General features: G+C 39.3%; 50 protein-coding genes and 1 riboswitch (2 of these 51 cut by a window edge). Of the genes, 23 read left to right on the top strand and 27 right to left on the bottom strand.

Translation table 11 applies throughout. From position 1 onward, the window contains the following. The 10 genes from M2419_RS22250 to trmD form a co-directional block, all read right to left on the bottom strand. Positions 1-612 carry the 5' end (the start) of a DUF4374 domain-containing protein gene (locus M2419_RS22250; protein ID WP_088160040.1) on the bottom strand. Its footprint begins 618 nt before the window's first position, so only the first 612 of its 1,230 coding nucleotides appear in the window; its start codon is at positions 610-612; its stop codon lies beyond the left edge, outside the window. 23 nt (positions 613-635) lie between these two features. Next, complete coding sequence (locus tag M2419_RS22245; protein ID WP_088160041.1) at positions 636-3,023, bottom strand: TonB-dependent receptor; 2,388 nt, start codon at positions 3,021-3,023, stop codon at positions 636-638. Between the two features lie 112 nt (positions 3,024-3,135). Then, positions 3,136-4,224 (bottom strand): DUF4374 domain-containing protein, encoded by a 1,089-nt coding sequence (locus tag M2419_RS22240; protein WP_157698355.1) that lies wholly within the window; start codon positions 4,222-4,224, stop codon positions 3,136-3,138. Positions 4,225-4,367: 143 nt separating this feature from the next. After that, positions 4,368-5,000, bottom strand: a complete 633-nt coding sequence (locus M2419_RS22235; RefSeq protein WP_088160043.1) for a hypothetical protein — start codon at positions 4,998-5,000, stop codon at positions 4,368-4,370. A gap of 54 nt (positions 5,001-5,054) precedes the next feature. Further along, the gene (locus M2419_RS22230; RefSeq protein WP_227550098.1) at positions 5,055-5,570 is read right to left on the bottom strand and encodes an RNA polymerase sigma-70 factor; all 516 of its coding nucleotides are present in this window, start codon (positions 5,568-5,570) and stop codon (positions 5,055-5,057) included. Between the two features lie 66 nt (positions 5,571-5,636). Then, entirely contained in the window at positions 5,637-6,419 is a 783-nt protein-coding gene (gene trpC / locus M2419_RS22225; RefSeq protein ID WP_153844895.1) for an indole-3-glycerol phosphate synthase TrpC, read from the bottom strand. Between the two features lie 11 nt (positions 6,420-6,430). Further along, positions 6,431-7,006, bottom strand: coding sequence for an aminodeoxychorismate/anthranilate synthase component II (locus tag M2419_RS22220; protein WP_153844896.1), 576 nt, complete (start codon positions 7,004-7,006; stop codon positions 6,431-6,433). Beyond that, complete coding sequence (locus tag M2419_RS22215) at positions 6,993-7,286, bottom strand: isochorismate pyruvate-lyase (RefSeq protein ID WP_153844897.1); 294 nt, start codon at positions 7,284-7,286, stop codon at positions 6,993-6,995. Before M2419_RS22215 ends, M2419_RS22220 begins: the two co-directional genes overlap by 14 nt. Further along, a complete protein-coding gene (locus M2419_RS22210; protein ID WP_153844898.1) occupies positions 7,283-8,686 on the bottom strand; it encodes an anthranilate synthase component I family protein in 1,404 nt (467 codons plus the stop codon). Before M2419_RS22210 ends, M2419_RS22215 begins: the two co-directional genes overlap by 4 nt. Positions 8,687-8,944: 258 nt before the next feature. Continuing rightward, on the bottom strand, positions 8,945-9,622 hold the full coding sequence (gene trmD, locus M2419_RS22205) for a tRNA (guanosine(37)-N1)-methyltransferase TrmD (RefSeq protein WP_088160046.1): 678 nt from the start codon (positions 9,620-9,622) through the stop codon (positions 8,945-8,947). Between the two features lie 77 nt (positions 9,623-9,699). Here trmD and M2419_RS22200 point away from each other — a divergent pair, with 77 nt between their 5' ends. After that, positions 9,700-11,331, top strand: coding sequence for an ABC-F family ATP-binding cassette domain-containing protein (locus M2419_RS22200; RefSeq protein WP_310442540.1), 1,632 nt, complete (start codon positions 9,700-9,702; stop codon positions 11,329-11,331). 123 nt (positions 11,332-11,454) lie between these two features. Here M2419_RS22200 and gndA read toward each other — a convergent pair whose 3' ends face one another. Together gndA and M2419_RS22190 are read right to left on the bottom strand one after the other, a co-directional pair. Next, entirely contained in the window at positions 11,455-12,870 is a 1,416-nt protein-coding gene (gene gndA, locus M2419_RS22195; protein WP_153844900.1) for an NADP-dependent phosphogluconate dehydrogenase, read from the bottom strand. Continuing rightward, a complete protein-coding gene (locus tag M2419_RS22190) occupies positions 12,857-13,039 on the bottom strand; it encodes a hypothetical protein (RefSeq protein WP_182330322.1) in 183 nt (60 codons plus the stop codon). The genes gndA and M2419_RS22190 overlap by 14 nt, the downstream gene beginning before the upstream one ends. 11 nt (positions 13,040-13,050) lie before the next feature. On the opposite strand from M2419_RS22190, the gene M2419_RS22185 reads away from it, so the two are divergent. From M2419_RS22185 to M2419_RS22145, 9 genes are all read left to right on the top strand, one after another. After that, a complete protein-coding gene (locus M2419_RS22185; protein WP_259255622.1) occupies positions 13,051-14,562 on the top strand; it encodes a gluconokinase in 1,512 nt (503 codons plus the stop codon). A 16-nt stretch (positions 14,563-14,578) separates the two neighbouring features. Further along, positions 14,579-15,901: a gluconate:H+ symporter gene (locus M2419_RS22180; protein ID WP_153844902.1), complete on the top strand. Its 1,323-nt coding sequence runs from the start codon at positions 14,579-14,581 to the stop codon at positions 15,899-15,901. 180 nt (positions 15,902-16,081) lie between these two features. After that, positions 16,082-17,566, top strand: a complete 1,485-nt coding sequence (locus tag M2419_RS22175; protein WP_194932839.1) for a YgcG family protein — start codon at positions 16,082-16,084, stop codon at positions 17,564-17,566. Between the two features lie 162 nt (positions 17,567-17,728). After that, positions 17,729-18,331: a CDP-alcohol phosphatidyltransferase family protein gene (locus tag M2419_RS22170; RefSeq protein ID WP_075990835.1), complete on the top strand. Its 603-nt coding sequence runs from the start codon at positions 17,729-17,731 to the stop codon at positions 18,329-18,331. After that, positions 18,324-19,154, top strand: a complete 831-nt coding sequence (locus tag M2419_RS22165; protein ID WP_159731419.1) for a phosphatidate cytidylyltransferase — start codon at positions 18,324-18,326, stop codon at positions 19,152-19,154. Before M2419_RS22170 ends, M2419_RS22165 begins: the two co-directional genes overlap by 8 nt. A 50-nt stretch (positions 19,155-19,204) precedes the next feature. After that, positions 19,205-20,233, top strand: a complete 1,029-nt coding sequence (locus M2419_RS22160; protein WP_159731417.1) for a patatin-like phospholipase family protein — start codon at positions 19,205-19,207, stop codon at positions 20,231-20,233. Then, entirely contained in the window at positions 20,230-20,985 is a 756-nt protein-coding gene (locus M2419_RS22155) for an SDR family oxidoreductase (RefSeq protein ID WP_153844905.1), read from the top strand. The genes M2419_RS22160 and M2419_RS22155 overlap by 4 nt, the downstream gene beginning before the upstream one ends. Next, positions 20,967-22,403 (top strand): phosphatase PAP2 family protein, encoded by a 1,437-nt coding sequence (locus M2419_RS22150; protein WP_159731415.1) that lies wholly within the window; start codon positions 20,967-20,969, stop codon positions 22,401-22,403. The genes M2419_RS22155 and M2419_RS22150 overlap by 19 nt, the downstream gene beginning before the upstream one ends. A gap of 63 nt (positions 22,404-22,466) precedes the next feature. Beyond that, complete coding sequence (locus M2419_RS22145) at positions 22,467-24,170, top strand: bifunctional alpha/beta hydrolase/class I SAM-dependent methyltransferase (protein ID WP_159731413.1); 1,704 nt, start codon at positions 22,467-22,469, stop codon at positions 24,168-24,170. 104 nt (positions 24,171-24,274) lie between these two features. Here M2419_RS22145 and M2419_RS22140 read toward each other — a convergent pair whose 3' ends face one another. The 6 genes from M2419_RS22140 to M2419_RS22115 all read right to left on the bottom strand — a co-directional run bounded on the left by M2419_RS22140 (position 24,275) and on the right by M2419_RS22115 (position 33,479). Beyond that, a complete protein-coding gene (locus M2419_RS22140; protein ID WP_259255621.1) occupies positions 24,275-29,119 on the bottom strand; it encodes a DNA repair ATPase in 4,845 nt (1,614 codons plus the stop codon). Positions 29,120-29,221: 102 nt separating this feature from the next. Next, positions 29,222-31,339 (bottom strand): flotillin family protein, encoded by a 2,118-nt coding sequence (locus M2419_RS22135; RefSeq protein ID WP_153844909.1) that lies wholly within the window; start codon positions 31,337-31,339, stop codon positions 29,222-29,224. Positions 31,340-31,459: 120 nt separating this feature from the next. Beyond that, complete coding sequence (locus M2419_RS22130) at positions 31,460-32,185, bottom strand: OB-fold-containig protein (protein WP_153844910.1); 726 nt, start codon at positions 32,183-32,185, stop codon at positions 31,460-31,462. A gap of 11 nt (positions 32,186-32,196) precedes the next feature. Next, complete coding sequence (locus tag M2419_RS22125; protein WP_088160062.1) at positions 32,197-32,391, bottom strand: DUF4177 domain-containing protein; 195 nt, start codon at positions 32,389-32,391, stop codon at positions 32,197-32,199. After that, complete coding sequence (locus tag M2419_RS22120) at positions 32,378-33,085, bottom strand: PspA/IM30 family protein (RefSeq protein ID WP_088160063.1); 708 nt, start codon at positions 33,083-33,085, stop codon at positions 32,378-32,380. Before M2419_RS22120 ends, M2419_RS22125 begins: the two co-directional genes overlap by 14 nt. Before the next feature lie 4 nt (positions 33,086-33,089). Next, positions 33,090-33,479 (bottom strand): YbjN domain-containing protein, encoded by a 390-nt coding sequence (locus M2419_RS22115; protein ID WP_046674974.1) that lies wholly within the window; start codon positions 33,477-33,479, stop codon positions 33,090-33,092. 31 nt (positions 33,480-33,510) lie between these two features. Between M2419_RS22115 and M2419_RS22110 the strand changes: the two genes are divergently transcribed. Both M2419_RS22110 and M2419_RS22105 read left to right on the top strand, forming a co-directional pair. After that, complete coding sequence (locus tag M2419_RS22110) at positions 33,511-34,230, top strand: helix-turn-helix domain-containing protein (protein ID WP_227550099.1); 720 nt, start codon at positions 33,511-33,513, stop codon at positions 34,228-34,230. A gap of 666 nt (positions 34,231-34,896) precedes the next feature. Beyond that, positions 34,897-35,304, top strand: coding sequence for a hypothetical protein (locus M2419_RS22105; RefSeq protein ID WP_153844911.1), 408 nt, complete (start codon positions 34,897-34,899; stop codon positions 35,302-35,304). Positions 35,305-35,357: 53 nt separating this feature from the next. Here M2419_RS22105 and M2419_RS22100 read toward each other — a convergent pair whose 3' ends face one another. Continuing rightward, the gene (locus M2419_RS22100; protein ID WP_153844912.1) at positions 35,358-35,753 is read right to left on the bottom strand and encodes a single-stranded DNA-binding protein; all 396 of its coding nucleotides are present in this window, start codon (positions 35,751-35,753) and stop codon (positions 35,358-35,360) included. Between the two features lie 174 nt (positions 35,754-35,927). Here M2419_RS22100 and M2419_RS22095 point away from each other — a divergent pair, with 174 nt between their 5' ends. Beyond that, positions 35,928-36,293 carry a hypothetical protein gene (locus M2419_RS22095; protein WP_145327180.1) on the top strand — a complete coding sequence of 122 codons (366 nt, stop codon included), beginning with the start codon at positions 35,928-35,930 and terminating at the stop codon, positions 36,291-36,293. A 31-nt stretch (positions 36,294-36,324) separates the two neighbouring features. Here M2419_RS22095 and M2419_RS22090 read toward each other — a convergent pair whose 3' ends face one another. Then, positions 36,325-36,915: a helix-turn-helix domain-containing protein gene (locus M2419_RS22090; RefSeq protein WP_153844913.1), complete on the bottom strand. Its 591-nt coding sequence runs from the start codon at positions 36,913-36,915 to the stop codon at positions 36,325-36,327. A 422-nt stretch (positions 36,916-37,337) separates the two neighbouring features. On the opposite strand from M2419_RS22090, the gene M2419_RS22085 reads away from it, so the two are divergent. After that, positions 37,338-37,868, top strand: a complete 531-nt coding sequence (locus tag M2419_RS22085; protein WP_153844914.1) for a hypothetical protein — start codon at positions 37,338-37,340, stop codon at positions 37,866-37,868. Positions 37,869-37,968: 100 nt separating this feature from the next. On the opposite strand, the gene metE is transcribed toward M2419_RS22085, so the two are convergent. The 3 genes from metE to M2419_RS22070 all read right to left on the bottom strand — a co-directional run bounded on the left by metE (position 37,969) and on the right by M2419_RS22070 (position 43,272). Further along, the gene (metE, locus tag M2419_RS22080; protein ID WP_159731409.1) at positions 37,969-40,281 is read right to left on the bottom strand and encodes a 5-methyltetrahydropteroyltriglutamate--homocysteine S-methyltransferase; all 2,313 of its coding nucleotides are present in this window, start codon (positions 40,279-40,281) and stop codon (positions 37,969-37,971) included. Positions 40,282-40,359: 78 nt separating this feature from the next. Continuing rightward, a riboswitch (SAM riboswitch) is annotated at positions 40,360-40,463 on the bottom strand. Between the two features lie 184 nt (positions 40,464-40,647). Then, positions 40,648-41,337, bottom strand: coding sequence for a response regulator transcription factor (locus tag M2419_RS22075; RefSeq protein WP_172840643.1), 690 nt, complete (start codon positions 41,335-41,337; stop codon positions 40,648-40,650). Positions 41,338-41,439: 102 nt separating this feature from the next. After that, positions 41,440-43,272 carry a sensor histidine kinase KdpD gene (locus M2419_RS22070; protein ID WP_153844916.1) on the bottom strand — a complete coding sequence of 611 codons (1,833 nt, stop codon included), beginning with the start codon at positions 43,270-43,272 and terminating at the stop codon, positions 41,440-41,442. A 381-nt stretch (positions 43,273-43,653) separates the two neighbouring features. On the opposite strand from M2419_RS22070, the gene M2419_RS22065 reads away from it, so the two are divergent. Continuing rightward, entirely contained in the window at positions 43,654-43,983 is a 330-nt protein-coding gene (locus tag M2419_RS22065; protein WP_153844917.1) for a hypothetical protein, read from the top strand. 47 nt (positions 43,984-44,030) lie between these two features. Here M2419_RS22065 and pyk read toward each other — a convergent pair whose 3' ends face one another. Further along, positions 44,031-45,458 (bottom strand): pyruvate kinase, encoded by a 1,428-nt coding sequence (gene pyk, locus M2419_RS22060; protein ID WP_153844918.1) that lies wholly within the window; start codon positions 45,456-45,458, stop codon positions 44,031-44,033. Between the two features lie 134 nt (positions 45,459-45,592). Continuing rightward, on the bottom strand, positions 45,593-46,087 hold the full coding sequence (locus tag M2419_RS22055; protein ID WP_227550100.1) for an IPExxxVDY family protein: 495 nt from the start codon (positions 46,085-46,087) through the stop codon (positions 45,593-45,595). Between the two features lie 287 nt (positions 46,088-46,374). On the opposite strand from M2419_RS22055, the gene M2419_RS22050 reads away from it, so the two are divergent. The 8 genes from M2419_RS22050 (at position 46,375) to M2419_RS22015 (ending at position 55,079) form a co-directional block, all read left to right on the top strand. Continuing rightward, positions 46,375-46,611: an acyl carrier protein gene (locus M2419_RS22050; protein ID WP_028070665.1), complete on the top strand. Its 237-nt coding sequence runs from the start codon at positions 46,375-46,377 to the stop codon at positions 46,609-46,611. A 27-nt stretch (positions 46,612-46,638) separates the two neighbouring features. Then, positions 46,639-47,892 (top strand): beta-ketoacyl-ACP synthase II, encoded by a 1,254-nt coding sequence (gene fabF / locus M2419_RS22045; protein WP_120333106.1) that lies wholly within the window; start codon positions 46,639-46,641, stop codon positions 47,890-47,892. Positions 47,893-47,976: 84 nt separating this feature from the next. Next, on the top strand, positions 47,977-48,717 hold the full coding sequence (gene rnc / locus M2419_RS22040; RefSeq protein WP_075990857.1) for a ribonuclease III: 741 nt from the start codon (positions 47,977-47,979) through the stop codon (positions 48,715-48,717). A gap of 24 nt (positions 48,718-48,741) precedes the next feature. Further along, positions 48,742-50,124, top strand: a complete 1,383-nt coding sequence (gene hisS, locus M2419_RS22035) for a histidine--tRNA ligase (protein ID WP_182330318.1) — start codon at positions 48,742-48,744, stop codon at positions 50,122-50,124. Positions 50,125-50,367: 243 nt separating this feature from the next. Beyond that, a complete protein-coding gene (gene pdhA, locus M2419_RS22030) occupies positions 50,368-51,363 on the top strand; it encodes a pyruvate dehydrogenase (acetyl-transferring) E1 component subunit alpha (RefSeq protein WP_046674850.1) in 996 nt (331 codons plus the stop codon). Positions 51,364-51,392: 29 nt separating this feature from the next. Continuing rightward, on the top strand, positions 51,393-53,018 hold the full coding sequence (locus M2419_RS22025) for a pyruvate dehydrogenase complex dihydrolipoamide acetyltransferase (protein WP_259255619.1): 1,626 nt from the start codon (positions 51,393-51,395) through the stop codon (positions 53,016-53,018). Between the two features lie 382 nt (positions 53,019-53,400). Then, positions 53,401-54,591, top strand: a complete 1,191-nt coding sequence (locus M2419_RS22020) for a serine hydrolase (RefSeq protein ID WP_153844921.1) — start codon at positions 53,401-53,403, stop codon at positions 54,589-54,591. Positions 54,592-54,719: 128 nt separating this feature from the next. Further along, a complete protein-coding gene (locus M2419_RS22015; protein WP_153844922.1) occupies positions 54,720-55,079 on the top strand; it encodes a CoA-binding protein in 360 nt (119 codons plus the stop codon). Here the strand turns inward: M2419_RS22015 and M2419_RS22010 are convergent. Both M2419_RS22010 and M2419_RS22005 read right to left on the bottom strand, forming a co-directional pair. Continuing rightward, entirely contained in the window at positions 55,076-56,326 is a 1,251-nt protein-coding gene (locus M2419_RS22010) for an ROK family transcriptional regulator (protein ID WP_153844923.1), read from the bottom strand. The genes M2419_RS22015 and M2419_RS22010 overlap by 4 nt on opposite strands. A gap of 151 nt (positions 56,327-56,477) precedes the next feature. Next, positions 56,478-57,671, bottom strand: the final stretch of a protein-coding gene (locus M2419_RS22005) for a DUF1080 domain-containing protein (RefSeq protein WP_259255618.1). 2,208 nt of this gene lie beyond the right edge of the window; only the last 1,194 of its 3,402 coding nucleotides appear in the window; its start codon lies off the right edge, out of view; the stop codon is at positions 56,478-56,480.

Genomic DNA, 57,671 nt, shown 5'->3' with positions numbered 1-57,671 from the left:
GTAGCTTACCTTTGTTATATTGTTATATAAACAATAACCTAAGACGACTTTATTACCTTGAGGAAGAAAAGCATAAATCCGCATATTATGGTCTTTCGGGATGTCGGTGTCTGAGGTTATTGTACCACTTGCCTCTACAAGCATCGTATTTGTGTTGATTACAGCGTATTCGTTGCTATTGCGTGGGCCGACGGCCAAGCGATCGTCATCCAGCCAACTATGCCAGCCTATATATAAAGTGGTTAACTTGGTGAACGGAATGACTTTAATAGCCTTTAATACACCATTTTCAAAGCTATATTTTCCGAACTGAGCGGCATTTGGATCAATCGAGTAGAAATACTTGCCTTTTTGAATTACATTTTCTTCCCATGGGAACATACTTGTTACATCAGTACCGGCGCCTACTGGAGAGATCGTACCTGACATGAGATCTTTTACAGGAAGCATAAACGAACCATTGTCTGTACTGAACTTTATCGCAAAATTTCCACCAACTTCTTCCGTTGGATTTGTGGGCGTACCGTTGTCAGGTGTGGATTTGCTACAGCCTATTAACGAAATGCCTGCCAAAGCAATTAAACTAACGTTTTTTGTAATTGATTTTAACATGATATTATAGTTTTAAATAATTTTTAATGTGAGGAGCGGATGAGGTACCGTAATTTTAGATATACAGAACGACCGGGGCGCTGTTGCTTGAAAATATCGTAAGCAATTTGATCAGTCAAATTTTTTCCCTCGACGGTGATGTTATAAGTATTGTTATTGAAAGAATAGGTAGCGGCAATATTGTGTAACCATTGGGCTGGAATATAATCTTTTGTTGATTTTTCTGCTAATTTGGACCAGCTTAACGAATAGTTATTTACAAACTGCAAGTAATAATTTAGCTGTATACGATTGTCTTTGGAGCTAAAAAGGTTATTCCGGCCATAACTGATGTCTAGGTTTCCAAATAGCCACGGCTCATTGGGTGTACGATTTTTGTAGGTTATCTTTTCTCTATTATTTTTATCATACTTTTCGCGATCGACTGCATTATAATAACTCATGTTTAATACGGCCATAAAATTGGATTTGTACCCATATTTAACTTCGAAATCAAGGCCATTGACCTTCACTCCGCCTTCATTGTCCGCTAATTGTTTTTGCCCCTGCGGGGTGTCGTAAGATTTCTGAATGATATAGTCCTTAACATTCCTATAATAGGTTGAAGCGTCCACATTTAGATAGTGGTTTCCAAAGGTTGTTCCATAGTAGAAATTCAGGTTATAGTTGTCGCTATTTGCAGGCTTTAATTTTTCATTAGCCATAACGTTTAAACCATCTCCAAAGAGCTCGGTAAAAGTTGGTAGTTGATAGGCATGTTCATACGATAGTTTTATGCCGTAACTCGCATCTAATTTAATGTTCGTCACAGCGCCATAACCAAAGTAGTTTTTGGAGGTTTTACCAGCAGTGTTGGTTTTGCCAGATAAGCCATACTCTTTGATGAAAAATGAATTATTTAGTCGCTCTTTCCAAAGAATCTGTTGATAATTGAGCCCAATAGTCGTTCTATAGATCTGATTTGTTATATTATAAAAATCATTGTAGGGATCTATCTCATTGTAATTTTCGCGTTTATTGGTGTTTAAATTATAGTTGAAATTGAATAGGTGCGATGCTGATAGCTTGTAATTTAAATTTACCTGCGAAAAGCTGTTGTTAATCTTTTGATGGGTGATGGATTTGTAGCTATTCAGTTCGCCTGCATTGGGACTATATTCTGTAGCTATACCGTTCCAAAAGTAATATGTCCTCGAGCTCGTGTCGGTGATAATATTTTCGCCTCGTGAATAATTTGCGTATACAGTTGCTGATAAATTTTCAAAAAGAAACTTGTCTTTTCTATAGCGCAAGCTTGGAGTAAACGTATGACTTTTACTGAATACATGCCCTAGCACACGTTCTTGTGTCGCTGCGGTTTGTTGCTGGTCATACACGTCATTATAAGTCAAGCCTAAGACAGCGATATCGGCCCATCTTTTATTACTTATGCCCACTTCAACCTGTGTCATAAATGAACGATAGTCATCATGAAAACGCCTTGCGGATTGCAGGGTGTCAAATAATTCGTTTTTCGGAGGTATAGGTGCCTTTAGGTATACACCAGCTTTGGGATTGGTTCTCATGAGATAGTTATTATTTGAGAAATTGTAATAACTATTCAAATTGATCATCAAGCCATTTTTGGGATGTTTATAACCAGCACTCACCGCAGCGCGGTGTGTATTAAATGAGCCAATACTATAACTGAGATCTAAAGATTTTTTATAATCACGATTGGTGACGATGTTGATCGCTCCACCCAAAGCATCTGAGCCCAGGTGTGCCGGTACGACACCTTTATACACCTCAATGCGTTCTGCGATGTTCACCGGCATATTATTGAGACTCATGCCACTGCCGAAAGATTCAATTGGTACCCCGTCGATAAAAAATTTAATGTTATTGCCAGATAAGCCATTTAGCGAAAAGGAATATCGGGAACCTAGGCCGCCTTGTTCTCGAATCTTTACGCCTGTACTTCGATTGAGTATTTGATTTATATCGGAATTGGTATTGGCATATTGTTTGGTTTCTATTACATTAACGTTGAAACCAGATTCTTTGATCCTTTTGCTGACAGTTTTTCCTTCAACTTGTACTTCATCCAATGAATTGCTTTCCGTACTTAATGTGATCTCTTTTAGAATTTCCGTTGACTTATTGACTTCGAGTTTCAGCGTTAAAGTTTTATAGCCGAGTGCTGAAATAATAAATTCATGATTCCCAAAGGGTACATGTTTTAGTATAAAGGTACCGGTTCTATTTGCTTTTGCACCGTTGTTAGTACCTTTATGGAGGATTGTAGCGCCTTCAATCGGTTCCTTTGTGCTATTTTTGATGCTACCTTCGATCTGGGCCAGTTGCTGAGAAAACGAGGGAAAAGATAGGGTTAAAAATAACATTAACCATATCACTTTAAATTTGAACATTGTTTTATTTAGATTAATTACACATAAAGAAGTTGCGTAACTCTAAATTTACCGAAGGTCCTAAGGTGAAAAAAAAGAATAATTTTTGTAATAGTCTGTTTTACAGATAGAATTAATTTAGTCGATCGATTCTTACAATGAAATCGGTCTCTCGATCTAATTGAAGCCCTGGGGTAATTTGACCTGATTTGATATCATAAACCCAAACCTGATGTTTGTCTGAGCTGTCATCAATGGTGATATATGCTTTACCATTTTCAACAAGTACAGATTCTTTACGGGTGCCTTTGTCAAATGGTAGGTTGAGTTTGCGTGTGGTTTTGGCACTGAGGTCAACAAGGAAATATTCAAATTGATAAGTAGAGTGGTGGTCGCTGAAATCGGTATAGCGATCTTTACGTTCGCTCCGTACAATTGCTTGATGATTTCCCAGGTACCACATACCATAAGCGTGGTTATGGGTCTGTGCTGTTAAATCAAAGAAATAATTCGGGTCAATTTGAGTTGATTTCTGACCAATTTTAAAGATAGCAGTTGGCTTTGAGGGAATATTTCCTAAGGCTATGCCTGGGCATGCCATAAAATAATAGTTTCCCTCTTCATCATTGAAACTATAAGATTGTACCGTATTGATCCCTCCGGGATAAGTGGATCGGGTATCTTTTTGAATTTCTTTTAATTGTAATGTCGTTTTATCGAATGTTGCTACATAGAGGGTGTCTATTGTGGTGAAGTCTGTTTCATTGATTATTTTATTGAAGGTATATCCAACGAGTAGCTGTTGCTGGTGTATGGTACTAAAGCCAACAGAAATAATATTGAAATCGGAAGCTGAGGAAGGTATGATTATTTCTTGTTGCTGAGCGACGTTAAAGTCATTGACAGCAACCTTAGTGTACCATAGGCGGCGATTGGTTTTGTTGTCTGATGTGAAAAGGAGTAAGGTGTCGTTGTTGAGCCAATTGATATTTTCAATATGTTGGTCAGGCATAGACAGCTGAGCAATTTCTTTTAGGCCTGTTTTTTCTAGTGTATATTTTCTAAATTTCCCTTCTCTGAGGAAATAAAATCTGCCATTTTTAACAATGATGCTGCGATCGAACTCTTGTGTTGGGATATCAACTCCACTTTGTCGAATCGTTAATTTTCCGCTATCAATGCTGTTGGTCGTGATGATGGTGTTTCCTAAATCCTTATCCATGGTATAGAAGCTATATTTGCCAGCTAAGTTTTTCTCAGCATGTTCTGATCGGCAACTTATCGTAAAGCTAAGAAGCAAGAGCGGTAAGAATAAGATAAGACGGCTTGTTAGCATGGTTCTATAGGATGGGGGATAGGGATCGATTAAATGATGTTAAATTGTAATTTAAGTTCGTGCTGTAATGTTGGTGCAAGAAAAGTTAGTTCGGATTTGGCAATGATAACCTGATTTCCATTTTTTTGCGGTTGCAGTACAAAATAGGTCTCGCCGATTTTTAGTTCTTTCTTTTTATCTCCCGAAAGGCTGAATGCAAAGTTCTTTTTGGGTATAAAGAGCATATTGCCTGTCGTTTTAATTTCCCCAGTATCGGTATTGATCTGAGCAGTCGCATTTTTGCCTAAAACTATTTTATAGTTATCCTGATTGATATATTTTAGGTTAGCATTCGTTCTGTTGTCGAATGTCGCATCAGTTTTTTCACTCATGTTAAACAGATGGAAGCCAATACTCAGTACGGCTAATAACGAAGCTGCAATGCCAAGGTATCTAAAATTGTATTTTTTTTGTTTAATTTTTATTGGTGCCTTGGATTGTTCAATATGCGCATTGATGTCGGCCCAGATATCGCTTTCTAATTTGTTTTTTTGAGCTGTAGAAATAGGCAATGGCTTAGTTTCGAAGGTGTCATCCAGCAACCATTGTTCGACCAACAGTCTTTCTGTTGGCGAGCATTGGCCTAAATGATATTTCTCTATTAACTTCTTGTCTATGTTCATCAGTATATTCAACTTGCTAACAAAAATACGAGATTTCTCTTTTTATGGATCAACTTACAATATATATTCTGTTAATTCTGTTTTTAATGTTTTAAGTGCCCGCGAAATATGGTATTCTACAGCTCTTTCAGAGATCACCAGTTCCTGGGCAATTTGCTTGTTGGTAAGTCCCTGTTCCCTGCTCATCCGAAATACTTTTCGACATTGGTTAGGCAGTGTGTTGACCAGGTGGGAAATTTTGTTTGCGAGTTCCTCAGCAATCAACGTATTGTCCGTATAGTGGGATTCGCTGGTGTTTGAAATATTGCTTAGGTGTTGTTGACGGGAGACCTTGTTGCGAATGTATTCAAAAGCTTTGAGTTTTACCGAGCGGATCAGATAACGTTCCACTTCTTTCAGTCGAAGCTCATTTCGTCTTTCCCAAAGTGATTTGAAAACATCTTGAACGATTTCTTTTGCATGCTCTTCATCTTGGATATTACTAAGACAGAAAGCAAACATACCTTCCCAATGACGAAGATATATTTGCTCAAAACTCTCTCGATCTATAATAAAAAAATCCGTTTCCAAAATACACTGACCTTAGCTTATACCTTGGCAAATATAATCTTATTTAGATTGATTTTAAATAACTTTCTATATTTCTTTTACAAAGTCTTTGATAGCTTGTCCAGGATCGGCTGTCTTCATGAAATTTTCACCAATTAAAAATCCCTGGAATCCGGCTTTTTTTAAGGCTTTAATTGTCGAAGGATCAGCTATACCGCTCTCAGATACTTTAATATATTCTGTTGGTATTTTGTTCAGGAGATCATAAGAATGCTGAATGTCGACTGAAAAATCTTTAAGGTTTCTATTATTGACACCAATTGCGTCAATGTCATCGAAAAGATTATCCAACAGTTCCTGTTCATTGTGTACCTCAAGTAAAACATTTAAACCCAATTGGTGTGCATAGGCTGCAAATTCCTGTATTTCCTCCTTTTTCAGACATGCTGCAATTAAAAGGATGATATCTGCTCCATAAGCTTTTGCTTCGGTGATCTGATATTTATCCACGATGAATTCTTTTCTTAAGATAGGAATGCTAATAGCCTTACGTGCTTTCGATAGATCTTCTAAATTGCCTTTGAAAAATTCACCATCAGTGAGAACCGAGACTGCCGAAGCACCTGCCTCCTCGTATGCCTTTACAACATCTTCCACTGCTGAAGTACTATTGATGTCTCCTTTTGATGGCGATGCTCTTTTGTATTCAGCTATAATTCCTGTTTTTTCAGGATCAAGAATAGATTCTCTCAACGATAGACAAGCCACACTGAAATAGGGATAGTTTAATAGCTCTTCCAAAGGAACTAAAGCTTTTGCTTTTTCTACTTCTATTTTTTTTCGTTCAATGATTTTATCAAGTATAGTCATTTTTTTAGATGTTAGATTCCCAACCAGTTTTCAATTAATTTTTTACCATTTGTGGTCAATACCGACTCTGGGTGGAACTGCATTCCCCTTACATCGTATTCGGTATGGGTTAAGGCCATAATGATGCCATTCTCGTCGATCGCCGTTACCTTGAGGCTAGCTGGTAGGCTGTCTTTGTTTACGGCCCAAGAATGGTAGCGTCCAATTTTGGAATCTTTTGGGAAGTCCCGAAACAATTTCTCTGACTCATCAACAACAGTAATATTTGTTGCTACGCCATGCAAAGGTTTTTCCATATTGAATAGTGTACCACCAAAGACTTCTGCAATAGCCTGTTGGCCTAAGCAAATACCCAATATACTTTTATGTGGGGCGTAGGTACGGATAACATCAAGTAATAATCCAGCTTCTTCTGGAATACCTGGGCCCGGCGAAAGAAGTATTTTATCGAAAGCATCAATATCTTCCAGTTTAAATTTATCATTTCTCCATACAACATATTCTTGATCTAATTCCTGTAACAAATGGACCAAGTTGTAGGTGAACGAATCGTAGTTGTCTATAACGACTATTTTATTGTTGCTCATAACCTTTTGCTATAAAATCTTGATTAATATAATTTTCAATTTCCTGGAATATGGACTGAATAAATACGATTGGCAAATGAAATCTTTTTGCCAGTAGGACATAATTACTGTCCAGGTTCCGTATAATATTCTGCTCTCCGTTTTGCTCATCGTTTAAAGACTTGCCTTTGCCAATATAGGTTTTTCGTAATGCCAATAGCTCAACGATGCGGTTGTCAATGGTGTCTACCGAATCATGGATATGTTGCTTGTTGACACAGTATTCCAATGGTCTGATCATAATGTTTCTGCTAATTGTAATGCTTTTCGTAGCGCAGCAATTTTGTTATTTACTTCTTGTAGCTCCATTTCAGGGTCTGAATCTAGTACGATACCGCCACCGGCCTGATAATGTAAGGTGTTTTGCTTACTTAGGAAGGAACGAATCATAATGGCATGATTAAAATCTCCGTTAAAACCCATAAATCCAATTGCACCCGAATAAAATGAGCGTTGTAATCCTTCATAACGATCAATCAATGTCAACGCCATATGTTTTGGAGCACCTGAAAGCGTACCCGCTGGATATGTATCACCTACGATGTCAAATGGGTTGATATTATCTTTTAATGTGCCCGTTACTTTGGAGACCAAGTGGATAATATGCGAGTAATATTGTGGTTCCATGTAGGACTCAACTTTAACTTGGGTGCAATGTCTACTTAAGTCATTGCGGGCAAGATCGACGAGCATAACATGTTCTGAAGTTTCTTTAGGGTCTTCTTTGAGCTTGGTGGCTATTTTTTGATCTTCCTCCATGTTGCCTGTCCGTTTGAATGTTCCTGCAATAGGGAAAATTGTCGCTTGTTTCCCGTGGATACGCAATTGAGCCTCAGGCGATGATCCGAAAAGTTTAAAGTCACCATAATCAAAATAGAAAAGATAGGGCGAAGGGTTGATGGAGCGGAGCGCACGATAGACATTAAATTCATCCCCGGAGAACGGTGTCTTAAAGCCTCTGGATGGAACGATCTGGAATACATCACCACGTTGTATATGCTCTTTCATCTTTTTGACCAACTGACGGTGTTCTTCATCGGTACGATTGGAGCTTTCCTCACCGGCTAGTTTGAAGGTATATTCGGGAAAGTTTTTGTTCTGAATAAGGAACTGCATTCTTTCAAGTTCTGATTCTTCGTCATCCAGCAGATGTTCAAAAATATAGAGTTGATTACGGAAGTGGTCGATGGCAATGACATATTTGTAAACATGATATTGCATAAACGGTATTTTCCGTGCTGGATCTACCATTGTTGTTAGTTTGATGTCTTCAAAGTGTTCAATACAATCGAAGGTGAAGTAACCAAATAGGCCATTGGAGATCAAGTTAAGTTCAGCAATTGTATGATCTTCGAAGGAATTTCTAAAATCGGAAACTTCTTGACGTAATTCGATTTCGTGCGCATTTTTTACGATACGTTCTCTACCCGGATAAGTGAGCGTCAGCTCTTTCTCATCGAGCTGGATCCCAGCGATTGGTTGACAACAGATGTAACTTATGTTGTTGTCGCGACTATGGTAGTCGGAACTTTCCAGTAACAATGAGTTTGGAAAGATATCTCTTAGGCGAAGATAGATGCTCACTGGTGTAGTTGTATCCGCAAGCAACTTTCTGGTTTGTGTTTTGAATGTATACTTCATTTTTTGTGTCTTATCTTCTTGTTGTAAATTTTGCATAAAAAAACCCCGATACTGGTCAGCATCGGGGTTGGAATTTCCATAAATGGTTTTGGTTGATTATGAAATATTATGACAATACCAATTAGTTCCCGATGCTTATTGCTTCAGGCCACCACCAATTTGTATTTGTATATCTTCGTGTCATTATTACACAAATTTATAAAAAAAAATAAATAAGCAAACTTTTTGTGATAAAAAAACAAAAATTCACCTTATTTCTTAATCATTTAATAAATCAGGACGTCTTTCTTGCGTTCTTTTTAACTGTTGTTCATCTTTCCATGCAGCGATTTTTGCCTCATGACCACTGAGGAGAATATCAGGTACTTTGTGGCCTTTCCAGTCTGCAGGGCGTGTATAGATAGGCGCGTCAAGTAATCCATCCTGAAAAGAATCTGAAAGCGCGGATGTTTCATCCGACAAAACTCCGGGAATCAGACGGATAACAGCATCTGTAACAATCGCAGCCGGAAGCTCTCCTCCGGACAATACATAATCACCGACCGAAATCTCCTTTGTTACGTAAATATCACGGATACGTTGATCTATTCCCTTGTAATGCCCACAGAGAATCATCATATTTCCTTTTGTAGATAATCCGTTCGCAATATCCTGATTGAATGTTTCCCCGTCGGGAGTCATGTAAATGATCTCATCGTATTCCCGTTCAGCTTGCAATTGCTCAATACACTTGGCAAAGGGTTCGATTTGAAGGACCATGCCCGATCCGCCTCCATAGGGATAATCATCGACACTTTTGTGTTTATTTGTTGAATAGTCTCTTAAATTGTGGACATAAATTTCAGCCAAGCCTTTATTCTTTGCTCGTTGTAAAATAGAGTGTGCAAATGGACTTTCCAAGAGGTCAGGTAAGACTGTAATAATATCAAAACGCATGTGGCAAAGATACACAAAAATGCACCATTTATAAGATTGATTCGCTTATCTTTGTGCCAAAATTAAGTGTATATACAGTGATTGACGTAAATAATATTTCTGTTTCCTTTGGGGGAACGACTCTTTTTTCAGATGTATCATTTTCCATTAATGAGAATGATAAGATCGCATTGATGGGTAAAAACGGTGCCGGCAAATCTACCTTACTAAAAATTATCGCTGGAGTGGGTAAACCTACTACAGGTAATGTTGCTGGTCCAAAAGATGCGATTATCGCCTATTTACCGCAGCATTTGCTAACGGAGGATAACGTGACCGTTTTTGAAGAAACATCAAAGGCTTTCGAAGAAGTCTATGGGATGCGTGATGAACTGGAGAACCTGAATGAGCAATTAAATATCCGCACAGACTATGAGTCTGACGATTATATGCAATTGATCGAACGTGTATCCGAATTAAGTGAAAAGTTCTATTCGATTGAGGAAGTTAACTATGATGCAGAGGTTGAAAAGGTATTGAAGGGGCTGGGTTTTGAGCGTTCGGATTTTACAAGACAGACTTCTGAGTTTTCCGGTGGCTGGCGGATGCGTATCGAATTAGCTAAAATATTATTGAAAAAGCCTGATTTGATTTTATTGGATGAGCCAACCAACCACATGGATATCGAGAGTATTCAATGGCTGGAAGATTTCTTGGTCAATTCGGCTAAAGCAGTTATTGTTATTTCGCACGATAGGACATTTGTGGACAATATCACCAATCGGACCATCGAAGTGACGATGGGACGCATTTATGACTATCGTGCCAAGTACAGTCATTACTTGGAGTTACGTCAGGAGCGTCGCCAGCATCAGCTAAAAGCGTACGAAGAGCAACAACGCTTTATTGCGGACAATCAGGAGTTTATCGATCGTTTCAGAGGTACCTATTCTAAAACATTGCAGGTGCAATCGCGTGTAAAGATGTTGGAGAAATTGGAAATCATTGAGATCGACGAGGTAGATACTTCCGCACTGCGTCTTAAATTTCCACCATCCCCGCGCTCGGGTCAATATCCTGTTATCGTTGAGGATCTAACGAAGGTTTATGATGAACACGTTGTTTTTCAAAAAGCAAATATGGTCATCGAACGTGGTGAAAAGGTCGCTTTTGTCGGGAAGAACGGTGAGGGTAAATCGACCATGATTAAAGCAATTATGGGTGAGATCGATTTTGAGGGTACCTTGAAAGTCGGCCACAATGCAAAAATTGGGTACTTTGCACAAAATCAGGCCGCATTGCTTGATGGAGAGATGACCGTTTTTGATACCGTTGATCAAATCGCTGTAGGTGAAGTGCGTGTTAAAATGAAAGATCTTTTAGGAGCCTTTATGTTTAGTGGCGATGATACAACTAAAAAGGTGAAAGTGCTGTCCGGAGGAGAAAGAACACGTCTGGCGATGATAAAATTGTTGTTGGAACCGGTAAATGTATTAATTCTCGATGAGCCGACAAACCATTTGGACATGAAGACAAAGGACATTATCAAAGATGCTTTGAAAGATTTCGATGGTACGCTGATCCTTGTTTCGCACGACCGTGACTTCTTGGATGGTTTGGCTGAGAAAGTCTTTGAATTCGGAAATAAACGCGTACGCGAACATTTTGAGGATATTAAAGGTTTCTTGGAATACAAGAAGATGAGTAGCTTGAAGGATATTGAACGTTAGCATCTAAATAGACGTAGTATAAACCCCGATAGGGGGCTCAGTTATAAAAAGCGGCTTTTTTATATAAAAGCCGCTTTTTTGCGTTTTTAATTAAGATTAATCGAATCTTCAAGCTTTTTTTCCTTAATCCCAAAGTGTGTGAAAGATACCTTCCCGATCAATACGTTCATAGGTATGTGCACCAAAATAGTCTCGTTGTGCTTGTATAATATTTGTAGGTAATTTTTCCGATCGATAGGCATCAAAATAAGAGAGTGCGTTTACGTATCCGGATACGGGTATCCCATTTGCGATAGCATCTTTCAATACCTCGCGAAGGCTGGCCTGTGTACTCAGCAACTTTTGTGCAATGGTGCTATCGAGTAGGATATTGCGCAAGTCCGGATTAGCCGCATAGGCTTTTCTAAAATCCTCGAGCAAAGCCGCGCGAATAATGCAGCCGCCTCGCCAGACTTTGGTTACCACCTGTAAATCTAACTCATAGCTATAGCTTTCCGATGCAACAGTAAGCTGTGCCAAACCTTGCGCATAGGTCGTGATGATCACAAAGTACAATGCATTTTTTAAGCGAGAAATGAGTGTTGCTGCGGGGAGATCAACCGCTTGTCCATCCCATTGAAGTAATTTTGCTGCCTCCAAACGTTCGGGTTTGTATTTGGACATATCGCGCATATTGACCGCTGCATCAATCACCGGGACTGGCACCTGTAGATCCATCGCATTTTGCGAAGTCCATTTACCCGTTCCTTTTGATCTTGCCCAATCTGAAATCAGGTCCACCAAATACTGGTCACCTTCTTTTTTCTTCAGAATCTGAGCGGTAATCTCAAGCAAGAACGAGTTTAGTTCGCCCTTGTTCCATTCTTCGAAGGTCTGCTGTATAGTTTGGGTGTCAAAACCATATAATCTTTTCATCAGGTCATAGGTCTCTGCAATTAACTGCATGATACCATATTCGATACCGTTATGCACCATCTTTACATAATTTCCGGCCGACCCGTTGCCTAAAAATTCCACACAGGGCTCGCCGATTACCTTGGCCGAAACCGCCTCAAATATTGGTCTTAGTCTTTCGTATGCCTTTCTGTCGCCACCGGGCATCAAGCTTGGCCCGCGACGAGCGCCACTTTCTCCTCCCGATATGCCCATTCCGAAGAAATGTATACCCAAAACGGAAAGCTCATTAAACCTTCTGTCTGTATCCGCGAAGTACGTGTTTCCGCCGTCGATGATTATATCTCCTTTATTCAAAAGCGGAACAAGACTGGCAATTGCCATATCTACCGGCTTTCCGGCCGGCACCAATAGCATAATTGCTCTGGGTTGTTGCAAAGCCCCGATAAACTCTTCTACTTGGGTCGTCACTTTGATGCGATGTCCTTCGCTTGCTTCAGCTTCCAATGACTCCGCTTTCTGTGGATCCAGGTCTAGTCCTGCTACTGCGAAACCGTTGTCGGCGATGTTCAGCAATAAATTACGTCCCATTACGCCGAGTCCAACTATTCCAAAATCGTAGTTATTCTTTTTATCTATACTCATCGTTTAATACCGTTTTTCTAAGTTGAAATTTACCATTTTTGTTGATACTATGAAAGACAATTATCAGCAGATCGGTATGCGGCGCTTTTCTCGCTCCAATTAGTTTGCTGGTATTGAGCCTTTTGTTGTAAACCAACAGATAATCCGTATATTGAGCTCTCCTAAACATCAATTTTATTTATGATCATTGGATTAGACATTGGGACATCATCTGCGAAAGCTGTTGCATTTGACTACGAAGGTAACATCTTATCCCAGCATAGTGTACCTTATCCTATATTAAACCCGTCGGAAGGCTGGTACGAGCAAGATCCGGAGATTGTTTATGCTGCATGTATTGAGGCTGTTCGGTATGTAATGATTAGCTTAAGGCAATCTCGTACTGAGCTACCGAAACCCGTATGTATTTCGGTGAGCAGTGCTATGCACGGACTGATCGCTGTTGACTCGGCGGGGCAGCCACTTAGCAATTGCATTATATGGGCAGATCGCAGAAGCGAGAATATTGCGGTTGCCTTGGAGGCAAGTGAGGTGGGCAGGCTGCTTTATCAGCAGACGGGTACACCAATACATCCCATGTCTTTGCTTTGCAAATTAATGTGGATAAAGTCCAACGATCAAAAATTATTTGCTCAGTCGCACAAGTTTATCGGTATCAAAGAATTTCTTTTTTACCGGCTCTTTGGAGTTTACATAGTCGATCATTCCATCGCATCTGCAACAGGGCTTTTCGACATACATCACCTAACATGGTCTGATCAGGCGTTAAGCTTGGCGGGTATATCGGAAGAGCAACTAGCATCTCCAGTTCCGGTCGATTATATTTTAAATATGCCTAGCCGAGAAATTGCGGCCTTGATGCACATCCCTGAAGATACCCCTTTTGTTATAGGTGGTAGCGATGGTTGTTTGGCTAATCTCGGGGTAGGGGCTATAAGTCCTGGAGTGGCTTCGGTAACAGTCGGTACCAGTGGGGCTATTCGCGTAGCAAGTTCGCAGGCAAATCAAGAAAAAAAACAAAGACTATTTACATATCTACTTAGACCAAATGAATATATAATTGGTGGTGCGGTTAACAATGGCGGTGTATTACGCAACTGGTTTCGAGACAACTTTTTGTGCGAATTTACCCAAATGGAAGCAGATGGAGATCCTTCTGCGTCGTTAAATGCTTTGGTCGACTCCGTCGTTCCCGGGGCGGAGGGCTTGATATTCTTGCCCTATCTAACTGGTGAACGGGCACCACATTGGAATTCCAATGCAAAAGGTGTTTATTTTGGAATACAGTTGCATCATGGCAGGGCGCACTTTGCACGTGCCATGATGGAAGGGATGTTGTTTGCAATTTACAGTGTAGGAATCGCATTAGAGGAGAACACCGGTCCCATTCATACGATCTTTGCAAGCGGCGGCTTAGCGCGTTCATCGTTGTTGGTGCAGATGCTTGCAGACATTTTCAATAAACCTGTATTTACCAAAAATACAGTAGAAAGCTCTGCATGGGGAGCAGCATTGATAGGCTTGGAAGCATTAGGTATACAGGGAGGTGAGCCTACTATAAAAAACAAACAAACGGAAGGAAAGCAAGATACCGAGCACTGTTATAAACCGAGTGCGGAGAATCACGCTGTATATATTAAAAACTTCCAGAAATTTGAACACCTGTACCATATATTGGAAGGTGATTTTTAACTAGATATAAATTATTATGCCTCTAATCATCGTTATTTTGGGAGTAGCTTTACTACTTCTTTTAGTCACTGTCGTCAGGTTAAACACGATCTTTTCATTACTGATAACCTCCGTTGCGGTTGGTTTTGCGATGAATATGAGTGCCGTCGATATCCTTAAATCTGTTGAAACTGGAGTGAGTACCACTATGGGCCAGTTGGCACTATTGTTGGCTTTCGGGGCTCTACTGGGGAAATTGATGGCGGAGGGTGGTGCTGCAGAAAAGATTACAAAGGTACTAACGGCTGTATTTGGCAAAAAGAACTTACCTTGGGCAATGGTTCTCACGGGCTTTTTAGTAGGAATTCCCTTATTTTACAATGTCGGTTTTATTGTCTTAGTACCATTCGTTTTCATGGTATGTGCTTCCAATAAAATGCCCTTGCTTTACGTCGCCATTCCGTTGCTGGCAGCGCTGTCCGTGACACACGGTTATTTGCCTCCACATCCGGGAGCTACGGCCATAGCGCTTACCTACAAAGCGGATATAGGTTTAACAATGGCGTATGGCATTATTGTGGCAATTCCTGCCATAATTATCGGTGGACCGCTCTTTGGCAGGATGCTTAAGCGTATTCCGACCAACCCGCCCACTGAGTTTTTTCCTGAACACAATCAAGCAGATCGAAAAGAGCTTCCCGGATTTGCAATTAGTATATTTACGGGGCTTTTTCCAATAATTTTAATTGCTTTTGGTTCATTTTCCCATCTAATATTTTCAGAAAGCTCCTCTTGGCTGAAGGCACTACGTTTCTTGGGTGACCCGGTGGTGGCTTTAATGATTGCATCGCTAATGGCGATGTACACAATGGGTATCCGCCAAGGCAAAAGTTTGCGGGAGCAGTCAGCAAGTGTGGAAGAAGCAATCCGCGGGATAATGATGATCCTTTTTATCATTGCAGCATCAGGCGCTTTCAAGCAAATTTTGGTAGATAGTGGTGTAGCGAATTACATCGCTGACCTAACCGCAGACCTGAGCTTGTCGCCTCTTGTGCTTGCATGGTTAATAGCCGGTATCATTCGCCTAGTTATCGGTTCGGCTAGTGTTGCTGGGCTCACGGCAGCGGGCATTATGCTTCCCATTGTGCGGGCAGGAGAGGTTACTCCTGAATTAATGGTGCTAGCGACGGGAGCGGGTAGTCTCATGTTCTCACACGTCAACGATCCGGGGTTTTGGATGTTTAAATCTTATTTTGGAGTGAGCATGAAGGATACGTTTCGCTCATGGACGGTGATGGAAACGCTCGTTTCTGTTATTGGATTGATCGGTGTCTTGATTTTACACTGGCTTGGTCATTGACAGCGAATGGGAAAGTTTCATATTGCTAGGATACATTAATAGGACAGAGCGTCTTAAACGAATATTGAATTATATAGGCCCATAATCGGTTGATTATGGGCTTTTTTTTGATGAAAACCTTTGTTTGATTTTTTTTTCTTAATATCGTGACAATGAGCCAAATTTTGTTGTTCTAAAACTATGCAGAGATTACATCGTTTTTATATTTTTTTATTGATTTGGGTAGGAAGCTGCCTCCCCGGGCTGTCAGCTTTCGGGCAATTTATCGCCTATACCGTCGACAATTTGCCAAGCCCGAAATTACAGGGACAGGATTATTTTGTCTCCAATCCGGATGGAATCCTATCCTCGAGTACAGTGGCCGAATTAGATGGCTTATCGACGCAGATTGAGGCTGCTACAAAAGGTGAATTTGCCATCGTTGTTGTGAATGATTATGTTGGCGACAGTGATTTCGAATTTGCCTTAAAATTATTCAATACCTGGGGTATCGGTAAGAAGGAAAGTAACAATGGGCTTTTGTTGTTTATTGCTAAAGACCGACATGAATACCGTTTTATTACAGGGTATGGTATGGAAAGTATTTTGCCCGATGCCTATTTAAAACGTATTGGCGAAAAATATCTCGTACCCAATTTTAGGAATGAAGATTACGACCGCGGTGTTAAGGAGGCCGCAGAATTTATTAAGACAATACTTACCTCACCGGATAGTAAGGCCGAGCTGGAACGCTTGATGCCAGAGGCAACGCCGGTCTGGAGCTTTAAAAGTCCTATTCTGCGAAATTCACTGTTGGTTTTAGGTTTATTTGCGATCTGTTATATCTGGTTGGGCGAGGTGACGCGAGCGATCAAAGGAAAGTTGACCAAAAAAAGTAAATATTTTCCGCCTTTAGTCAGTGGATGCGGCTGTATGGGGATATTAATGTTTATCTCGGTGTTTATCTGTGCATTTGCCCTCAATAATTTTGAGAAGGTCTATCAGTGGAAAAATCTACCTTATTTTATAGTTGTTTTTGGTAGTATTACCCTGGCCATGAAATACAATGCAAGCCGCACGCAAATTGTTAATTCCTATCAGGATGAGGAAAATATTCAAAAGGCCCTACGTAAATTTCGCGTCTGGGGTTTGGTTCCGCTATTACTGAGTCCATTGGCACTATTTGATCTCATTGGATTAAATAAACGCATTCGGAAGAATCAACTTCGATTGGTTCCTCCAGATCAATCTGGTCGCTGGTTGCGCATGAATAAGGATGATGTATCTACCCGTGAAAGTGCGTACCTGGATAAGGGGCAGCTTTTGGAGGAAAAAATTGGTAGCCGTTCGTACGAAATCTGGATAGATCAGGAGACCAATGAAACAAAGCTGGTTCCCTGGGACGAGAATGTTGGGTTCAGTGAATGTCCTGCATGTCATTATCGAACTTTTGAGACTGGACGTACCAAGACGATACGTGCAGCAACTTATAGTTCGCAGGGATTGGAGGAACGCTTTGACTTATGTAAGAATTGTGGACATCGGGTATCTCATGGTGAACACTCGACTCCAGTTAAAGTGCGTTCAACATCGAGTAGCTCTGGTGGAGGATCTAGTAGTAGTGGTGGCGGTGGAAGCTTTGGTGGCGGATCTTCTGGCGGGGGTGGTGCCGGTGGACGATGGTAATCCATAATTTAGGGCAAAAAAAAGGTTTCCAAACGGGGAGAATGAAAACCTTAAATAACCAATTATAAACCTAAATTATGATGACACAAATATAGTGTATATATTACACTATGCAAATTTTTTTTTAAAAAAAATGAAAAAATAAATTACAGCTAGCGCGAGATGATTTCTGTTTATAAATTAAAACCAAAATTTCAGCAGTTGCTGATGCCGATCTTGAACTTTTTGCATCGAAAAAAGGTAACGGCAAACCAGATTACGATCGGATCTATTGTATTGTCTTTGATCATTGCTTTACTGTTTTGGTATGCTGATCGCTTCCCGATTTTCTTTTTGGCCCTGCCAATCGGATTGTTATTACGAATGGCTTTGAATGCCTTAGATGGCATGATGGCACGACTTTTTAATCAGACTAGCAAGACGGGCGAAGTCTTGAACGAAGTCGGAGATATTGTTTCGGATGTCGTGCTATTTTTTCCTTTGTTGAAGTTTCATCCGGAAAGCATATATCTGATCGTCGCTTTTATCGTATTAAGTGTTGTGAATGAGTTTTGTGGATTGATCGGGAAGGTGATTGCCAATGATCGTCGTTACGATGGACCGATGGGTAAAAGTGATCGTGCTTTGCTGTTGGGGGTATATGGAATTTTAGCATTATTGCATATTTCAATGGTTACTGTTTCAGGTTATATTTTTGGTGTTTTGTGCTTACTCTTACTTTTGAGTTCGGTAACTCGATTGAGAAAGGCTTTGGCACATGGCTGATGCCAACGGCAAATTCGCAGATGTTCCTGTTCGTGTTAGAAGCTGGGGATATATTGTCTTGGTACTGGCGGTTGCCTTCGTTCCTGCAACACTATCACCCTTGTTTGTCGCCTGGATAACCTTTCAGGGGATGCGCGAGTTTGCTCGTATGTTTATCCCTGAATGTAAGACGCATCCATTGGTGTTTCTTTGCATGGCATTGTTGCAAGCGTTGCTCCTATACTTTTGTTCCTATCGAGCATATCTATTGTTGGCTAGCTTCTTGTGTTTGGGGACTGCCTTGTTTTTCAAGTATGGTTTAAAGGTTAAGAAGAGAGCTGTATTCGGGCTGTTTTTGGGCGCGGTAGCTTGTTTGCTTGCATTTAGTCATTTAGCTTTTATCCGATCCATTAAAATGGATGGCAACGCGTTCCTAGGACTAAAATTAATCGGATATATTGTTGTGCTAACGGAACTGAATGATGTCTTTCAATACCTGATGGGTAAGTTTTTTGGCAAACGTAAAATCGTTCCGCGTATTAGTCCAAATAAGACAATTGCGGGATGTGTGGGCGGTATCAGCTTAACAATTATACTGAGTAATTTATTGGGCTATTTCTTACTGCCATTTCAGAATTTTCTATACTTTTCGTTGTTCGGTTTGTTTTTCGGTATTTTGGGATTCTGGGGAGATGTCCTTTTTTCCTATCTGAAAAGAAAGACAGGAGTGAAAGATACTGGGACATTAATTCCTGGGCATGGTGGATTATTGGATCGTATCGATAGTCTGATCTTCAATGCGCCACTGTTTTATGTTTTGATTATCCTGTTGTTGGGGAATTAATAGAATTTGATGAATGTGGTAGTGAGAAGGCTAACTAAAATTTCAATCTGATGGCTTATCAACGTGCAGTTTTATTTTCGGGGGGCGGAACTCGGTTCAGTCTATATCTTGGTATGTATGCTGCGTTAGATGAGCTGGGCTTAAAACCAGATCTCCTTATCGCAAGCTGTGGTGGTTCAATGGCAGTGGCTGTTATACAGGCCTTTGATACACATGAAGCTCGCAAGTCCTATCTGCAATCAGACGAGTTTTATCAGTTTTTCCTGCATCATCGGCTTACAGAACAGCGTCGTTTGGGGAGGCTGGGCGTGTATGTTTTGAAAAAACAGTTTAACAGAAAACGGGCGCCCTTTATTGAGGATGTTTTTAATCGCTATCTTGTCCATATGGAACAGGATCTTTCCTCACTATTGCCTACATTGGATAGACCATTCTCAGCAGAAACTCCAGCACTTGTGGTTGGCGCTAGAGTGCTGTTCAGTCCGTCTGAAGTTGGGCAGCGGCGTGGGGATCGGAAACTCTATCAAAAGATGTTGATGGGAACTCAGGATGTATTGGCAAACGTGCCGGTTGAGACAATAGGAATTTTGGATGATAATTACAAGCATAGTGCAGTGGCTAAAGCTGTTCATTTGAGCGCTGAGTTTTCTATGCTACAGGCGGCCCGTATTTCGATGTCCGATATGTTTTATATTGAACCTGTATGCTCCAATAAAACCTATTATACGGGTGGAGCAATTGATCTTGTTCCAATGGAGCTAGCAAAGGCGCTTGCTCAAAACATCATATGTGAGCGAAAACAACCTTATAAACCACAAGAAGAAGCGTTGGTTCGGGCGGTATTGGGCTTTAGCGGAAATAAACGATTAACAGATTTGGAACAGCAGTTTCCGTATGCACATTGGATTGATACACAGGATGCCGCGGAACAATTAGCTGGGAAATACTGTAAAAAAGGAATTGATTGGTCTAAATTTGAAGTTACGCTGTCTTTCCCGATTGATCAACAAGAATTTGCTGAAGCGATGGAAGCGCAATGGAACTATGGCTATGAGGTGACATTAAATTCATTGAAATGAAAGTATTTATTGCCGGTGGTACAAGTGGAATAGGCCTTGCTTTGGCCAAGCGTTATCTTGAGCAAGGAGCGGAGGTAGCGGTATGTGGGCGTGATTTGACGAAAATGTCGGCATATTCCTGGGGACATAGCATCAGAAGTTTTGAAGTCGATGTATATCAATTGAGCAGCCTGCAAAATGCGGTCAGTTCATTTTGTGCACATATGCCTTTAGATCTCTTTATCAATTGTACAGGGAGTTACGCGGATGACGTTGCTCAACAAATAAGCTATCAGGAGGCGGTGGCTATGCTCCAGGTCAATATGATGGGCACTTTAAATTGTTTTGAAGCGGCAAGAACTGCTATGCAAAGTCAGTCGGAAGGACAAATTGCAATCGTTGCATCAGTTTCGGGAACGCTTCATTTTCCCAATTCAAGCCTATATAGTAAGACAAAGCGTGCTGCAATCCAAGTGGCTGACGCGTATCGTAGGGCACTCCATCCGTATGGAATTGCGGTTACTGTTATTGCTCCGGGCTATGTTGATACGGATAAACTGAGAGCGCTCAATAAGCAAGATTTGTCTAAAAAGCCATTCTTAATCCCTGTAGACGATGCAGCAGAGCGTATAATGACAGCTATCGAACAGAAGAAGAAGCAAGTCGTTTTTCCGAAGCGTATGAAGTGGTTGATGGCATCTCTGGGACTACTTCCAAATATTGTGTTGAATAAAATTATGTCAAGGAAGGCCAAATGGATGAAAAACGACTGAAAAATAGGGGGCTGCAATTTGCTGTTTTCCTTTATTGTGCGCTATTTTTCCAGTTGACTTATTCTGCTGCTGCGGTCCATGCTGCAAATCAGGCTACTGTATCTTCGTTTGTGTTTCCTTTTGAACACTTTATGCCGTTCGTTTCTTGGATGATTATCCCCTACATGAGTAGCGGTTTGTTCTTCGCTTTGGTTCCTTTCTGTTGTCGAAGTCGAGAAGAGCTTTGGGTCTATACGAAGCGTTTCAGTTTCATTACAATCGTCTCTATTTGTTGTTTTTTTATTTTTCCCTTGCGATTTTCTTTTGATAGGCCTAGCGTTGAGCATCCTGTTTTTAAATTCTTCTTCACCTTTTTGAATAAGCATGACTCTCCATTTAATCAAGCACCTTCGCTGCATGTGGCGTATGCATGTCTGTTTTGGTCTGTGCTCGGTAGGCCGCTAAAAGGCTGGACACGCTGGGTAGTGGGGATTTGGCTGCTATTCATGGGGATTGCTACACTCACCGTTTATCAGCACCATCTGGTGGATGTGTTGACAGCGTTGATTCTGGCTCATGTTGGATTTGTCCTATTCCCATCTCCATCGGAATTGCTTCATGACAGCGCTTTATCGAGGCTAAAGGCGGGGGATTTGCCCTTTTTGGCCGGTACCGAAAAGATGAAATTAGACGAAAAGGGGAAATTAGACTTGGAGGCCGAGGTTTGTCGTAGAAACCATGGAATTGGCAACGTTTACTACGCTATCGGCTGGTGTTTACTGTTACTGGCATTATGGGGTGGGACTCATGCATTTGGATTATATCTTTTGTGTTGGCCATCCTTAGTCTGTATTGCGGTAGGAAGAAATTATGTTATCAATAATCCAAAGTTTCTGAAAAATGAAAAAGGTTGGATACCCTGCTTTAAGAAATTGTTTTATAGCCCATACCAATGGATTTATTGGTTGTTGTGGCGATTCGTAAGACGTCGTAATAATCCGCCATTGCTTGAGATTTTACCACGTTGTTATGTAGGCCCGAGGACGACAACCGGAGAGCTCCGTGTGCTTGGTCTGAATAAGCATCTGGTTGTTTTTGACCTGGCTGCAGAATTGGAAGAAATAGCGATCCTACATGTACAGGAAAACTATCATTCATTTCCATTGTTGGATATAGCGGCAATTACGCTGGCTGATGCCGAAAGGATATTGGCTGCGCTTGTCATCAGTTATCAGCAATTGAAGCGAGGTGAAAATATGATTATACATTGTACAATGGGCTACAACAGGAGTATGATTTTTGCTGTTCTATTGTCACAAAAAATATTATCTTTAGATTTAATGGATGCTATAGATTTGGTTAAATCTCATAATAAGCATCTTGTATTGCATAGACATACACTTAAGTTGATGGAGGTGCTGGTCGAGAGAAATAGCTAGACAGTCATTTGCATGATCTTTGTTGTTAACTATACTATTTGATATTAGTCAATAAAATTATACATGAAATCAGGTTACTTCAAGAGTTTTGATCAAGGGGAGTTATTATATCGCGTTTGGAATTATCAGGCCGGACAGCGGACATTGATCGTACTGCACCGTGGGCATGAGCATTCGGAACGTCTGCAGGAGATGGCTACGGATCCACAGTTTGCCGATCATTCAATCTTTGCATTTGATTTGCGCGGACATGGCTATACGAAAGAACCAGTTTCAGCGATCTTTATGGATTATGTACGGGATCTAGATAGTTTCGTTCATTATATAGGCCGAGAATATTTGGTTGATTCGAAAGACATTTTCGTTATCGCCAATAGTATTGCAGGAGTTATTGTCAGTGCCTGGGTACATGATTTTGCTCCTAAAGTCGCTGGTATTGCATTGTTGGCACCTGCATTTGAAATTAAATTATATGTGCCCTTGGCAAATCAGATGATTGCTTTGGGAACAAAGCTAAAAAAAGATCTGATTATCCAGAGTTATGTCAAATCTAAAGTGTTGACTCACGATATCGATCAGCAGAAGGCTTACGATGCCGATCCTTTGATATCCAAATCTATCAATGGCGCTTTGTTGGTTGATCTATTAAAAGCTGGCGAGCGTATCGTTGAAGACGCTGCGGCGATTGATATTCCTGTGATTGTCCTTTCTGCTGAAAAAGATTATGTGGTCAAAAATTCGGTACAGAAAAAATTCTTTGTGACAATTGCTTCAAAGTTGAAGACCTTTATTACATTACGTAATTTCTACCATGGGATTCTATTTGAAACAAACCGGCAGAAAGTTTACCAGTATCTGCGAAACTTTATCGACAAGGCCTATGCCCGACAAAGTCCTGAGTTGACGCTTGAACCCGATGAGTTTTCGGTGAAAGAGTATGAACAATTATACCATAAGTTACTTCCTGCGGGTGAAAAATTGAATTATGCGGTCCAAAAATGGGCATTGGGTAAAATAGGTTCCTTAAGTAAAGGAATGAATTTAGGCCTGCAGTTTGGATTTGATTCTGGGATATCGCTGGACTACGTCTATCGCAATGAATCGCAGGGTAAAAATCGCTTTGGGCGTATCCTCGACCGTGGTTATCTGGAGGCCATCGGCTGGAAAGGAATTCGCATTCGAAAACAACACTTGTTACAGTTGCTGGAAGAGCATATAACGAAAGTTAAAGCTGCTGGAAAAACCGTTAAAATATTGGACATTGCGGGTGGGACCGGAAATTACTTATTTGATATTAAAGAAAAATATCCCGAAGCCGAAATCGTGATTAATGAATTCCTGTTGTCAAATATTGCGGTAGGAGAGAAGATTATCCGTAGAAACGGATTGCAGGGAATACGATTTACCAACTACGATTGTTTTGATACAGCTACCTATTCCAAACTGGAATTTGAGCCTAACATTGTTATTATCTCAGGTATTTTTGAACTTTTTGGTGACAATGAAATGGCAAGTAGGGCTTTAAAAGGTGCAACTTCGATTTGTGAAGAAAGCAGTCATTTGGTTTATACTGGACAGCCATGGCATCCACAGTTAAAGATGATTGCTTACGTGTTAAACAGTCATCAGAAAAAAGACTGGGTGATGCGCCGTCGTTCGCAGAAAGAATTAGACCGTCTGATGGCCTACAATGGAGTCGTTAAGGAACGTATGCTAATCGACGACTTTGGCATATTTACAGTCTCTTCGGGCCTGGTAAATAAGTAGTCCGCAATCGCTATTTCTAGAAAAGCACTGTTGTGCGTCTATTTAGGATAGTTTTTTCCAGCTGACTCATCTTTTGTCGTCAGCTGGAAAAATCATGAAAAATGCTAATTCTTATAAGCACGAATGGCCTGTATGATACCCTCTAGATTTTCGTTAAAGTCCTGCATTTGTGCAAACACCTTATCATCTTTGGCCAAACCACCATGTTTATTGTTCTTGCGGAAGATTTGTTTGATGTGTTCCCAGCGCTCTTGTTCCACATTGTTTATCAATCCGGCGAGTTCTTTCAATTTTAGAAGATTACTTTCTGTATCGGCAGTAAGGGTTTGTGACTCGCTTTCATAATGTGCGAGGATAACTTGATCGATTTCCTGATCGTTCATCATGGGCACGATCTGCGCAATGAGCTTGCTCATATTCCGGTAAGATCCTTGCATTTTGAACGGCGGTTCTGTTCGGTAATTGTCCTGCATGGCCGCACTTTGAATATAATTTTGATTGACCTTAATGACAACATTTCTGATCTTTAATACATGTTTTAATACCGTTATAAAATCATCGATATCTTGCTTCAGGTAATTGCCTTCTAAATCGGGAAGTTGGTCTACCACCGATTGCGCGTAGTTCACTAAAGCATAAAAGTCGTTGAAGGATTTGCTTGCTATTTTTTCAAGGTAGCTGTTTTCAATTGCCGCATTTTCGATCAAGCTTAGATTGAATAGTGCTTCGGTATCACCGATCACATCCCCTAGATTGTAGACATCGGCACGGTTGGCAAGCATATCTGGAATCTGAAATTTGGACCCGCTTTCTGTATAGGGGTTTCCAGCCATTACGATGCAGAATCTTTTCCCGCGCAAATCATATGTTTTACTCTCGCCTTCAAAAATACCGTCGATCTTACGTTGGCCGTCAGCCAATGAAATAAATTTCTGTAGGAATTCAGGATTCAAATGTTGGATATCATCGAGGTAGAGCATCACATTGTCGGCCATTTCAAAGGCAAGATTAATCTTCTTAAGTTCCTCACGTTCCCCGGAAGTTTTCGCCTCCACAGGATCAATTGAAGTAATGGAATGCCCAATTGTAGGTCCGTTGATTTTCACAAAATGTAATCCCATGGTTTTCGCTAGGTATTCCATCAATGTTGTCTTTCCGTAACCTGGCGGAGAAATGAGGAGAAGCATACCCATTCTGGCGGTACGTTTATTGTCGCCAGCTGCCCCAAGTTGTTTGGCCAGATTATTTCCGATCAATGGAAAGTAAACTTCGTTGATCAACTTATTGCGGACAAAGGATGTTAAGACTTTTGGTTCAAATTCTCCGATTTTCAGCTCCTTGGCATATGTTTTTCCAAGCTGCTCCTTCAAAGAAGCGAATTCTTGAAAACGAGGGGCATTCAATTCGGCAAATGTCTTCAACCTACTCAGAAATTGATGGTATTGAATCTGCTCTTCTCCATTGTTCAAGATCGGATGATTTCCCTTTAATCCCTGGATGAGCGCATTGTCTTTGGCGATGATCAATTGGTATTCATCTTTTGGATAAAGGAGTGTGACTGCAGTTTCCTCAATGTACTTGTGGAAAGCCTGGTAGTCACTGTTCTCGTCGATAAAAGAATTTAGCCAATTTAAAGTCAAATAGAAACGGTCTACGAGATTAAATTGTGTATGCTGAATATCTGCTTCAAAGAGTTTGAAACTCTTTTTGTTTTCCAATAACCTGATGAAAGCCTTCTTCAGTTCATCCGATTGCTCACTGACGACAAACTTGCTGTAGCTTGTGAAAGTCTGGAAAAGATAGCTCGCGATCTCCTCTCCACTAATTGTCGAGCGGTCCAAATGAGTGTCCCAATTGTTGAATAATTTTGTGAGTTCGTCAACGACAGATTGGTAGCGTGTGGAATTTGGAAATGCTTTTAATACGGAGTGTGTAGACTGGATCAACGCTTTCTGTTTTTCCTGTTGGTCTTGGGCCAGTGAATGCCAAAACAACTGCGCCATAGCACGCAAATGAGCATCGTAACGTAAAAGATCAAGCTTGCTGTCTAGCTGTTTGATGGTATCATAGATTACCAGGGCATCAAAATTATGCACTCCTTTGACATAACCTTCCGAATAACTTTGCTCGACAGTCTGATTGATAAACAGGTTGGCATCAAAATCGTGCTGTCCTTTAGAAGCAAGGAATGTTTTATAAGCGAGATATTCAGCTCGGTATACATCTTTGTTTTCGGAAATCAGTTCCTGATCCCAAATATCTCTAAAGTTTTCTATTTCGGAGCCTTTGACTTTTTGATAGAAGCTTGTTCCGGTAAGATGGAAGTATATTTCGTCATTTTTGCGCAAGAGCGTTAAACTAAGTGACTGATTATTGACGGCGAATTTATGCTTGCCAAGCGCAATAATATTCTCTCCATCTACAAAAAGATCATTCCTGTCACGTAAAATGCGCAATGCATCCTCTTGAGATTTTTTGAGTAGGTTTTCAAGATTTTCGGCTTTTGAAACATCACTGAGCGTTTTCAGTTCTTGCACAAGTTGTCTGATTTTGTCAATCATCAAATCTGAAGCAAAGAAACTCAGGATTTCTTCACGTGTTGCAAATGTCTTTGATTTGTTTTCGATATTCTTTAAAACACGAAGCCCAATTTGTTCGAGCGAAGAACTGCGTTTGTTGATCTGTTCAACGATTTGCTCTCTGCGGGAATTGAATGCTTTGATAACTTCATCGCGTTTATCTGCGATCTTCAGTGCAAAGTCCTCAAATTCTGAAAATTTACTTTCGAGTTCTTCCAGTTGGACAATGACTTTGGTGTAATACTCGTCTACTTTTTCTGTTGTTGTGGAGAGTTCAAGGTAGTTGGTGACAGATTGCTCCAGTAGCGTAAGCTGGGCCGAAAATTCTGCAATGGCTTCCGTACTTTTTAATGAATTGAGTTTGCGTGTAAGCTGCGACCGGACTTCATTCAAGGACGAGAAAATAACAGCTATCTTTTCAATTATTTTAGTCGTCTGGGTGGAATCGTCTATTTTTAAGCTGTTTAGTATGTCAATTAGGAGCTCGAGCTCACTGGATATTGCCGAATTCGTTTCCTCGATCGCTTTGGCATTATAAACTTTGATAATTGCAGCGACGTTGTTCTTCTGTTGTTCAACTTTTTGCTCATAGGACTGCAATGCCTCGTCGCGAAGCAAGAAGGCAATTGTCTTTTCGGCGAGTTCGGTGGTGATTGACTGTAGTTTATCGAGTAAAGCATCGATGCGGACTATATCGATATATTTGACATTTTTGAGGTCAATGATTTCGCCCTGTAAACGACGTGAATCTGCCAGTTGATGAACAAGTTGATCAAGCTTTTCGACTACTGTACTATTGATGGAAAAGGTAAGCTCTTCCATTTTCTTCTCGGCACTGCTATTGAGCTCTGTGGCGTATTTACGTTGGGCTTGAACCTTAACAAACTCGTCAATTGCTGTATTGGCAACTTCCTTGATTTGAGCTAATGGCTGCCCAAGGTTTGACAAGGCTTCATCCTTTATCCAAAAATAGGAGTCAAGCAGGACAGTCGATTTTTTGAGTATATCCTCGTAAAGACCTTCATAACTGTCTTCTTTGTTAATGAGCTGTATGACTTCTTGTGCCTCGGCCATGGCTTGTACGATCTGTTTATTACCAACCTTATAAAGCGGATCGTCTTTTTTTAGCTCATTTTCTTTGAGTACGGCCAAGTAAGGGGTTTCCCAGATCTGAACCTGATGATGCCTTGTTGCTTCAGCCTCTGTGTGAAAGTAAATTAAACTACCGTCTTTGAAAAGTGTGAAGCCATTGCAGATGATCGGAGTTTCGACATGCTGCTGAATGATATTATAAGACAGTAAGATGTAGGTATTCGTCTCTTCCTGACAAAAGATATAGAGAAAGTCTTCGCCGTTTGGTGATGCTATGCGTCTAAGGAAGCTAACCTGGTCAAACTGGACGTCAAAGATTTTATGGGTGCCATTCTGCAGGTAGTATCCGTTAGAAAAAATGATTCCTTGATTATCGGGAAGTAGAATGGCTGATTCATTAAGCGATTTAAGATTGACAACTTCTTTTGTCCGTTGGTTAAAGACAAATGCGCGGAAATCTTCTTGATAGGGTTTGATGCGAACGGCTATCAAATTGCCAAGGTCTGCATAATAGTAATCCGCATCGTCCAATTGTTGGTCGGTGTTTGAAACTTTTTCGGAGAAGATCCCTTTCCCCGTATCGGTATTATTTTCGATTTTGAAAGTAATATCGCCATTGATTGCTTCAATAAAGATTTTGTCCTTAATGGATATGTGTGGATGTTTCCCAAGACGACGATCTTCCAGTGTTGTTTTTGTCCAATCAAACTCAAACTGGTTAGGCAATTTGACCTCATGAATGCTTCGGTCGTCCTGATATTGAAGCGTTCCGTCTTTGATCAACCACTTGAAAGCTTTCAGGTCAGCAGGATTTTTGCTGGTCTGAAAGATCATGTAAAGATAGTTTTCCGTACGTCGAAACTTGGAAAAGATCGAGTCGCGATAGTATTTATATAGATTTTGATAATCACTAATGAAATTGTGATCATTGATCAGATCGAGTGATTGTGGTATAAACTGGTTGTTTTCAAATGCATATACACTAAAAACATCTTCGAGTTTAATTTCAGAGCGTAAGCCAAAATGGACATTATAGCCAAATATACATAGATTGTCGAGGGCTAAAATACCACGGGCAACACAGTTGTTTTCTGTGGTGATCCGTTGATTGGCCTTGAGTATAAAACTTGTCGCATTAAATACTTCCTTGCGGGCATCATTTAGCTGCAGGAGTTTGGAAGAAAGCTCTTCTTTTTGTGTAAGGAGTCGCTTTCGAATAATCTCATATGCACCTTGATCAAGGGAGTCGTTCTGGTTTATTACGTTTTCTTCTGGCATAAAATGAGCTTTATCGACTTTGTATATGTGGTGAAATCTTTTGTTTATTACCTGCAGTGATAAATAGCATTCATCTGCAGGCAATAATGGAGTAGGTATTAACTAAGACAGCTTTTTATTGGATATGCCTAAGTTTTTTGCTAACCCGAACAAAGAATTGATAAAACCGGTGTCTTCGCCATTTTCAGCGTCAGTCGCCGCTTGTTGAAGTTTTATCAATGCTGCTGAAACTGTGAGGTTCTTTATATCGTTTGTGGAAATTCCATATTTATCGGCTAATCCACGCACCTTCTCTGCAAGGTCTCCTTGTCCATCTGGACCTATCAGGGAATTTTTGATATCGGTCGCATGTTTGGAGTTGTCGATCAGATGGTCAAAACCTTTGGAATTGGAAACTTGACGGACGATATTCTCAAAGAACATCGTTTCACCCCCAACGATGTCGATTTTTGCCGTTTTAAGTGCTTCCGACAATACGCCAGCTTGTGCTTGAGCAATGTCTTTTTGGATATTGATGTGTGCGAGTTCAATATCACGTTCTTTTTGCAATTGCAATTTGAACTCTTCGTGATCTCTGCCCACACCATCCAATTTCTTCATCGCCTCTGCTTTCTCTTCGATACCTTTTGCTTCAGCAAGCGCTTTCTCACGCACAACTTCCGCTTGTGCTAAGCCCTCTTTACGCATCGCTTCCGCTTTCTTCTCGATCACATTAGCTTCAACGGTACCTTGTTTTTCTTCGGCTTCGGCTTTTGCAACCATCACTTCAGCTTCGGATAAGCCAAGCGCGGCTTCTTCTTTGGCTTGTGCTTCAGCAATAATTTTACGACTTTCGGCTTCCTTCAGTGATGCCTCTTTTTTCGCTTCAGCATCTATCAATAATTCCTGAGCACGCTTTTCGGCAATTTTACGAGCCGCCTCTGCGTCGATTACTTTTTTCTCCGCTTCCTGCTCTGCAGCAATTTTTGCAGCTTCGGCTGCCTTAACAGTGGATATTAATTTTTCTTCTGCTTCTTGTGATGCAGCGATAACACCAGCTTGTTTCTTTCGTTCTACTTCACGGAATACTTCGATGTCTTTGACGCCTTGTTGCTCTTCAATAACACCTTTCTCCAATTGTACGCGTTCCTTGATAACACCTTGGATACTTTTCTTTTCAGTCTCGATTGAGCGTTCTTTGTCGATTTGGGCCAAGGTAACAATGCGTTCACGTTCAGTTTGTTCCAAAGCACGGTCTTTCTCTACGCGTTCTGCTTCCACAGCATCCGTGCGCTGCTTGTTTTTCTCAGCAATGATGATCTGACGCAGCTTATTTTCTTCCTGTACTGCCAGCTGCTCTTCGGTAGAAATACGGACACTTTCATATTTTAAGCGCTCTTCTTCACGGACCTTTGCTATTTCTGCTTCTTCGCGGGCCTTGATGTTATCAATTTCACGTTTTTGCTTTTCTTCTTTTTCAGCAAGTTGACGATCAAGTTCCAAAATCGCTTCACGAGCTTCCACGTTTTGCTTTCTGATCAACTTCTCTTCGTCACGACGGATAAAATTGGCATTGATATTTTGCTTCGCCGTTAGCTCCGTTATTTTTTTAATGCCCTCACTGTCTAAGATATTGTTTGGATTGAGATGCTCAATATCTGTCTGCTCAAGATAGTCGATTGCACAGTCATCTAGAATATAACCGTTCAGGTCTGTTCCGATGATATCCAAAATTTCGTCGCGAAACTCCCGACGCGCTTCATACAATTCGATGAAATCAAATTTCTTACCGACTGTTTTTAAGGCCTCGGAGAATTTAGATTCAAAAATGCTTTTTAATGTTTCCGGCTCACTTGCACGGTCGCAACCTAAATTTTGGGCAACATTGATCACATCATCTACACTTTTATTGACGCGAACAAAGAAAGCAACTTTGATATCTGCACGAATATTGTCCTTGCAGATCAAACCCTCACCTTGCATACGGGCGATCTCAATTTTTTTGATAGAGATGTCCATGATCTCCATCTTGTGAAATACAGGTACAACATACATTCCTTTGTTGAATGCTACCTTTGTACCACCAACACCAGTTCGGACAATTGCTTTCCCTTGTGGAATTTTCTTATAGAATGCACTCAATACAACAAAGAATGCAAAAATTAAAAAGACAGCCAATCCGACAATTAAAAGTATAATTCCGTTTAAGCCACTTAAAAATAAAAGAGGTTGATATAGCATATGATTTGTATTTATTTAGATTTTAATATTTGGGTTTACGATTAGGATTTAAAAGAATAAATATCCGTTCTTTTAGGACAGTTGTTTAGGTGTCGATTCTTTTCTTTTATTCTTTTTTCATTAAATATTGTCTATCGTGATTTCTTTGGTCACATAATAATATTTCTTGTCCTTGGATTCGTCAACAATAATGACATCGTCTCCGTAGCCTATTTTCTCCCCATTGTGGCTGACAACATTGAGGCGAATAGGATCCTGTTGGATGATAAATTCGGCAGAACCTATTTTCTTGCCTTCAATACTGGCTCTCATTTTACCCATGCGACCAAGAAAATCGTGACTTTCTTCGCCATTGTAACCTATAGTTTTAAACATTTTAGCTAAGGGTTTGGTCAGAAAATGCATTAATATAAATGTAACAATGAAAACGGGGATTAGGATTAATACAGACTTTATTCCCCATGAAGCAACGTCGATAAAGAGCGAAGAAATAATGGTAATTATCCAGCCTATAAATTTGAATAGTGTTACAATAAGCATGATGGGTACTTTGCCAACATTGATGTAATCCATTGCTTTTGCAAAGAAACCAGGTTCTGTATTAGCGTCCGTATCCGTATGATGATGGTGAGCATGGTCGCCCCCCTCAGTTGCGATATCATGTGATCCATCAACGTCCGTGACATCAGGTGTGGGATGGAGGTCTATATCTGCATCGGCATCAAAGAGATGTACTCCATCACCCATCAGAAACATAAATAACCAATACACTACAGACATGCCAGTTAAGACTGTCATAATTCCATTGGATAATGGATTGAATAAGATATTGATTAGTTCTGTCATCGTGTTATTGTTTAAATTTTCTCCCTTTTGAATGTGTAATGGAACGACCAGGAACTGCCATTGACCTCAAGGTCCTGCATGGTTACCAGTTCCCAGCCTTGATTTCCAAGATCATTTAAGATTTCATCAATTTTTTCGGGATCCAACTTTGTTCCCCAGAAACCCTTAGGTTCAATTTTTAGCGTTTTATACTCAAATCTTTTCATCACTATTTAATTTTCTTTTTAGTTCTTCTAATTCGTTGTTGACGGCTTCAGACCCGCCGATGGTCTCGTTAATCTCATCAACTTTACTTTTATTACCTAGTGCAATCTCGCCATAGGCCTTCGCTAGTGCCTCGTCTTCCTCGACTTTCTCTTTCATACGTTCTAACATGGAAATCGTACTATTGGAATCGATATTAGCGAGCTGCCGATTGACCATTTTAGCTGCGTTAGAGACCTTTACACGTGCCTTTAATGTGGAGAGTTCACCTTCCCATTTCGATATATTGAATTTGAGAATGTCTACATTTTTGTGTAGCTCATCGGCTGAACTTTGATGAATCACGGCTTGTTTCTCCAATTCACTAGCTTCGATTAATAACTGTTTTTTCAGTAACAGCGCTTCCTTTGCCAGACCTTCGGCCTTTTCTGCCGTTAGCTCTCCCTTTTGTGCCTTTTGGAGTAATAGAATAGCTTTGTTCTCAAATTCATTGGCTTCTTCTTTTTTCTTTTCACAATTGTTTTGGGTACGTATGGCTAAGGCCTTCACTTTAGCATAGGCTTCCAACGATTGTTCCAGGTCCTCTTTCATCTCACGGATACCCTGTTCCGTCATTTTGATGGGGTCTTCCATTTTGTCCACGACTGCGTGGATCTCTGCTTGACCGATTCTGAAAATTCTCTTAAAAATATTCATTATTCTATAATTTTGAAAAACTTATTAACTGATTATAATATTCACTCATCAACAGACTCAGCGAATTGATGGCTGCATCAAATTCGTTCTGGTCGAGATTATGTATTTGTAACGTATACCGAAATATAACTTTGGTACCATCTTCCGTTAACGCAAATCCGCCGTGGATAATATCTCTATTTTTTATCAATAGTGATTTGAACATATCCATGGTGTCATTGCTGATTGTAAAAAGGTATTGCTCAAAAATCAGGATGGGTTGGGCAATGCCTACAATGAGGTTACGAATTCCGTCGTCTTCATTTTCGATGACAAAGATTCCTTCTTTTGTATCCTTATGGGTAATGGTGTAACCGATGTTGGCGATATAATTTTCAATTTTTGAGAAGTACATAATCAAGTTTTTTATATATTGCACATATTCTTTGCATAAAGGTAATAAAAATGCAAAAATATTTTGCAATAAAAATTCAATTTTTTTTAAAATGAGTAACGTAGGGAACAATATTAAGAAACTAAGAAAAGTGAAAGGAATGAGTCAACAGGCGTTTGGGGATATTTTTAATCTTACTAGAGGTAATATTTCGTCTTACGAAGAAATGCGTGCGGAACCAAAAATTGAAATTGTTCTTAAAATTGCAAATTATTTTGGCATTCCTGTGCAGCATCTTATTGAAAAAAATCTATCTGTCAATGAAATTCTTAATTTCAATGATTATTTTGAGCCAAATGTTTCTATTATTGGACGTAAAAGATTGTTACAAATCCCGCTGCTGGAACGGGATGCTATTTTTGAAGCGAGTACTCATTTTTCGAAATTAGATGAGCTTCCAATAATTGAATTTCCTTTGCAAAGTAGGAACCGTCTCATCGCAATCGAATATGCTGACCCTATTCCGGTACCGAGCGATTTTTTGGCTAGCCCTCAATCCATTTTGTTTTTTGAAGAAGTTGATGTTCAGAGCTTACATACTTTGGATAATGCCTTTGGTTTGTATTTTTCCGAGGAAGAGTTCTTTATTGGAAAATACAGTTTGCAGGAAAAGGAGATTAGTTTAGCCTTAAATGTCTGGAAGAAGATTGATTTCACTTTGGGAGAGAAAGCATATTTCTGGAAATTGTATGCCAAGTTTGAGCGAATCTAATCGCGTGGAACTTTTTCCTGCTGTTTATTTGGTATTGCCGGTATCGAGCGTATTTACATATTGTTACCATATTCTAGGTTAATGGTGTTATTGTACTCTACTTACAGGGGGTTAACAAGGGGTTTGCAGGGATTTACCCCTGCTATACCCCTGTTAACCCCCTGTTAACCCCCTGTTAACCCCATGTAATACCCCTACGAAAAGCGGTCTTGAGGTTGATCTGATGCTGACTTTCAGGCAAGAAAAGAAGACTACTAAATCAGGTCTGCAGATGTGAATGCCCACAAAAAATTTTGTGAAGTCGGGCATTGTAATTAAATTAGTTCGATAATAAAGTAAAACTTTTGCGCTGTTGATTCGCGTCTTTGGTTCATGAGAGATTATTCTAAACTGTTATCTCACAATAAAAATGGAAATTTGTGCAGGATTCGATCCAAGATCAGGAGTCAACACCTGGATAATAGGATAATGTATCATCAACAGAGAGTTGGTTTTTATTGGTAAGAATAAATCTCAAGGACGGTAATGTTATAAATCGGTAATGTTATAAGTAAGATAAATAGTGACGAACTTGTCGATCCGCTAAAAGTAGTGTGATTTATTTAGTTTCAGTACAACATGCATAAACGGCTAAATTACCATGGATAAAAAACTAAATTTAAATAGATGAAGAAAGTAACCTTATTAGCATTAATTGCTGGATTTTTTGTTATTTCCTGTAATAATTCCACGACTAAAAAAGTTGAAGTAAAAGATACGACTGCCGCTATTGACATTAAAAAAGATACGGCCAAAACGCTGCTGGAAAATAGAGGCGGCGAAGTGCCAATACCTAAATTTAGTTCTGTTGAGACACAAAAATTGGCGGAGGATTACACAAAATATATCAAGGAATTTATCGCTGTTGCTAAAAGTGGCGATGTTGTTAAGCTCAAGGAGCTTGCGTCCAAGCGTCAGGAATGGGCGACCAAAGAAACTGAAGCTGTTTCTAAGTTTACACCGGAAGATGCCAAATTATGGAAGGCTTATGCTGAGAACCTAGGAAGAGAGTTGACAGCAAGCCTAACAAAATAAGTTGGGAACAATCGACGAGGTAGAGACTTGAAAAATCTACCTCGTCGATCATACTAGAAGGGGAGGTCATCTTCAGTTTCATCCGGAAGTTTTGGGCTGTCTTCTTTGGCACCGTTGGACTCCGATAAAACCATGAAATTATCTACTTTAATTTCTGTGACATATTGTTTTACCCCATCTGCATTCTCATAATTACGATAGGTGAGTTTGCCCTCAACCATGAGTTTGGTTCCACGTTGGCATTTCTTTTCAATGGTATTGTTTTGATTACCCCAAACCACGAGTGTATGCCATTGAACTTCTTCAACCCACTCGCCGGCTTTGTTCTTGAAAAGATCATTGGTGGCGAGACGTAATACGGAATAATTTGTACCGGTGGAAGTTGTTTTGATTAATGGGTCGTTTCCTAAATGCCCAACCAATTGTACTTTGTTGCGTAATGTGCTCATGCGTCTAATTTTTAAATGTTTTTAATAATTCTTATTTTAGTTGACGGTCATTGGCTATCGATGCCAAATGATCTTAAGCAAAGGTGGGGCGGGGAAAAGAATATAGTCGTCTATTTACCATTTGTATTCGACTATAGTCGATTGTAACCGTTTGTTGTCGTTTAATCTTCCGTTATGAGTTCTGTCGAGAAAGTCTGCCTTGAATGTGGCAAGGGTATATATGGCCGTTCTGACAAGCGATTTTGTGATGATGCTTGCCGGAACGCCTATAACAATAAATTAAATAGCGACCAGACCAATATGGTGCGCAATGTGAATAATATCCTACGAAAAAACCGTCGTATTTTATTGGAAGCGTTGAGTGGGGAGGGTATGATCAAGATACAACGGGAAAAGTTAAAGCGGTTGGGATTTGATTTTAAGTTTCATACACATACTTTTTCCAATAACAAGGGACAGACCTATAACTTTATTTATGAAACAGGCTATCTGTTGCTGGAGAATGATTGGGTATTGATCGTTCAAAAGAAACCACTGTGATTTTAATCGCAACAGATTCATTAGTATTGGTTTAGTTTGCAGAACTGAGCTTGGCCTTCCTTATTGCGATATAATTAAAAATAGTGAAGGTTAGAATCAATATGTAGTAGCATACTGGGATGAGTAAAAAATAGGCGCTATTGAATATATCGCTTAAAAAAGACGGTAGTGAAATCTTAAAAAAATCTGCAATAATAATATAGCCTATGAAACTTCCGAGAAAAAATAGTCCAACAGCATGTATTACAATTATTTTTTTTAGGTGTTTACTGTATAAGGCGTCTTTGTTTTGCTTTGTATAGCCCATAATTGCTGGGACCAATAATCCTAATAACGGATTGACCAAAAAGGTGAGCGATGCTAAATATAGCGCTTTAATACTTCCTGTTTGATTGTTGTCGATACTGATTTGATTTACATTTGGCATAATGAGTTGTTCTAAAGGTATTTCCAAGATTTGACTGATCTGTTTGAGACTAAATCCACTGATTTCTTCAGTGCCTTTTTCGATGCGTTGCACTGTTCTTAGCGATACACCCGCCTGATCGGCGAGTTCCTGCTGCGTTAGTCCCTTACGTTTTCTTGATAGTTTGATTAATTGATTAGCTGATTGACTTTCCATAGTCCAAAGATGGGGAAATAGTCGTTGAATTTCAGCGAAATTGATGCGACAATAATATGCCAATATCGTGCTGTAAGATATAACGGATTAATAATCAAAAGTTTTTGGGAATTTGGTAAATATTTTGAATCTTTGCAATTTAATAGAGTAATTAATAAAAACGGAAGAATATGTTTGTAATATCAGAAAATCCCGCTTCGTCCACAGAGAAGATTCTCGGGAATATTCTTCGGAATACGGCCCTTTCCTAATCTTCTTTCTTAATACGTTAAGTAACCTATGTTGATATTGGCTAAAACTTGGCTCTCTAAATGGTGGTCCACTGTTCCAATATGCTTAGCTTATTATGGAGTTTTAAAAATCCAGTTACTTTCAAGGTTATTGTGAAAGCTGGATATGAATGTTATGTTTTAGAAAATTTTATGAATTCAGTAAATAAATATGTCCTTCAGGCACTGGATAATTATCCTATGTATTTGGAGGAGACCATGGAATCCTTATCCTATGCACTGTCTTATGATGAGTCTAATACAATGGCGCTATGTTTGATGGGAAGAGTTCATGCCGAACAGCTATTGGACTATGAGCAGGCAAAAAGGTATTTCCAGGAAGCTTTGGTGCATAATGTACAGGCATTGGAAGTATATCCTTATTTCATTCAGACATTGATTGATATGGGGGATTATGAAGCTGCAAAAAAGACGATTAAATTTGCTTTGACACTTCCGGCGATGCCCTTGACAGGGATTTGGATCAAGAAAGCACTTCTATTTGAAAAATTAAGAAAATACAAAAAGGCATTGAAGGCGTTAAAGATGGCAAAACTTGAAAATGTTGATCTTGATTTTTCGTCAAGCCTGAAGTCGATTGAAGATCGGATTAAAGGGAAACAGGAAATTAAGAACGGGAGAGAAAAGGAAAATAAGAAAGAAAAGAAGAACACCCGAAAATAGTCTCACACTATCCCGATAACAGTTTTTGTTTCGAACCAAGGTCCGATAAAGAAGCCCTAGATGAAATTTCATCTAGGGCTTTATCAATATAGTTTAAGAATTATTCTGCTCTTAAGATTTTCGCAGCCTCAACCATCGACTCTAAAGCCGCTTTGGTTTCTGGCCAAGCACGAGTTTTTAAACCACAGTCAGGGTTAACCCAAAGCTGTTCTGCTGGAACTACTGCTTTTGCTTTACGCAATAGATCTACCATCTCATCTTTGCTTGGAACACGTGGTGAGTGAATGTCATAGACACCTGGACCAATATCATTTGGATATTTGAAATCACCGGCGAAAGCATTCAACAATTTCATTTGAGAACGTGAAGTCTCAATCGTGATGACGTCAGCATCCATTGCAGCGATATCTTCGATTACATTATTGAACTCAGAGTAACACATGTGTGTGTGAATCTGTGTATCGTCTTCTACATTTGATGAAGAAACACGGAAAGCACGTACTGCCCAGTTCAAGTAATCTTTTTGATCAGCTTTACGTAGCGGCAATCCTTCACGGATAGCTGGTTCATCGATTTGTATGATTTTGATACCTGCTTTTTCCAACGCTTGTACTTCATCCAAGATCGCCAATGCAATTTGGTAAGTCGTTGTTGAACGCGGTTGATCATTACGTACGAAAGACCATTGTAAGATAGTAACCGGACCAGTCAACATACCTTTAACCGGACGGTTAGTCAATGATTGCGCGTATGAAGACCAACGGACAGTCATATCTTCAGGACGGTATACATCACCATAGATAATTGGAGGTTTTACACAACGTGAACCGTAAGATTGTACCCAGCCGTTTTGTGTGAAAGCGTAACCAGCCAATTGTTCACCGAAGTATTCAACCATGTCGTTACGTTCGAATTCGCCGTGTACTAATACGTCGATATCTAATTGCTCTTGAAGACGGATTGTGTTCTCAGTTTCTTCTGCGATTGCTTTATCATATTCTGCCTGCGTGATAGCACCTTTTTTCAAGTCTGCTCTCCATTTACGAACATCTTTCGTTTGTGGGAATGAACCAATAGTTGTAGTAGGGAATGCCGGCAAGTTGAATTTCGCTTGTTGCGCTGCTTTACGGTCAGCAAATGCTGAAGTACGTTTTGCATCGTTATCAGTGATATTGCTTGTACGTGTTTTAACCTCTGGTTTGTGGATCAATGGAGAAGTACGACGACTTTCAGCAGCAGCTTTGTTAGCTTCGAAGCGTTTTGCTGTTTCAGCATCAACTTCACCTTCCGCTAGTACGGCTAAGTCTTTTACCTCAGCTAATTTTTGTTTAGCAAATGCTAACCAGTTTTTTACTTCAGCTGGTAGCGATTGCTCATTGTGCTCATTGTCTAAGTCAAAAGGAACGTGCAACAATGATGAAGAAGGAGCTACCCATACACGGTCTTTTCCTAATGCATCAACAGCCTGTTTGATTTTAACCAATGATTTTTCGTAATCATTTTTCCAGATGTTACGGCCTTCAACAATACCCAAAGATAATGTTAATGAAGCAGGAACTTTAGCTAGTACCGTATCCAATTGGTTTTCACCGCGTACCAGATCTAAATGTAAAGCATGGATAGGTAGGTTAACTGCGATATCTTCGTTGTCTTTTAAAGCTTCGAAGTAAGTAGTCGCGATTAATTTGATATTTTTTGCTGCTGCAGCTAATTTTTCGAAAGTAGGTTGATATAAAGCTTTTACTTTAGCATCTAAATCCAATGCTAAGAAAGGCTCGTCAATCTGAACATATTGGGCACCAGCCTCAGCTAGTTTAGCTAATATTTGCTCATATACTGGAACAAGTTTATCCAATAAATCGATGCGGTCGAAGCCAGCTTCTTTTTCTTTACCGATCAAAAGGTAAGTGATAGGACCTAGTAGAACTGGTTTAGTATCGATGCCCAATGATTTTGCTTCGTTATATTCATTTAAGAATTTTTCGGACGTCAATTTGAATTCTTGATCTTTTGTGAATTCTGGCACCATATAGTGGTAGTTGGTATCCAACCACTTGGTCATTTCCATTGCAGTCACGTCGATTCCTTCTTGTTGGAAACCACGCGCCATGGCAAAATATAGATCTAAGCTGTAATTGTTGTCTACTTTATTCAATAAAGAATGGTAACGAGCAGGAATTGCACCAACAGTAAGGGTTAAATCCAATACTTGATCGTAAAAAGAGAAATCATTGGAAGGGATCAAATCTATTCCAGCATCTTTTTGTGTTTTCCAATTGCCTTCACGAATTTTTTTTGCGGTGTCCAATAATTCCTCAACAGAAGATTTTTTAGCCCAATAGGCCTCATTGGCTTTTTTCAATTCGCGGAACGCGCCCACACGAGGGTAACCTAAATTGTTAGTCAATAACATAATGAATGTTTTTAATATTTCTTTTTCAACTATATTTCTTGCTAGAGAGAGAAGGACACACTAGAATTCGGTGACTTCGGCTTATCATTCCCATATCAAGTAGGGTAGAATTTAGCACCTTGTCAAGGGACAGGTTGCTAAGGCTTCATCGGGTCTATTCCCTCTGCCTTTCTCTATAAGCGACGCTAAGTTAGAACATTTCTTTTTGAAATGCAAATTTTTTATAAAAGTGCATCAATTTTTTATATTCTACTAAGGATAAAATTGTTTTGTTCTTTTCTTTTCATCCGTGATTTAGTGTATGCCATGTTTCAATACGTTGTGGCATAAAAAATGGGGAATGACTGTTTCTCATTCCCCATTCTTTTAGCTCACCAAAAGTTTGTAACCTTTTCCGTGCACATTGACAATTTCAACCTTACTATCTTCTTTTAGATATTTACGAAGTTTACTGAGAAATACATCCATACTTCTACCCGTAAAGTAGTTGTCATCATGCCATATTTTTAATAAAGCTTCTTCCCGGGTCAGCACATCATTTTTCTTTAAACAAAGCAAACGTAGTAGTTCCGCTTCTTTGGTGGATAGTTTTTGCATCTGTCCTTTGTAAGAAATTTGCTGACTTGTATAATCAAAGAAATAATCACCAATTTCAAATTTATCAGCAACCACTTCCTCTTCTTTGTCTCGAACACTGCGCTTCAGCAAAGCATTGATGCGGAGCAATAATTCCTCCACTCGAAAAGGCTTTGTGATATAATCATCTCCCCCTAATTCAAAGGCTTCGGTTTTATCTTCCATCATCCCCTTTGCTGTGGCAAAGATAATAGGAACAGTGTTGTTTGTTTTTCTGATTTCACGTCCAACTGTAAATCCGTCCTTTTTTGGCATCATGACATCGAAAATACAGAGGTCGTAGTTATTTTTTTTGAATTGAGAAATCGCTTCATCTCCATCCGTGCATAATGTGACGTCAAATTTTCCCTTTAATTCGAGATAGTCTTTTAAAAGATCCCCCAAATTAGGATCATCTTCTGCTAATAATATCTTTTGCATAATGATTATATTAATTTTCACCAATGTCCCTTGATGCTGATAAATCAGCTTTCCTCAACCTTTGAAATTTTTTAAAGAGGAAATATACAAAAAAGGAACGTTTTATTTTTTAATAGGCAAAATTACTTCAAAGGTCGTGCCCTTATCTTTTTCACTTTTAACTGTAATTTTTCCGTTCAGCCTTCTCAGGATGTCCTGTACATAACTTAAGCCAAGACCAAATCCTTTGACATTATGAACATTTCCAGTTGGAATACGGTAGAACTGGTCGAAAATCTTTTGCAGGTGATCCCGGCTCATCCCAATACCGTTGTCGGCAATAGTGACGACAATGGTATCGCCAACATTTTTTGAATTGATGTTGACATGTAAATCTCCTTTGCTGTACTTGATGGCATTATCCAATAAATTGTAAAATACATTCGAAAAATGTAACTCATCACCGATGACAATATCCTTTGTCGCTGCAAGATCTATACTGAATTTTCCGCCGATATTCTGCATGCGTAGCTGCATACTGTCCGTTACTGCAGAAACAAGATCATTGATGCTTACTTCTACCTGGTCGAGTTTTAGCGTTTCTTTTTCTAGTCTTGCCAAATCGAGTACACGTTCAATATGATTTCCGAGTCTAACATTTTCGTCGTAGATGATATTAGCCAATTTCTGAACGCGCTTGTGGTCGGCATTGATGTCTGGATCTTTAAGTGACTCACTAGCAATCATAATTGTTGCAACAGGTGTTTTAAACTCATGCGTCATGTTGTTGATGAAATCTGTTTTCATTTCCGAAACTTTCTTTTGTCTGAAGATGATAATCAGTGTATAAGCAAAACAACCCACCAACAAGAAAAGTAGTGCCAGCATAGGTAGTAACAGATAGCCCATATTATCTGCGATTATTGCCTTTTTATTGGGGAAATAGATTGTTAATTTCCCTGGCGCAGCACCGATATCACCTTTAAAAAGTGCGGTCGAGTATTTTGTTGTATTTGTTGGGTTATTTAAAGCGGCTTCGTTTAAAATATTATTCAGTAATATATTGTTTGTACTCCATATTTCAATATTAAAAGGAGCTTTAATGTCGCGTTGAGCCAACTCTTCTTTGATAAGTTCTTGGACGATGATAACATTCAATCGATCTTTTAACGGACGTTTAGCCAGCTCCATTCCAATAGCAACATCTTCGATGTAGTCTGCTTTTTTGCCCCCCAGCATGGCAACGGAATCGTATACATTAAAACCACTCCAAGCATTTTTTCTGTTGAGAATATCCAATCTTTTTTCCAAATCAGAAATTGTTTTTGCAAGTTTCGTGTTCTCTCTAGGTGGTAATGTGGCTACCCTGAATTTTGTCTGTTGATTGACCAGTGGGTCCATAAGGGGGATAACAAACCGTGTGCTATCGTCTTTTCCACTAATCTGATCATCTACCTTTGATGCATTTAACATGATAAAAGCCTGTACCAGATTATCGTCGGTAAGCTCATTTGAAACAGAAAATTTGATGAATTTCTGGTACTCCGGTCTTTTGATGTATGTTTCGTAAAAAGAATTCTTGATTTCAATTACATTTGGATACAATGCGCGTAATTGGTCTTCTTGCTCTTTAAAGTTTGAGAAAACAACATGCTGTTTGTTTTTTAATTCTTCAATTCTATACTGTATTTCGAGTTGCTCGGCCAAAAGACGTTGTTTGGCTTGTTCCTGCTTGGATTTTTCAATATTACGTTCCTGTTGAACTTTAGCAAAGTCGACCACTTCCCGTCGTTCAAGCTTTCCGGCAACAGCTGTAATCGCAGCATTGACGGACTCATCAAATAATTGGGATTTTTGACGATAGGAATCTCTCAGAAAATAGAATTGCATAGCCAATACCCCAATTAGAGCTAGAGACATCAGTCCAATGATTAATACAATGCTATTTTTCTTCATTAGAATTGGGTATTAAATAAATGTATTTTGAATATATAACAAAGTTTATAGCACTCAGTTTATTTACCATTTGCGTATCCATCCCTTATACCATGTGAGTGGCCATTTAAGGTCCGGTAGCTCATATTTTCTTAAATTGTTACAAATATAAAGATGCTAATGTGTTTTGATGCTGTTTTAACAATGTTTAACAGCAATCTGTTTAAATATAGGTGCTGTTGTTTGTAAATTAGTGAATAGAAATGAATTATGTGCTGAATTGGTCTATTTGATAAATTTAATCTACGCGGTCGAGTCTGGCTGCTGTAGAAGTGAATAAGCCGAGTATAACGTGTTCATTGGTGCAAATGAGTGCAGATACTCTTTAACAACTATATAGAGATGAAAAGTTATGTATTATTATTGGTATTATCTTCCATAGGGACCATTGCTTTGGGGCAGGTGAAGGTAAAGCCGCAGATTCCTTTAATGGAGGAAAAAGAATCAAAGATGCCTGTCCTAAAATTGGATTCTTCAGATGAAAAATATCATATGCCCATTAAGAAGCCAAATCGTGTGGATGGTTTAGCTCCGATGCCAGGAACAGAAAAAATGCCCAAAGGTGATGAGAAAGAAAACAATCTTCCGTTTAGGCGCTTGAATGATTCGTTAAAGGTGAAGGACTTTAAATTAAAAATCGACTCCTTGTATCCAAACAAGCAAAAAAAATAGCGTTCTATCTAGAACACTATTTTTTTTGCTTTAATCCTTATTGTCCATTATAGCTGGGAAACACGGATTGTATTTGTTTTACCTTTTTCGATTAACGGCGTCGAAGCTGTATTGATAATGATAGATCCAGGTTTAACGTAGTTATTTTTTACAATAAATTTGTTAACATCATGGATAGATCCATCCGTGCTTTCGAACTTGTCGTAGATAAATGTTTTTACTCCCCAAAGTAGGCTGAGTTGTTTCAGCAATTTTTGTGTTCCTGTGAAAACTAAGATATCTACATTTGGTCTATAACTTGTAATTTCAAACGCTGTTGCTCCAGATGATGTTAATACCGCAATTGCTGATGCATTTGTTTTTTGAGCAAGGTAAACTGAAGAAGCACAAATCGCGTCCGGAATAAGTGTTCCGTCGTGGATTTCACTAACTTTCTCATTATAATAAGGATAAGAAGTTTGTTCCACGTGGATAATGATTTTGCTCATTGTTTCGATAACGATTTCAGGGAATTCACCAACTGAAGTCTCGCCACTTAACATCACAGCATCCGCTCCATCCAATACGGAGTTGGCTACGTCATTTACTTCAGCACGTGTAGGACGTGGTGTAGTGATCATACTTTCCAACATCTGTGTCGCAATGATCACTGGTTTTGAAAGATCTCTACATTTCTGTACGATGATCTTTTGAAGTCCTGGTACCTCTTCCATTGGAAGCTCAACACCCAAGTCTCCACGAGCAACCATAACAGCATCTGTAGCTTCAATAATTGCATCAATATTTTCAATCGCTTCTGGTTTTTCAACTTTTGCGATTACACGTGCATGGCTTCCTTTTGCCTCAATGATTTTTTTACATTGAAAAATATCTTCTGCCGAACGGACGAAAGACATAGCGATCCAGTCTGCACCATGATCCAAGGCAAAATTCAAGTTGTCTAAATCTTCTTCGGTCAACGAAGGGATAGATACTTTGGTATTTGGTAAGTTAACGCCTTTACGTGAAGTAAGAACACCTCCGTGTACAACTTCACAGGCAACAGTGTCTTTATGATTGGTCTCTAAAACACGAAGTTGAAGTTTTCCGTCGTCAAGTAAAATGATTTCGTTGGCTTCAACATCGTTTGGAAAGTTTTCGTATGTAATGTAGATTCTGTTTTCGTCTCCGATAAGCTCGTGTGTCGTGATTTCAACTTTTGAACCATTCACGAGAACAGCGCCACCTTCTTTCATTTTTCCGATCCTAATTTTTGGACCTTGTAAATCGGCTAAGATGGCAACATTGAATCCTGTTTCATTATTTATTGCATTTATAGTTTCGATTACCTTAAGGTGATCTTCCTGGCTGCCATGAGAGAAATTCAACCGGCACACATCAACCCCTTTGGCAATCATGTTGGTCAAAACTTGTTTGTCTGCCGAGGCAGGGCCTAATGTTGCGACAATTTTAGTCCTTTTTTGAACTTTTTCCATCTGTTATTTTGTATTTTAAATGTTCTTCATTAATCACAACAAATAGCAAACTATATTGTTGTGTTCTGTCAAAACTAAATCGAATTAATTTAGATCTAAACTGGGGTGTATTTGCTACACTAACCTACAGTTTGCTAAAATATGAGATTTTCTTTAGATTTCAATATTTTTGGCGATATTTCTTTTGCAATGACGACTTCGGGTAATTTGCTGATCCTTTTGATAATATGTTCCACGTCATCCTCACAGATGTAGTTTTTTATAATGATAAAAAAATCAAAGTGGGGGTTTTCAGGAATTAAATAAGTTCCTTCGATGCTCTTATTGTTGATAAGAAAATATTCGGTATCGGCATCGGGGATAAGGTGATGAAAAGCAGTGAAGTGGTAGCTTATTTTTTTCTTTGTGTCAAAGATAATATGATATTCAAGTTCTTCTTCGGGTTTGTTTTTTTGTCGACCATCGTGGTCGTATTTGCTTTCTTTTCCTCTGGAAAAATTCAGATTAGTCTCCTTGTTGATGAAATGGCAGAGTCGGTAATCTTTCAAAGAACAGGTAATGGCGAGTAGGGTAAAATCCAACTCTTCGTCCATATCCATATCTAATCTTGCTACTAACTTATTGACCACTTTAATGCTTAAATATATGTTCCTCTGCTAACGAAGGTACTAATAATTTCAAGGTTGGAATATACTTTTTGTGTAAAATTTGAGTTAATTAGCTGAGCGTTTGGAATACAAAATATTTTTTGTTATACTTGAACTAAGTTAATATAGAGTGGGTTAGCTAGTATAAGACGCGAATAAGTTCGGTCGCCTAACGTGGTGACTTTCATCTAAATATCAATTTAGGTTTGAATTTTGATGAAATTTATTTTTCTTTGCACAGATTTATTAAACAATTAAACTATAAAATCATGTCAGATATCGCTTCAAGAGTAAAAGCAATTATCGTTGAAAAATTAGGTGTTGACGAAAACGAAGTAACACCAGAAGCTTCATTCACTAATGATTTAGGTGCTGATTCACTTGACACTGTTGAGTTGATCATGGAGTTTGAAAAAGAATTCAACGTTGCTATTCCTGATGATCAAGCAGAGACTATTGGTACTGTTGGTCAAGCAATCGCTTATTTAGAAAAAAACGTTAACTAACTAATTTAATTAGGCTAATCGTAATAAATGGAGCTTAAAAGAGTAGTAGTAACAGGATTAGGCGCCCTTACACCAATTGGAAATACCGTCTCAGCTTACTGGGAGGCGTTAATAAATGGTGTAAGCGGAGCTGCTCCTATTACGCATTTTGATGCGTCAAAATTCAAGACTCAGTTTGCATGTGAGGTAAAAGGGTTTGATCCGCATGAATTTATGGATCGTAAGGAAGCTCGTAAAGTCGATCCTTTTGTACAGTATGCAATTGCGTCAACAGATGAGGCAATTAAAGATGCTGGCTTAGATTTTGAAAAATTAGATACAAATCGTATCGGAGTAATTTGGGGTTCAGGAATTGGGGGTTTAACAACTTTCACTGAAGAAGTTGCAAATTTTGCAAAAGGAGATGGAACACCTCGTTTCAATCCTTTCTTCATTCCTAAGATGCTCGTTGATATTGCTCCAGGACATATTTCAATGCGTCATGGTCTTCGTGGTCCCAATTTTTCTGCCGTATCGGCTTGTGCCTCAGCTACCAATGCAATGATAGATGCTTTTAACTATATTCGTATGGGCAAAGCTGATGTGATTGTTACGGGTGGATCAGAAGCTACAGTCAATGAAGCTGGAATTGGTGGGTTCAATGCTATGCATGCTTTGTCAACCAGAAATGACGATCCTAAAACAGCCTCGCGTCCTTTTGATAAAGATAGAGATGGTTTTGTTTCGGGAGAGGGTTCAGGTGCCTTGATCTTAGAAAGTTTGGAGCATGCCTTAGCACGTGGAGCAAAAATCTATGCAGAGATTGCAGGGGGTGGAATGAGTGCTGATGCACATCATATCACAGCATCGCATCCTGAAGGATTGGGCGCAAAACTGGCTATGACAATGGCTGTAAATGATGCAGAGATGGATTTTTCAGATATTGATTATATCAATGTTCATGGGACTTCTACACCGGTCGGTGATATTAGTGAAACGAAGGCTATTGTTGACCTGTTTGGTGAACACGCCTATAAATTGAATATCAGTTCAACTAAATCAATGACAGGACACCTTTTGGGTGCTGCAGGGGCCATAGAAACTATCGCTTCTATATTGGCTGTTCAAAATGATATTGTCCCTCCGACAATCAATCACTTTACAGACGATCCGGAAATTGATAATAACTTGAATTTTACATTCAACAAAGCGCAAAAACGTACCGTTAATGCGGCGTTGAGCAACACATTCGGTTTCGGTGGGCATAATGCTACCGTTATTGTGAAAAAATATAAAGCTTAATGTTTGATCCTTCAAACATGGTTTGATAATATGAGCTAGCGACAGGTTCTTTAACTAGGACTTGTCGCCTTATTTTTAGAAGAGATGCCTTTTGCAAGGATATATAAATTATATTTTTCGCCAGATCGGGAATACGTTAGAAAACTAAAAAACCTGCTTGGATTTGTTCCCGGAAATGTACATCTGTACAAGATGGCGTTTAGACACAAGTCTGTCGCCGTTACAATTAAGGAGGGCGCAAAGAATAGCAACGAACGTTTAGAATTCTTGGGTGACGCTGTTTTGGGTTCGGTTGTGGCTGAGCTGTTATTTAAGAAGTATCCTTATAAAGATGAAGGGTTCCTTACTGAAATGCGCTCAAAAATTGTCAGTAGAGCAAACCTAAACCAGCTTTCCAGAAAGTTGGGGTTTAATGAGCTTATCCAGTTTGATGCGCGAATGATCAGTTTTCCGAATAAACAAGGATCCTTATTGGGAGATGCTTTTGAGGCATTGGTAGGGGCAGTCTATCTGGATAGGGGCTATGTTTTTACAAAGAGCTTTTTATTGAATCGAATTATTAAACCGCACGTCGATATTCATCTATTGGAACAGACGGAAACAAACTTTAAGAGTCGATTGATTGAATGGTGTCAACATACTGGCAAAGAGATCGTATTTCGGCAAACAGACAACCCAGAAGGGGAGTCTTCTAAAATGTTTAGTATTGAAGCGGTCGTTGATGGCGTTGTTTGTGGGCTTGGCCGTGATTTTAATAAGAAATCTGCGGAGAAATCTGCTGCCGAAAAAGCCTGTGAATTCCTTAAAATTCTGGAAGTAGAATAAAGGATTTTATTAACTTTGCCAAATATGGCAGTAGTAAAACCTTCTTTGGCAAAAGGAACGCGTGATTTTTCACCTTCCGAAATGATCAAACGTAACTATATTTTCGATACACTGAAAACGGTATTCAGAAAATATGGCTATAATGAAATACAGACCCCTTCATTTGAAAATTTGACAACTCTTACCGGTAAATACGGTGACGAGGGTGATAAATTGATCTTTAAGATTCTTAATTCGGGTGATTATTTGGCGAAAGCGCCAGATAACCTGCTTCATGATAAAAATTCCAATAAGCTCATTCCTCATATATCAGAGAAAGCACTACGATATGATCTTACGGTGCCGTTTGCACGCTATGTTGTGATGCACCAAAATGATATTACTTTACCATTTAAGCGTTTTCAGGTACAACCTGTGTGGCGTGCAGATCGTCCGCAGCGCGGAAGATACCGTGAGTTTTATCAATGTGATGTCGACGTGGTCGGGTCAGAAAGTCTATTGAATGAAGCTGAGTTTATTTTGATTTATCAAGAAGCCTTCGAACGTTTTGGACTGAAAGATTTTAATATCAAAATCAACAACCGGAAAATTCTTTCAGGTATTGCTGAAATCATCGGAAAACCGGAACTGATTGTGGATATGACCGTCGCGATCGATAAATTGGATAAAATCGGGTTGGAAGGTGTCAACAAAGAGCTGTTGGAAAGAGGTTTTACAGAAGCAGATCTTGCTATTTTGAAACCTATAATTTTATTGGAAGGCTCGAATGATGAGAAACTGTTTTCCTTAAAAACGATTTTAGCAACTTCTGCTGTCGGTTTAAATGGTATTGCTGAGATTGAAGAAGTGTTTGACTATGTCAGCAAATTAGGTGCTGAAGAAAAGTTGCTTAATCAAATCATAGATCTGGATATTACATTGGCTCGAGGTCTTAATTATTATACAGGTTGTATCTTTGAGGTCAAGACGAATGAGGTTGCCATGGGAAGTATAGGTGGCGGTGGTCGTTACGATGATCTCACAGGTATGTTTGGGCTGAAGGGGCTGACAGGAGTCGGTGTTTCCTTTGGTGCGGATCGCATCTATGATGTGTTGGAAGAGCTGGAGTTATTTCCTATCGGTAAGGCCGATTCTACCAAGCTCCTGATTATAAATTTTGATAAGCAACTGGAAAGTTATACCCTGAATTTACTCAATAAGCTTCGGAAGGAAAATATCGCTTCGGAACTCTATGCTTCTCCTGTAAAATTGAAAAAACAAATGGGTTATGCGGATGGGAAAGGAATTCCCTACGTATTATTAGTGGGTGACGAAGAGGCTACTTCAGGGCAATTGTCTTTAAAGGACATGGAAATCGGGGAACAGATAAAGGTAACTGAAAGTGAGCTGATACAAAAACTTCGATAGCAAACAGTTTGCATAAAATAGATTAAGCCAAATGATTATTAAGTCCTTTGGCTTTTTTATTTTCATAAGTTTTTGATTTATTTGATTGTGCCGTTCATTTATTTGCAATCAAATGCTATATACTTTAAATCAAATGTCTTAGAAGTGTCTTAAAGTATAAATAAAATTGATTTTTGGGCAAGGAAATTCGTCCAAAATTATTAGATTTGTAGTCTAGAATAGTAAGAAAATCAAAACTTTGAAATGAGTTCAACACCTATAACAAAAGAGACATATTTGGAGTGGTATAAGTCTATGTTACTTATGCGTAAGTTTGAAGAAAAAGCAGGTCAACTTTACGGACAGCAAAAGATTCGTGGTTTCTGTCACTTGTACATAGGACAAGAGGCTGTAGTCGCTGGAACGATGTCAGTAATCAAACCTGAAGATTCTTTAATCACTGCTTATCGTGATCACGCCCACGCTTTGGCTAAAGGCGTTTCCGCAAATGCTTGTATGGCTGAATTATATGGAAAGATCACTGGTTGTTCAAAAGGTAAGGGAGGTTCTATGCACTTCTTCTCCAAAGAACACAAATTCATGGGTGGCCATGGTATTGTTGGTGGTCAGATTCCTTTAGGTGCTGGTATTGCATTTGCTGAAAAATATCTTGGTACAGATAATGTAAATATCTGTTATATGGGTGATGGAGCTGTGCGTCAAGGTGCATTCAATGAGACATTGAACATGGCGATGTTGTGGAAACTTCCGGTTATCTTCGTGTGTGAAAACAACGGTTATGCAATGGGTACTTCTGTACAACGTACAACGAACATGCAGGATATTTACAAAATGGGCTTAGGTTTCGATATGCCTTCTGCTCCGGTTGATGGAATGGATGTTGTTGCTGTACATAATGCGATGGACGAAGCTGTTCAACGTGCTCGTGCAGGAGAAGGTCCAACATTCCTAGAAATTCGTACATACCGTTACAAAGGACACTCGATGTCTGATCCAGCTAAATATCGTACGAAAGAAGAACTAGAAGCGTATAAAGACCGTGACCCATTGTTGTCGACTAAACATGCTATTTTAGAAAACAACTATGCAGATGACGCTTGGTTTGCAGAAGTTGAGGCTGATGTGAAAAAGGTCGTTGAGGAGTCTGTGAAATTTGCAGAGGAATCTCCTTATCCAACTGCAGATGAATTGTACAAAGATGTATATGTACAACAAGACTATCCATTTATTTTAGATTAATACTCTTTAACTTGATAATATAATAAAGAATGGCTGAAGTAGTAAGAATGCCGAAAATGAGCGATACAATGACCGAAGGGGTCATCGCGAAATGGCACAAAAAAGTTGGTGATAAAGTAAATTCTGGTGATTTAGTAGCTGAGATTGAAACAGATAAAGCTACGATGGACTTTGAGTCTTACCAAGAAGGAACTCTTTTATATATTGGTCCCAAAGAAGGCGAAGCAGTAGCTATTGATGCTGTTATTGCTGTTTTAGGAGAGCCGGGTGAAGATTTTCAAGCATTGTTGAGTGGTGATGCACCTGCTGCTGAAAAAGCACCAGAAAAAACTGAAGAAAAAAAAGCAGAAGAAGTTTCTGGATCAGAATCTTCGGCTAGTACTGTAACTCCTGAAGAATTGGGATGTACAGTTATTACAATGCCTTTGTTAAGTGATACCATGAAAGAGGGCGTCATTGCGCAATGGAACTTCAAAGTTGGTGATACGATTAAATCTGACGATGCTATTGCTGATGTAGAAACTGATAAAGCGACTATGGAAGTTACAGCTTATGCTGATGGTACCTTGTTATATGTTGGTCTTGAAGCTGGACAAGCTGCAAAGGTTAACGATATCATCGCGATCGTTGGTCCTGCTGGAACTGATATCACACCTTTGTTAAATCAAAAATCTGCACCTGTAAAGGCGGAAAGTGCTGAAGCTCCTAAAGCTGATTCAGCTGCTGCTGTAACTGCTGCACCGGTAGCATCGTCTTCAAGCGATGATTCTCGTGTGAAAGCTTCTCCTTTAGCACGTAAAATTGCACAAGAAAAAGGGATCAACTTAGGTGATATCAAAGGTTCTGCAGATGGTGGCCGTATTGTGAAGAAAGACGTTGAATCATTTGTTCCTGTTGCTGCACAACCTGCGGAGACAAAAGCTGCTCCTGCAACCGAAGCAAAAGCAATTACTTTGCCTACATTTGTTGGTGAAGAGCGTTATACTGAAAAACCAGTTAACCAAATGCGTAAAACTATTGCGCGTCGTCTAGCAGAGTCATTGTTTACAGCTCCACACTTTTATTTGACTGTATCTATTGACATGGACAATGCAATGGCTGCTCGTGCACAGATCAATGAGATTGCTCCAGTAAAAGTTTCTTTCAATGATATCGTTGTAAAAGCTGTTGCTGTTGCCTTGAAAAAACATCCTGCTGTAAACTCTTCATGGCAAGGCGATAAAATCCGTTTCAACGAGCATACCAACATTGGTGTTGCAATGGCTGTTGAAGATGGTTTATTAGTTCCTGTTGTGCGTTTTGCAGATGGTAAATCATTGTCACATATCTCTGCAGAGGTGAAAGACTTCGCCCAAAAGGCGAAAGCTAAAAAATTACAGCCTGCGGATTGGGAAGGATCTACATTTACAGTTTCCAACTTAGGTATGTTTGGAATTGACGAATTTACATCCATTATCAACTCACCAGATGGAGCTATTCTTTCTGTTGGTGCTATTCAAGCAGTTCCTGTTGTTAAAAACGGTGCTGTAGTTCCTGGTAATGTAATGAAAGTGACTTTGGGTTGTGATCACCGCGTGGTTGATGGTGCAACTGGAGCTGCATTTTTGCAAACATTAAAATCTTTGGTTGAAAATCCAGTAAGATTATTAGCATAATCCTTTAATAGAGGAATTAAAAGCCACTTTAGTAATAAAGTGGCTTTTTTTATGGCCTTAATTGATTAAGCTCATTCCACGGGAAAGCTTTTTTTACCGATAGTTTCTATCGTTATCTGTTTGGTTGAAGTAAGTGCACGTTGTCCAACGCTATAGTAAAGGAGACTCTGTGCGTAAAAAAGGTAACATATACGATGAATAACAATTATTGTGGGGAAAAATTCGTTTTTTTATACTAAAATCTTCATTTTAGCATTATTATCAGTATGCTGGTCCTTCTATTACGAGCTTCAATAATTTGATATTATTTAGGACACAGGCAATAGGCGGTATTTATTGATATACAATACAGAAAACACAAAAATCCGGGAGACTTAGTATAGTGAAATTATTTTTTTTAAAGGGAATAGTCGCTCTTTTGTTTGTATCTACAGTGGCTTGTAGTTCAAAAGAGAAAAAACAGAAGGAAGCAGCGATAGCGCAGGCAAAAGTGGATAGCACAAGGCTCATCTATAATCCAAATAATGCAGATCAGAAGATCGATGCTTTTATGAAAAATCTTCATTCAAAAGCTGCATTCAATGGGAATGTTCTTGTTGCTAAAGATGGTAAAATTTTATATCAGAATACATTCGGCTGGGCCAATTACTTAAAACGGGATAGTCTAAAAATTGATGACAAATTTGAACTCGCTTCCGTTTCTAAACCGCTTACAGCTGTCGGAATTTTAAAGTTAGTGGAGGCAGGAAAGTTACGGCTCGATCAAACGATCAATGACTTCTATCCAGATTTTCCTTATCCTGGTATTACCATAAAAATGTTATTGACACACCGTTCGGGATTACCTAATTACGTTTATTTTTCAGAGGAACATTGGCCTGATCGTAAGAAAGGAATGACGAATCAGGATGTGATGAAAATGCTGACCGAATTTAAGCCTAATCGCTATGGTGCGCCAGGAGGCCGTTTCTTTTACAATAACTCGAACTTTATGGTCTTAGGGGCCATTATTGAAAAGATATCAAAGCAAGATTATGCTACGTATATGAAAGATAGCGTATTTAATGTTGCCGGAATGACAAATACAGCTGCACTTTCTAAGGCAGTGTATGATAAAATCCCGACTAACGTTATTGGGCATGACAAGGTATGGCGAAGATCCGTCGTGCAAAATTTTCAGGATGGACCGCTTGGTGACAAAGGAATTTATAGTACAGTGCGTGACCTTTATCGTTTTGATCTTGCTTTGAGAGATGGACGATTGTTAAAGCAGTCAACATTGGATTCGGCATACCGGGGATATCCCGATGCCAAAAAGGGAATCTTTAGCTATGGTTACGGTTGGCGTACGTTTGAGCATGGTAATGATCATATCGTATACCATACAGGTTGGTGGCACGGTTTTAGACATATTTATGTAAGAGATTTGAAAAGAAACATTGTTATTGTTTTACTTTCTAATATGACGAATGGAAGCTTGGTCAAGTTGGACGAGCTTTATAAAATCATGGGAATGCCAGTATTGCGTAAAAATGCGTATAGCAATCATGGTGATTTTATCATTGATGAGTAATTTCTGAGCGATGCTATTTTGAGAATTTGGATTATCTTCTTTATCCTATTGTAATTAGCAGGCAAAGAAGATAATCTACACGCCTTGAGTGTGCATGCAACAGGTAAATACAAAAGATATAAAAAGGGATGAAAAGAACATTGATTTTAGGTGCTAGTACCAATCCTTCACGTTATTCGAATAAAGCTGCAAATATGCTGCATAAACATGGGCATGCTATCGTCAATATTGGCTTGAGTGGAGGGGAAGCTGCAGGAGTTCCTATTGAAAAGAAAGGTGAGATCTATACAGATATTGATACTGTGACAATGTATCTTAGTGAGCCTAATCAGAAAGAATATTACGATTATATATTAGCGACGAAGCCAAAACGGATCATATTTAATCCTGGTGCGGAGAATGCAGAATTGGAACAGCTCGCTATGGAGCACGGTATTAAGACAGAAAGAGCCTGTACTCTTGTCTTGTTGAGTACAGGACAGTTTTAGATTTTGGATTTATGAAGCAATTCAACCGATAGGTACTTCGTGATAAAATAATTTGTCAGACCCACGGTATTGCTGTCGAGATTTAGACTTGACACTTTTATGTCACAATGTTCCTTCAAAATGGCCATGGTATAGGAATTTATGGCTTGCTGTATCGGAATCGTGATCAATTCATTTGCTTTTGCAATTTTTCCACCCAACACGATCAATTCGGGATTGAGTAGCTGTATTAAGGATGCAAAAGCTTTTCCTAGATTTGTCCCTAGTTTTGAAATCTGATTTATTGCAAATTGATCACCCTTGTTTGCCGCTTCAATAATATGTGTCGGTGTTAAATGTTGTAATTCATCGGGTTGCAATTCATTTAATTTAGTCAGCTCTCCTTTTTGGATTTCCTGTTTAGCATTGTTGACCAAAGCAATTCCGGAAGCTACGGTTTCCAAACAGCCCCTTTTCCCACAATAGCAAAGTTCACCGTTGTCGATAAAGGGCATATGTCCTACTTCGCCGGAGTAGCCATCACGGCCTAGGTAGACTTCGCCATTGGACACGATTCCTAAACCTATCCCCCAATCCATTAGGATAATTAAACTGTTTTTTGTGTTTTTTGCCAATCCAAATTTTAATTCAGCATAAGCTGCACCTTTGACGTCATTCAGAATGAAGACCGGTTTTTTATATATGCGCTCAAAATAGTTTGTTATGGATTGATTGTCCTCATGTAAAAAAGTCTCGTTGGTACCTTCTTCAGCGTTGATTAGTCCTGGCATGCCAATAATAATCCCTGTTAGGTTCTCGGTATCAACTGATTTATCGATGAGATATTGATCAACGATTTGTGTGATAATAGCTAGATTTTCTCCATTGCGAGATAATTCATTATCAAGCTCAATCGTTTCAGCAATAATGTTCTGGTTGTTGTCCATTATGCTCAGTGTGATGGAGAAACGTTGGAGTTCAATCGATAGCACCTGAAACAATCCATCACAAAGCTTATATAAATTGGGTTTACGTCCTCCAATAGATTCTCCTTTGTCAAATTGACGGATAAAATCATCTTCCAGCAATTCTGCAATGAGGCTATTTACCGTAGGCAGGCTTAAATAGAGGTTTTTTACAATGTCATTTACCGATACAGATCCTAATTCGGCTATTAATTTTATAATGGAGATTTTATTGAACAGATTTTTCTTTTCAGGTTTACTCTCCAATTTTTTGTTAATCAGTAAGTTTACGGCTTTAGTCATAAAACATCATATTTTGAAATAGAATCCTCAGGGCTTTAATTTAGCAAAAGTTTTGGAATCATTTGGTTATTTTTCTCACTTGACAAGCAAGTGGGCTAATTAGCAAAAAGGGGATAAGATTCCTTATCCCCTCTCTACGTATAAGTTTAGACTATTTGAGTTTTTTCACTCGAATATCTTTAAAGAATACTTCGGTACCGTGTCCTAAAAACCCGATATGACCAGAGGTTCTTTTAAGCCCGGGATGTTGTTTGCCATCCAGGGTTCCATTTTTGCTTGCCTCTGCGATATCCGCATCCACGATAACCGCGCCATTCAGTGTAACTTTGATGCGATTTCCTTTCACCACTATTTCCTCGGAGTTCCATTCACCTACAGGTTTTAAATGACCTTTTTTGGCAGGAACAACTCCATAAATTGAACCGTGATATTGGTATTGCTTCAAGTCTTTATAAACATCTGCACCATCATCAAGTACCTGGATTTCCATAGCCTCATATGCGGCATCTCCTTCCAGAGGAGCGCGTATTCCCACACCATTGTTGGCACCAGGAGTTAATTTGAAGTCGAAGCGATAAATGAAGTCTGCATATTCTTCTTTTGTGTAAAGGTTTCCACCAAATTTTGCATTTGGATACACCCAGATATAACCTTCGTCATTGACGACATAAGCTTGGTTTTCTGTCCACTTGTCGAGGTTTGTTCCATCAAAAAGTACTTCAAAACCTTCTTTTTTCTCTTGATCGCTCAATTTAAAGATTTGTTTTCTTGGAAATTCCTTGATAAAAAGATCTCTATAATAAACAACTGAACCATGCGCTTGTAACTCAATTTGTTCGGTAGGGAAAATTGATTGGTTCCTATCCCAATAGTTTTCAAGAGGAATATTATCGGTTACTAACTGTCCATTTAACCAAACTGTGACTTTATCGTCTACCATTTTGATTTTAAACGTGTTCCATTCGCCAGTAGCATTGTCGGCAACCTTTAATGGTTTGCTTTCATTTTTCTGGTTGTTGTATAATCCGCCAGAGCCAACTTGGGCGCCGACTCTTGTATTTGCAATATCCCAAATTTGTACTTGTGGAGTACCTCTCAAGTAGATACCGGCATCACCTTCTATACCGCCATAGTTCTCCAATTTCCAATCTACGAGCATTTCAAAATCGCCATATTTCTTTACGGTAGCCAGATTATCTCCTTTACCACTGAAGGCAATTTCACCGTTGGATGCTGTCCAGCCTTTGCGCATGATATCGTCGGCTTTAGCTTGTTCTGCTGCTAAAGTTTTCTCGTTCATTTTACTTCGTTTGATCGGATCCGCTACTAAACCTTTCCAGCCACT

Source organism: Sphingobacterium sp. BIGb0116 (assembly GCF_024808035.1).
GTDB lineage: Bacteria > Bacteroidota > Bacteroidia > Sphingobacteriales > Sphingobacteriaceae > Sphingobacterium > Sphingobacterium paramultivorum.
This window is presented reverse-complemented; position numbering and strand designations above follow the sequence as displayed.

What these genes read in the sequence shown, in the direction of transcription:
- M2419_RS22125 (WP_088160062.1), bottom strand. Translation starts at nt 32,391, where the DNA reads ATGAAAAGATTTGAGTATAAAACGCTAAAAATTGAACCTAAGGGTTTC.
- gndA (WP_153844900.1), bottom strand. Translation starts at nt 12,870, where the DNA reads ATGAGTATAGATAAAAAGAATAACTACGATTTTGGAATAGTTGGACTC.
- M2419_RS22150 (WP_159731415.1), top strand. Translation starts at nt 20,967, where the DNA reads ATGGATGAAAAACGACTGAAAAATAGGGGGCTGCAATTTGCTGTTTTC.
- M2419_RS22190 (WP_182330322.1), bottom strand. Translation starts at nt 13,039, where the DNA reads ATGTTTAGGAGAGCTCAATATACGGATTATCTGTTGGTTTACAACAAA.
- M2419_RS22100 (WP_153844912.1), bottom strand. Translation starts at nt 35,753, where the DNA reads ATGAGCACATTACGCAACAAAGTACAATTGGTTGGGCATTTAGGAAAC.
- M2419_RS22065 (WP_153844917.1), top strand. Translation starts at nt 43,654, where the DNA reads ATGAAAAGTTATGTATTATTATTGGTATTATCTTCCATAGGGACCATT.
- M2419_RS22185 (WP_259255622.1), top strand. Translation starts at nt 13,051, where the DNA reads ATGATCATTGGATTAGACATTGGGACATCATCTGCGAAAGCTGTTGCA.
- M2419_RS22105 (WP_153844911.1), top strand. Translation starts at nt 34,897, where the DNA reads ATGAAGAAAGTAACCTTATTAGCATTAATTGCTGGATTTTTTGTTATT.
- M2419_RS22115 (WP_046674974.1), bottom strand. Translation starts at nt 33,479, where the DNA reads ATGTACTTCTCAAAAATTGAAAATTATATCGCCAACATCGGTTACACC.
- M2419_RS22240 (WP_157698355.1), bottom strand. Translation starts at nt 4,224, where the DNA reads ATGGATAAGGATTTAGGAAACACCATCATCACGACCAACAGCATTGAT.
- M2419_RS22180 (WP_153844902.1), top strand. Translation starts at nt 14,579, where the DNA reads ATGCCTCTAATCATCGTTATTTTGGGAGTAGCTTTACTACTTCTTTTA.
- pdhA (WP_046674850.1), top strand. Translation starts at nt 50,368, where the DNA reads ATGAGTTCAACACCTATAACAAAAGAGACATATTTGGAGTGGTATAAG.
- M2419_RS22075 (WP_172840643.1), bottom strand. Translation starts at nt 41,337, where the DNA reads ATGCAAAAGATATTATTAGCAGAAGATGATCCTAATTTGGGGGATCTT.
- M2419_RS22050 (WP_028070665.1), top strand. Translation starts at nt 46,375, where the DNA reads ATGTCAGATATCGCTTCAAGAGTAAAAGCAATTATCGTTGAAAAATTA.
- M2419_RS22165 (WP_159731419.1), top strand. Translation starts at nt 18,324, where the DNA reads ATGGCTGATGCCAACGGCAAATTCGCAGATGTTCCTGTTCGTGTTAGA.
- M2419_RS22025 (WP_259255619.1), top strand. Translation starts at nt 51,393, where the DNA reads ATGGCTGAAGTAGTAAGAATGCCGAAAATGAGCGATACAATGACCGAA.
- pyk (WP_153844918.1), bottom strand. Translation starts at nt 45,458, where the DNA reads ATGGAAAAAGTTCAAAAAAGGACTAAAATTGTCGCAACATTAGGCCCT.
- M2419_RS22235 (WP_088160043.1), bottom strand. Translation starts at nt 5,000, where the DNA reads ATGAACATAGACAAGAAGTTAATAGAGAAATATCATTTAGGCCAATGC.
- M2419_RS22090 (WP_153844913.1), bottom strand. Translation starts at nt 36,915, where the DNA reads ATGGAAAGTCAATCAGCTAATCAATTAATCAAACTATCAAGAAAACGT.
- M2419_RS22085 (WP_153844914.1), top strand. Translation starts at nt 37,338, where the DNA reads ATGAATTCAGTAAATAAATATGTCCTTCAGGCACTGGATAATTATCCT.
- rnc (WP_075990857.1), top strand. Translation starts at nt 47,977, where the DNA reads ATGCCTTTTGCAAGGATATATAAATTATATTTTTCGCCAGATCGGGAA.
- M2419_RS22145 (WP_159731413.1), top strand. Translation starts at nt 22,467, where the DNA reads ATGAAATCAGGTTACTTCAAGAGTTTTGATCAAGGGGAGTTATTATAT.
- M2419_RS22140 (WP_259255621.1), bottom strand. Translation starts at nt 29,119, where the DNA reads ATGCCAGAAGAAAACGTAATAAACCAGAACGACTCCCTTGATCAAGGT.
- hisS (WP_182330318.1), top strand. Translation starts at nt 48,742, where the DNA reads ATGGCAGTAGTAAAACCTTCTTTGGCAAAAGGAACGCGTGATTTTTCA.
- M2419_RS22210 (WP_153844898.1), bottom strand. Translation starts at nt 8,686, where the DNA reads ATGAAGTATACATTCAAAACACAAACCAGAAAGTTGCTTGCGGATACA.
- M2419_RS22070 (WP_153844916.1), bottom strand. Translation starts at nt 43,272, where the DNA reads ATGAAGAAAAATAGCATTGTATTAATCATTGGACTGATGTCTCTAGCT.
- M2419_RS22135 (WP_153844909.1), bottom strand. Translation starts at nt 31,339, where the DNA reads ATGCTATATCAACCTCTTTTATTTTTAAGTGGCTTAAACGGAATTATA.
- trpC (WP_153844895.1), bottom strand. Translation starts at nt 6,419, where the DNA reads ATGACTATACTTGATAAAATCATTGAACGAAAAAAAATAGAAGTAGAA.
- M2419_RS22215 (WP_153844897.1), bottom strand. Translation starts at nt 7,286, where the DNA reads ATGATCAGACCATTGGAATACTGTGTCAACAAGCAACATATCCATGAT.
- M2419_RS22170 (WP_075990835.1), top strand. Translation starts at nt 17,729, where the DNA reads ATGATTTCTGTTTATAAATTAAAACCAAAATTTCAGCAGTTGCTGATG.
- M2419_RS22175 (WP_194932839.1), top strand. Translation starts at nt 16,082, where the DNA reads ATGCAGAGATTACATCGTTTTTATATTTTTTTATTGATTTGGGTAGGA.
- fabF (WP_120333106.1), top strand. Translation starts at nt 46,639, where the DNA reads ATGGAGCTTAAAAGAGTAGTAGTAACAGGATTAGGCGCCCTTACACCA.
- metE (WP_159731409.1), bottom strand. Translation starts at nt 40,281, where the DNA reads ATGTTATTGACTAACAATTTAGGTTACCCTCGTGTGGGCGCGTTCCGC.
- M2419_RS22245 (WP_088160041.1), bottom strand. Translation starts at nt 3,023, where the DNA reads ATGTTCAAATTTAAAGTGATATGGTTAATGTTATTTTTAACCCTATCT.
- M2419_RS22015 (WP_153844922.1), top strand. Translation starts at nt 54,720, where the DNA reads ATGAAAAGAACATTGATTTTAGGTGCTAGTACCAATCCTTCACGTTAT.
- M2419_RS22120 (WP_088160063.1), bottom strand. Translation starts at nt 33,085, where the DNA reads ATGAATATTTTTAAGAGAATTTTCAGAATCGGTCAAGCAGAGATCCAC.
- M2419_RS22095 (WP_145327180.1), top strand. Translation starts at nt 35,928, where the DNA reads ATGAGTTCTGTCGAGAAAGTCTGCCTTGAATGTGGCAAGGGTATATAT.
- M2419_RS22220 (WP_153844896.1), bottom strand. Translation starts at nt 7,006, where the DNA reads ATGAGCAACAATAAAATAGTCGTTATAGACAACTACGATTCGTTCACC.
- M2419_RS22160 (WP_159731417.1), top strand. Translation starts at nt 19,205, where the DNA reads ATGGCTTATCAACGTGCAGTTTTATTTTCGGGGGGCGGAACTCGGTTC.
- M2419_RS22130 (WP_153844910.1), bottom strand. Translation starts at nt 32,185, where the DNA reads ATGACAGAACTAATCAATATCTTATTCAATCCATTATCCAATGGAATT.
- M2419_RS22155 (WP_153844905.1), top strand. Translation starts at nt 20,230, where the DNA reads ATGAAAGTATTTATTGCCGGTGGTACAAGTGGAATAGGCCTTGCTTTG.
- M2419_RS22010 (WP_153844923.1), bottom strand. Translation starts at nt 56,326, where the DNA reads ATGACTAAAGCCGTAAACTTACTGATTAACAAAAAATTGGAGAGTAAA.
- trmD (WP_088160046.1), bottom strand. Translation starts at nt 9,622, where the DNA reads ATGCGTTTTGATATTATTACAGTCTTACCTGACCTCTTGGAAAGTCCA.